The organism is Seohaeicola zhoushanensis (assembly GCF_014656415.1).
In the GTDB taxonomy this organism is placed as follows: Bacteria; Pseudomonadota; Alphaproteobacteria; order Rhodobacterales; family Rhodobacteraceae; genus Seohaeicola_A; species Seohaeicola_A zhoushanensis.
This window is the reverse complement of the sequence record NZ_BNCJ01000005.1, coordinates 68,104-121,716: the sequence shown is the minus strand read 5'-3', so window position 1 is coordinate 121,716 and position 53,613 is coordinate 68,104. Positions and strand designations below refer to the sequence as shown.

General features: G+C 67.4%; 58 protein-coding genes and 1 tRNA gene (1 of these 59 only partly in view). 24 read left to right on the top strand and 35 right to left on the bottom strand.

Annotation, left to right across the window (positions count from 1 at the left end):
- The 10 genes from yajC to IE266_RS11625 all read left to right on the top strand — a co-directional run.
- Positions 1–85 carry the final stretch of a preprotein translocase subunit YajC gene (gene yajC, locus IE266_RS11670; RefSeq protein WP_189680266.1) on the top strand. It extends 197 nt beyond the left edge of the window, so the window shows 85 of its 282 coding nt (coding positions 198–282); its start codon lies beyond the left edge, outside the window; its stop codon occupies positions 83–85.
- A 30-nt stretch (positions 86–115) separates the two neighbouring features.
- The gene (secD, locus tag IE266_RS11665) at positions 116–1,777 is read left to right on the top strand and encodes a protein translocase subunit SecD (protein WP_189680265.1); all 1,662 of its coding nucleotides are present in this window, start codon (positions 116–118) and stop codon (positions 1,775–1,777) included.
- 3 nt (positions 1,778–1,780) lie between these two features.
- On the top strand, positions 1,781–2,749 hold the full coding sequence (gene secF / locus IE266_RS11660) for a protein translocase subunit SecF (RefSeq protein WP_189680264.1): 969 nt from the start codon (positions 1,781–1,783) through the stop codon (positions 2,747–2,749).
- The gene (locus IE266_RS11655; RefSeq protein WP_189680263.1) at positions 2,742–3,494 is read left to right on the top strand and encodes a sulfite exporter TauE/SafE family protein; all 753 of its coding nucleotides are present in this window, start codon (positions 2,742–2,744) and stop codon (positions 3,492–3,494) included. The genes secF and IE266_RS11655 overlap by 8 nt, the downstream gene beginning before the upstream one ends.
- A 16-nt stretch (positions 3,495–3,510) precedes the next feature.
- Positions 3,511–3,864 carry an Mth938-like domain-containing protein gene (locus IE266_RS11650; RefSeq protein WP_189680262.1) on the top strand — a complete coding sequence of 118 codons (354 nt, stop codon included), beginning with the start codon at positions 3,511–3,513 and terminating at the stop codon, positions 3,862–3,864.
- A 62-nt stretch (positions 3,865–3,926) separates the two neighbouring features.
- Complete coding sequence (ccmA, locus tag IE266_RS11645; protein ID WP_189680261.1) at positions 3,927–4,541, top strand: heme ABC exporter ATP-binding protein CcmA; 615 nt, start codon at positions 3,927–3,929, stop codon at positions 4,539–4,541.
- Positions 4,538–5,194 (top strand): heme exporter protein CcmB, encoded by a 657-nt coding sequence (ccmB, locus tag IE266_RS11640; RefSeq protein ID WP_189680260.1) that lies wholly within the window; start codon positions 4,538–4,540, stop codon positions 5,192–5,194. The genes ccmA and ccmB overlap by 4 nt, the downstream gene beginning before the upstream one ends.
- A 164-nt stretch (positions 5,195–5,358) precedes the next feature.
- On the top strand, positions 5,359–6,090 hold the full coding sequence (locus tag IE266_RS11635; protein ID WP_189680402.1) for a heme ABC transporter permease: 732 nt from the start codon (positions 5,359–5,361) through the stop codon (positions 6,088–6,090).
- Entirely contained in the window at positions 6,090–6,245 is a 156-nt protein-coding gene (gene ccmD / locus IE266_RS11630) for a heme exporter protein CcmD (protein ID WP_189680401.1), read from the top strand. Before IE266_RS11635 ends, ccmD begins: the two co-directional genes overlap by 1 nt.
- Positions 6,246–6,258: 13 nt before the next feature.
- Entirely contained in the window at positions 6,259–6,780 is a 522-nt protein-coding gene (locus IE266_RS11625) for a DsbE family thiol:disulfide interchange protein (RefSeq protein WP_189680400.1), read from the top strand.
- A 3-nt stretch (positions 6,781–6,783) separates the two neighbouring features.
- On the opposite strand, the gene IE266_RS11620 is transcribed toward IE266_RS11625, so the two are convergent.
- The 4 genes from IE266_RS11620 to acnA all read right to left on the bottom strand — a co-directional run bounded on the left by IE266_RS11620 (position 6,784) and on the right by acnA (position 11,498).
- Positions 6,784–7,218 carry a winged helix-turn-helix domain-containing protein gene (locus IE266_RS11620; protein ID WP_189680259.1) on the bottom strand — a complete coding sequence of 145 codons (435 nt, stop codon included), beginning with the start codon at positions 7,216–7,218 and terminating at the stop codon, positions 6,784–6,786.
- A 113-nt stretch (positions 7,219–7,331) separates the two neighbouring features.
- Positions 7,332–8,366 carry a permease gene (locus IE266_RS11615; RefSeq protein WP_189680258.1) on the bottom strand — a complete coding sequence of 345 codons (1,035 nt, stop codon included), beginning with the start codon at positions 8,364–8,366 and terminating at the stop codon, positions 7,332–7,334.
- Positions 8,367–8,406: 40 nt separating this feature from the next.
- Positions 8,407–8,718, bottom strand: coding sequence for an ArsR/SmtB family transcription factor (locus IE266_RS11610; protein WP_189680257.1), 312 nt, complete (start codon positions 8,716–8,718; stop codon positions 8,407–8,409).
- 92 nt (positions 8,719–8,810) lie between these two features.
- Positions 8,811–11,498, bottom strand: coding sequence for an aconitate hydratase AcnA (gene acnA / locus IE266_RS11605; RefSeq protein ID WP_189680256.1), 2,688 nt, complete (start codon positions 11,496–11,498; stop codon positions 8,811–8,813).
- Between the two features lie 238 nt (positions 11,499–11,736).
- Between acnA and IE266_RS11600 the strand changes: the two genes are divergently transcribed.
- The gene (locus IE266_RS11600; RefSeq protein ID WP_189680255.1) at positions 11,737–12,435 is read left to right on the top strand and encodes a DUF1223 domain-containing protein; all 699 of its coding nucleotides are present in this window, start codon (positions 11,737–11,739) and stop codon (positions 12,433–12,435) included.
- An 18-nt stretch (positions 12,436–12,453) separates the two neighbouring features.
- Here the strand turns inward: IE266_RS11600 and IE266_RS11595 are convergent, their stop codons facing one another.
- From IE266_RS11595 to purB, 6 genes are all read right to left on the bottom strand, one after another.
- The gene (locus IE266_RS11595) at positions 12,454–13,341 is read right to left on the bottom strand and encodes a lysophospholipid acyltransferase family protein (protein ID WP_189680254.1); all 888 of its coding nucleotides are present in this window, start codon (positions 13,339–13,341) and stop codon (positions 12,454–12,456) included.
- A gap of 13 nt (positions 13,342–13,354) precedes the next feature.
- Positions 13,355–14,191: an FkbM family methyltransferase gene (locus IE266_RS11590; RefSeq protein ID WP_189680253.1), complete on the bottom strand. Its 837-nt coding sequence runs from the start codon at positions 14,189–14,191 to the stop codon at positions 13,355–13,357.
- A 91-nt stretch (positions 14,192–14,282) separates the two neighbouring features.
- A complete protein-coding gene (locus tag IE266_RS11585) occupies positions 14,283–15,428 on the bottom strand; it encodes a flagellar motor switch protein FliG (RefSeq protein ID WP_189680252.1) in 1,146 nt (381 codons plus the stop codon).
- 101 nt (positions 15,429–15,529) lie between these two features.
- On the bottom strand, positions 15,530–16,072 hold the full coding sequence (locus IE266_RS11580; RefSeq protein ID WP_189680251.1) for a hypothetical protein: 543 nt from the start codon (positions 16,070–16,072) through the stop codon (positions 15,530–15,532).
- A gap of 98 nt (positions 16,073–16,170) precedes the next feature.
- On the bottom strand, positions 16,171–16,410 hold the full coding sequence (locus tag IE266_RS11575) for a hypothetical protein (protein ID WP_189680250.1): 240 nt from the start codon (positions 16,408–16,410) through the stop codon (positions 16,171–16,173).
- An 88-nt stretch (positions 16,411–16,498) separates the two neighbouring features.
- Positions 16,499–17,803 carry an adenylosuccinate lyase gene (gene purB, locus IE266_RS11570; protein WP_189680249.1) on the bottom strand — a complete coding sequence of 435 codons (1,305 nt, stop codon included), beginning with the start codon at positions 17,801–17,803 and terminating at the stop codon, positions 16,499–16,501.
- 86 nt (positions 17,804–17,889) lie between these two features.
- Between purB and IE266_RS11565 the strand changes: the two genes are divergently transcribed.
- Positions 17,890–18,336: a DUF6314 family protein gene (locus IE266_RS11565; protein WP_189680248.1), complete on the top strand. Its 447-nt coding sequence runs from the start codon at positions 17,890–17,892 to the stop codon at positions 18,334–18,336.
- A gap of 2 nt (positions 18,337–18,338) precedes the next feature.
- Here the strand turns inward: IE266_RS11565 and IE266_RS11560 are convergent, their stop codons facing one another.
- Positions 18,339–18,596, bottom strand: coding sequence for a DUF6455 family protein (locus IE266_RS11560; protein ID WP_189680247.1), 258 nt, complete (start codon positions 18,594–18,596; stop codon positions 18,339–18,341).
- A gap of 175 nt (positions 18,597–18,771) precedes the next feature.
- Here IE266_RS11560 and IE266_RS11555 point away from each other — a divergent pair, with 175 nt between their 5' ends.
- Both IE266_RS11555 and IE266_RS11550 read left to right on the top strand, forming a co-directional pair.
- Positions 18,772–19,371: a biotin transporter BioY gene (locus IE266_RS11555; RefSeq protein WP_189680246.1), complete on the top strand. Its 600-nt coding sequence runs from the start codon at positions 18,772–18,774 to the stop codon at positions 19,369–19,371.
- A 135-nt stretch (positions 19,372–19,506) separates the two neighbouring features.
- The gene (locus tag IE266_RS11550; protein WP_229864047.1) at positions 19,507–20,580 is read left to right on the top strand and encodes an alcohol dehydrogenase family protein; all 1,074 of its coding nucleotides are present in this window, start codon (positions 19,507–19,509) and stop codon (positions 20,578–20,580) included.
- Positions 20,581–20,599: 19 nt separating this feature from the next.
- On the opposite strand, the gene dddP is transcribed toward IE266_RS11550, so the two are convergent.
- On the bottom strand, positions 20,600–21,937 hold the full coding sequence (gene dddP, locus IE266_RS11545) for a dimethylsulfonioproprionate lyase DddP (protein WP_189680245.1): 1,338 nt from the start codon (positions 21,935–21,937) through the stop codon (positions 20,600–20,602).
- A 126-nt stretch (positions 21,938–22,063) separates the two neighbouring features.
- On the opposite strand from dddP, the gene IE266_RS11540 reads away from it, so the two are divergent.
- Positions 22,064–22,816: a heme-dependent oxidative N-demethylase family protein gene (locus tag IE266_RS11540; RefSeq protein WP_189680244.1), complete on the top strand. Its 753-nt coding sequence runs from the start codon at positions 22,064–22,066 to the stop codon at positions 22,814–22,816.
- Positions 22,817–22,847: 31 nt separating this feature from the next.
- Here IE266_RS11540 and IE266_RS11535 read toward each other — a convergent pair whose 3' ends face one another.
- The 9 genes from IE266_RS11535 to IE266_RS11495 form a co-directional block, all read right to left on the bottom strand.
- On the bottom strand, positions 22,848–23,783 hold the full coding sequence (locus IE266_RS11535) for a 2-hydroxyacid dehydrogenase (protein ID WP_189680243.1): 936 nt from the start codon (positions 23,781–23,783) through the stop codon (positions 22,848–22,850).
- 4 nt (positions 23,784–23,787) lie between these two features.
- A complete protein-coding gene (rodA, locus tag IE266_RS11530; RefSeq protein WP_189680242.1) occupies positions 23,788–24,939 on the bottom strand; it encodes a rod shape-determining protein RodA in 1,152 nt (383 codons plus the stop codon).
- Positions 24,936–26,885, bottom strand: coding sequence for a penicillin-binding protein 2 (gene mrdA / locus IE266_RS11525; RefSeq protein ID WP_189680241.1), 1,950 nt, complete (start codon positions 26,883–26,885; stop codon positions 24,936–24,938). The genes rodA and mrdA overlap by 4 nt, the downstream gene beginning before the upstream one ends.
- Positions 26,882–27,421, bottom strand: coding sequence for a rod shape-determining protein MreD (locus IE266_RS11520; protein ID WP_189680240.1), 540 nt, complete (start codon positions 27,419–27,421; stop codon positions 26,882–26,884). The genes mrdA and IE266_RS11520 overlap by 4 nt, the downstream gene beginning before the upstream one ends.
- Entirely contained in the window at positions 27,414–28,313 is a 900-nt protein-coding gene (gene mreC / locus IE266_RS11515) for a rod shape-determining protein MreC (protein WP_189680239.1), read from the bottom strand. Before mreC ends, IE266_RS11520 begins: the two co-directional genes overlap by 8 nt.
- A gap of 59 nt (positions 28,314–28,372) precedes the next feature.
- Positions 28,373–29,419, bottom strand: a complete 1,047-nt coding sequence (locus IE266_RS11510; protein ID WP_189680238.1) for a rod shape-determining protein — start codon at positions 29,417–29,419, stop codon at positions 28,373–28,375.
- 151 nt (positions 29,420–29,570) lie between these two features.
- A complete protein-coding gene (locus IE266_RS11505) occupies positions 29,571–31,130 on the bottom strand; it encodes a trimethylamine methyltransferase family protein (protein ID WP_189680237.1) in 1,560 nt (519 codons plus the stop codon).
- Positions 31,131–31,337: 207 nt separating this feature from the next.
- The gene (locus IE266_RS11500) at positions 31,338–32,027 is read right to left on the bottom strand and encodes an HAD family hydrolase (RefSeq protein WP_189680236.1); all 690 of its coding nucleotides are present in this window, start codon (positions 32,025–32,027) and stop codon (positions 31,338–31,340) included.
- A 3-nt stretch (positions 32,028–32,030) separates the two neighbouring features.
- Positions 32,031–32,315 (bottom strand): DUF3572 domain-containing protein, encoded by a 285-nt coding sequence (locus IE266_RS11495; protein ID WP_189680235.1) that lies wholly within the window; start codon positions 32,313–32,315, stop codon positions 32,031–32,033.
- A 94-nt stretch (positions 32,316–32,409) separates the two neighbouring features.
- On the opposite strand from IE266_RS11495, the gene IE266_RS11490 reads away from it, so the two are divergent.
- Entirely contained in the window at positions 32,410–33,783 is a 1,374-nt protein-coding gene (locus IE266_RS11490; RefSeq protein ID WP_189680234.1) for a diguanylate cyclase, read from the top strand.
- A gap of 4 nt (positions 33,784–33,787) precedes the next feature.
- On the opposite strand, the gene IE266_RS11485 is transcribed toward IE266_RS11490, so the two are convergent.
- The 4 genes from IE266_RS11485 to IE266_RS11470 are packed head-to-tail and all read right to left on the bottom strand — an operon-like array spanning position 33,788 to position 35,739.
- A complete protein-coding gene (locus IE266_RS11485; protein WP_189680233.1) occupies positions 33,788–34,279 on the bottom strand; it encodes a periplasmic heavy metal sensor in 492 nt (163 codons plus the stop codon).
- Positions 34,279–34,638 carry a hypothetical protein gene (locus IE266_RS11480; protein WP_189680232.1) on the bottom strand — a complete coding sequence of 120 codons (360 nt, stop codon included), beginning with the start codon at positions 34,636–34,638 and terminating at the stop codon, positions 34,279–34,281. The genes IE266_RS11485 and IE266_RS11480 overlap by 1 nt, the downstream gene beginning before the upstream one ends.
- A complete protein-coding gene (locus tag IE266_RS11475; RefSeq protein ID WP_229864045.1) occupies positions 34,631–35,245 on the bottom strand; it encodes an RNA polymerase sigma factor in 615 nt (204 codons plus the stop codon). The genes IE266_RS11480 and IE266_RS11475 overlap by 8 nt, the downstream gene beginning before the upstream one ends.
- A gap of 5 nt (positions 35,246–35,250) precedes the next feature.
- Positions 35,251–35,739, bottom strand: coding sequence for an EF-hand domain-containing protein (locus IE266_RS11470; protein WP_189680231.1), 489 nt, complete (start codon positions 35,737–35,739; stop codon positions 35,251–35,253).
- A gap of 195 nt (positions 35,740–35,934) precedes the next feature.
- Here IE266_RS11470 and IE266_RS11465 point away from each other — a divergent pair, with 195 nt between their 5' ends.
- The gene (locus IE266_RS11465) at positions 35,935–36,336 is read left to right on the top strand and encodes a DUF983 domain-containing protein (RefSeq protein ID WP_189680230.1); all 402 of its coding nucleotides are present in this window, start codon (positions 35,935–35,937) and stop codon (positions 36,334–36,336) included.
- 17 nt (positions 36,337–36,353) lie between these two features.
- On the top strand, positions 36,354–37,049 hold the full coding sequence (locus IE266_RS11460; protein ID WP_189680229.1) for an NUDIX hydrolase: 696 nt from the start codon (positions 36,354–36,356) through the stop codon (positions 37,047–37,049).
- A 6-nt stretch (positions 37,050–37,055) separates the two neighbouring features.
- Here IE266_RS11460 and IE266_RS11455 read toward each other — a convergent pair whose 3' ends face one another.
- Positions 37,056–37,955, bottom strand: a complete 900-nt coding sequence (locus IE266_RS11455) for an EamA family transporter (RefSeq protein WP_189680228.1) — start codon at positions 37,953–37,955, stop codon at positions 37,056–37,058.
- A 21-nt stretch (positions 37,956–37,976) separates the two neighbouring features.
- Positions 37,977–38,885, bottom strand: a complete 909-nt coding sequence (locus IE266_RS11450; protein ID WP_189680227.1) for a fatty acid desaturase — start codon at positions 38,883–38,885, stop codon at positions 37,977–37,979.
- A 115-nt stretch (positions 38,886–39,000) separates the two neighbouring features.
- On the opposite strand from IE266_RS11450, the gene IE266_RS11445 reads away from it, so the two are divergent.
- Entirely contained in the window at positions 39,001–39,861 is an 861-nt protein-coding gene (locus IE266_RS11445; RefSeq protein WP_189680226.1) for a helix-turn-helix domain-containing protein, read from the top strand.
- Between the two features lie 368 nt (positions 39,862–40,229).
- On the opposite strand, the gene IE266_RS11440 is transcribed toward IE266_RS11445, so the two are convergent.
- The 6 genes from IE266_RS11440 to IE266_RS11415 form a co-directional block, all read right to left on the bottom strand.
- Positions 40,230–41,036: a hypothetical protein gene (locus IE266_RS11440; protein ID WP_189680225.1), complete on the bottom strand. Its 807-nt coding sequence runs from the start codon at positions 41,034–41,036 to the stop codon at positions 40,230–40,232.
- A gap of 198 nt (positions 41,037–41,234) precedes the next feature.
- Positions 41,235–42,044 carry a lytic murein transglycosylase gene (locus IE266_RS11435; protein ID WP_189680224.1) on the bottom strand — a complete coding sequence of 270 codons (810 nt, stop codon included), beginning with the start codon at positions 42,042–42,044 and terminating at the stop codon, positions 41,235–41,237.
- A gap of 75 nt (positions 42,045–42,119) precedes the next feature.
- Positions 42,120–43,235 (bottom strand): hypothetical protein, encoded by a 1,116-nt coding sequence (locus tag IE266_RS11430; RefSeq protein WP_189680223.1) that lies wholly within the window; start codon positions 43,233–43,235, stop codon positions 42,120–42,122.
- 98 nt (positions 43,236–43,333) lie between these two features.
- Positions 43,334–43,705 (bottom strand): hypothetical protein, encoded by a 372-nt coding sequence (locus IE266_RS11425; protein ID WP_189680222.1) that lies wholly within the window; start codon positions 43,703–43,705, stop codon positions 43,334–43,336.
- A 333-nt stretch (positions 43,706–44,038) separates the two neighbouring features.
- Complete coding sequence (gene glnA, locus IE266_RS11420) at positions 44,039–45,445, bottom strand: type I glutamate--ammonia ligase (protein ID WP_189680221.1); 1,407 nt, start codon at positions 45,443–45,445, stop codon at positions 44,039–44,041.
- Positions 45,446–45,479: 34 nt separating this feature from the next.
- Positions 45,480–45,818, bottom strand: coding sequence for a P-II family nitrogen regulator (locus IE266_RS11415; protein WP_189680220.1), 339 nt, complete (start codon positions 45,816–45,818; stop codon positions 45,480–45,482).
- Positions 45,819–45,986: 168 nt separating this feature from the next.
- Here IE266_RS11415 and IE266_RS11410 point away from each other — a divergent pair, with 168 nt between their 5' ends.
- The 4 genes from IE266_RS11410 (at position 45,987) to tig (ending at position 50,358) form a co-directional block, all read left to right on the top strand.
- Positions 45,987–47,567 (top strand): NAD(P)H-hydrate dehydratase, encoded by a 1,581-nt coding sequence (locus tag IE266_RS11410; protein WP_189680219.1) that lies wholly within the window; start codon positions 45,987–45,989, stop codon positions 47,565–47,567.
- Between the two features lie 228 nt (positions 47,568–47,795).
- Positions 47,796–47,880 (top strand) — tRNA-Leu (locus tag IE266_RS11405).
- A 109-nt stretch (positions 47,881–47,989) separates the two neighbouring features.
- Positions 47,990–48,853: a type IV pili methyl-accepting chemotaxis transducer N-terminal domain-containing protein gene (locus IE266_RS11400; RefSeq protein WP_189680218.1), complete on the top strand. Its 864-nt coding sequence runs from the start codon at positions 47,990–47,992 to the stop codon at positions 48,851–48,853.
- Positions 48,854–49,032: 179 nt separating this feature from the next.
- Positions 49,033–50,358, top strand: coding sequence for a trigger factor (gene tig, locus IE266_RS11395; protein ID WP_189680217.1), 1,326 nt, complete (start codon positions 49,033–49,035; stop codon positions 50,356–50,358).
- A gap of 84 nt (positions 50,359–50,442) precedes the next feature.
- Here tig and IE266_RS11390 read toward each other — a convergent pair whose 3' ends face one another.
- A complete protein-coding gene (locus IE266_RS11390; RefSeq protein ID WP_189680216.1) occupies positions 50,443–52,401 on the bottom strand; it encodes a bifunctional 2',3'-cyclic-nucleotide 2'-phosphodiesterase/3'-nucleotidase in 1,959 nt (652 codons plus the stop codon).
- Positions 52,402–52,566: 165 nt separating this feature from the next.
- Complete coding sequence (locus tag IE266_RS11385) at positions 52,567–53,034, bottom strand: transglycosylase SLT domain-containing protein (protein ID WP_189680215.1); 468 nt, start codon at positions 53,032–53,034, stop codon at positions 52,567–52,569.
- 157 nt (positions 53,035–53,191) lie between these two features.
- Between IE266_RS11385 and IE266_RS11380 the strand changes: the two genes are divergently transcribed.
- Positions 53,192–53,605, top strand: a complete 414-nt coding sequence (locus tag IE266_RS11380) for a DUF1330 domain-containing protein (RefSeq protein ID WP_189680214.1) — start codon at positions 53,192–53,194, stop codon at positions 53,603–53,605.
- Positions 53,606–53,613: the final 8 nt, after the last annotated feature.

Sequence of the window (53,613 nt, the reverse complement as noted above, 5' to 3'; positions counted from 1 at the left end):
GCTGGAGATCGCCGAGAACGTCAAGGTGCGGGTCGTGCGCGCGACCATCGCCACGGTGATGAGCAAGACCGAACCGGCGAAGTAAGCGCCTCCCTCCGACCTAAAAGGCTGTTTCATGCTTCAGATTGATCGGTGGAAGCGGGTTCTCATCTGGCTCGTCTGCTTCGCCTTCGCGGTGCTGGCGGTGCCGAACCTGTTCTACGCCCGCGTCGAGGCCCATAACGACGCCGTCGTCGCCATCGAGACCAAGGGCGCCACGCCCGAGCGCGAGGCGGCGGTGGCGGCATGGCCGAACTGGATGCCGTCGGGCCTGGTCAACCTGGGGCTCGACCTGCGGGGCGGCGCGCATCTGCTCGCCGAGGTCAAGGTCGAGGACGTCTACCAGCAGCGGATGCTCGGGCTCTGGCCCGAGGTGCGCTCGGCGCTGGTGCTCGAGCGCGACACGGTCGGCTTCGTCAACACGGCCCCCGGGCCGGAGGGCGAGCTGCACGTCAAGATCTCCAAGCCCGAGGGCATGGCCAAGGCGCTGGAGGTCGTGCGCGGCCTTGCGCGGCCGATCCAGTCGCTGAGCGGCATCGGCTCCACCGATATCGAGGTGAGCGGGCAGGGCGACACGCTGGTGATCCGCCTCTCGGACGCCGAGAAGCAGGCCACCGACGACCGCACGGTGAAGCAGGCGCTGGAAATCGTGCGCCGCCGCATCGACGCGGTGGGCACGCGCGAACCGACGATCCAGCGCCAGGGCGCCGACCGCATCCTGATCCAGGTGCCGGGCATCGGCAGCGCGGCCGAGCTGAAGGCGATCATCGGCACCACGGCACAGCTGACCTTCAACCCGGTGGTGAGCCGGGTGACCGACAAGAACACGGCGCCGGGCACCGGCAACAAGCTGGTGCCGTCGATCGACGAAGAGGGCGTCTACTACATCATCGAGGCGGCGCCCGTCGTTACCGGGGAAGAGCTGAACGACGCCCAGCCGAGCTTTGATCAGAACGGCCGGCCGGCGGTCAACTTCCGCTTCAACACCAGCGGGGCGCGCAAGTTCGGCGACTATACCCGCGACAACATCGGCCAGCCCTTCGCCATCGTGCTCGACAACGAGGTGATCTCGGCGCCGGTGATCCAGAGCCATATTCCCGGCGGCTCGGGCATCATCACCGGGCGGTTCACCGTCGAGGAGAGCACCAACCTCGCCGTGCTGCTGCGCGCAGGCGCGCTGCCGGCCGAGTTGACGTTCCTCGAAGAGCGCACGATCGGCCCGGAACTGGGCCAGGACAGCATCGACGCCGGCAAGGTGGCGGCGGCTGTCGGTTCGGGCGCGGTGGTCCTGTTCATGGCGGCGACCTACGGCATGTTCGGCTGGATCGCCAATATCGCGCTGCTGCTCAACATCGCCATGATGTTCGGGGTGCTCTCGCTGATCGGCGGCACGCTGACGCTGCCGGGCATCGCGGGCATCGTGCTGACGGTCGGCATGGCGGTGGACGCCAACGTGCTGATCTTCGAACGGATCCGCGAGGAGCTGAAGACAGCGCGCGGGCCGGCGCGGGCCATCGAGCTGGGCTACGAACGGGCGCTGTCGTCGATCCTCGACAGCAACATCACCACCTTCATGACGGCGGTGATCCTCTTCGCCCTGGGGTCCGGCCCGGTGCGCGGCTTTGCCATCACCCTGGGTCTGGGGATCCTCACGTCGGTCTTCACGGCCTTCTTCGTGACCCGTCTCATCATCGTCATGTGGTTCGAGCGCAAGCGCCCGAAAACGATCGAGGTCTGAGCGATGCGTCTGCGTCTGGTTCCCGACAATACCAACATCAACTTCTTCAAGCTGGCCCCCGTCACCTTCGGCGCCTCGGCGATCCTCTTTGTCGCCTCGGTGGTGCTGTTCTTCGTGATGGGGCTGAACTTCGGCATCGATTTCCGCGGGGGCACCACGATCCGCACGGAATCGACCACGGCCATCGACATCGGCGAGTATCGCGCCGCACTGACGCCGCTGAACCTGGGCGACGTGTCGATCACCGAGGTCTTCGATCCGACCTTCGGCGAGAACAAGCATGTCTCGATGATCCGCATCCAGGCCCAGGAAGGCCAGGAGAGCATGTCGCCCGAGGCGGTGCAGTCGGTCGAGGACGCCCTGAAGGCCCTCGACCCGGCGATCACCTTCCCCTCGGTCGAGAGTGTGGGGCCGAAGGTCTCGGGTGAGTTGATCCAGACCGCGATCATTTCGGTGCTGGCGGCACTGGTGGCGATCGTCTTCTACATCTGGCTGCGGTTCGAATGGCAGTTCGCCATCGGCGCGGTGGTGGCGCTGATCCATGACGTCGGGCTGACCATCGGCATCTTCGCGCTGTTCCAGATCAAGTTCGACCTGGCGATCATCGCGGCGCTGCTGACCATCGTCGGCTATTCGATCAACGACACCGTGGTGGTCTTCGATCGCGCCCGCGAGAACCTGCGCAAATACAAGACGCTGCCGCTGATCGAGGTGCTGAACAAGTCGACCAACGAGACGCTGAGCCGCACCGTCATGACCTCGGGCACCACGTTGATTGCGCTGATCGCGCTGCTGACGCTGGGCGGCGACGTGATCCGCGGCTTTGTCTTCGCGATCACCTGGGGCATCGTCGTCGGCACCTATTCGTCGGTCTACGTCGCCAAGAACGTCGTGCTGATGCTCGGCGTGAAGCGCGACTGGTCCAAGCCCGATGCCAATGCGGGCACCCGTTTCGCCGACATAGATGCCTGACGCGCTTGCCGGCTTCCTGGCGCTGCCGGGGCTGGGCTGGCTGATCCTCGCCGTCTGCGTGGCGGGGATCGTGCGGGGCTTTGCGGGCTTTGGCAGCGCGATGATCATGATGCCGGTGGCGAGCGTCGTGCTCGACCCGGTGGCGGCGGTGACCTTCATGATCGCGGTGGAGCTGCTCGGCCCGATTCCCAACGTGCCCGCCGCCTGGCGCGCTGCAGAGCGGGCGGATGTGTTCCGTCTCGCCTTCGGTGCGATGCTCGGGCTGCCGCTCGGTGTCACCGCGCTCTCGAACATGCCGCCGGACCTGTTCGGCTGGGTGGTCTCGCTGACCGTACTGGGCCTGCTTGCCGCGCTGATGGCGGGCTGGCGCTATCACGGGCGGCTGACGCCGGGGCTGGTGATCGCCGCGGGCGCGCTGGGGGGCGCTCTGGGCGGGGCGGTAGGCCTCGCCGGGCCGCCGGTCATCATGCTCTACATGGCGAGCCTGCTGCCGGTGGCGGCGATCCGGGCGAACCTGATGCTGTTCCTGGTGCTGATCGACCTGCTGATGCTGGCCACGCTGGCGATCTTCGGCCTGCTGCAGCCGGGAGCGCTGATTGCGGGGCTGGTGCTCTCCGTGCCATACATGGCGGTGAACTGGGCCGGGGGCCGGCTGTTCGACCCCGCGCGCGAGCGGCAGTTCCGCGCCGTGGCCTATGCCATCATCGCGACCTCGGCCCTGCTGGGGCTGCCGGTCTGGCACTGATCCGAGGAGATTGACCATGCGGATGTCCGAAATCGATTTTGGCGCGGCGCGGCCGGTGGATGGCTATGGACCGGGGTTCTTCCGGATCGGCGGCGAGGTGCTGGAGGGGGCGGTGCTGACCGGCAGTTTCGGAACCTCGTCCTGGGGCGGCTACGACGACCGGGCGGCGCTGCTGGCGCTGGCGGGGCAGGTCGACGTGATCTTTGTCGGCACCGGGGCCGAGGTGGCGCATCTGCCCGCCGCCCTGCGCGCGGCGTTGGAAGAGGCGGGGCTGGGGGTCGAGACGATGAACTCGCCCGCGGCCTGCCGCACCTACAACGTGCTGGTCTCGGAAGGGCGGCGCGTGGCGCTGGCGGCGCTGCCGGTCTGAGCCTTGGGCCCTCGGGCCGTTTCACCCTTTTGCGGGCGCCGGGGATTGGCTATGCCGGGCGCATGGATCTCGTCGTTTCCGATCTGAGCGTCGCCCGGGGCGGCCTGCCGGTGCTGGCCGGGGTATCGCTGCGGCTGGCGCCGGGGCGCGCGCTGGTGCTGCGCGGGCCGAACGGGATAGGCAAGACCACCCTGCTGCGCACCATCGCCGGGCTGCAGCCGCCGCTCGCGGGCACCATCGAGGGCGCCGAAGAGCGCGTCGCCTATGCCGGCCATGCCGATGGCATCAAGCCGACCCTGACGGTCTCCGAGAACCTGGCCTTCTGGGCCAGCGTCTTTGGCACCGAGGGGATCGACCCGGCGCTGGCGGCCTATCAGCTGGAGCCACTGGCCTGGCGCGCGGCGGGCACGCTGTCGGCCGGGCAGAAGCGGCGGCTGGGGCTGGCGCGGCTGCTGGTCACCGGGCGGCCGGTCTGGGTGCTGGACGAGCCGACCGTCTCGCTCGACGCCGAGGCGGTGGGCTGGTTCGCCCGCGCGGTGCAGGGGCACCTTGCGGGAGGCGGTTCGGCGCTGATGGCGACGCATATCGACCTTGGGCTGGAGGCCGAGGTGCTGGAGCTGTCAGGCCATCGCGCGGTGCTGCCCGATCTCGACGATTTCGACGGGGCCTTTGCATGAGGGCCTTGCTGCTGCGGGATCTTCGGCTGGCGCTGCGGGCCGGGGGCGGGTTCGGCCTCGGGCTGGCCTTCTTCCTGATCGTGACGGTGCTGGTGCCCTTCAGCGTAGGGCCGAATTCCGACCTGCTGGCGGTGATCGCGCCGGGCATCCTGTGGCTGGCCGCCCTGCTGGCCTGCCTGCTGTCGCTCGACCGCATCCTCGCGCTCGACTGGGAGGACGGCTCGCTCGACCTGCTGGCGACCTCGCCCTTGCCGATGGAGGCGGCGGTGGCCATCAAGGCGCTGGCCCATTGGCTGACCACCGGGCTGCCGCTGGTCGCTGCCGCGCCGGTGCTGGGGGTGCTGCTGAACCTGCCGGCGCCGGGCTATCTCTGGCTCGTGATCTCGCTGGCGGCGGGCACGCCGGCGCTGTCGGTGATCGGCACCTTCGGCGCGGCGCTGACGGTGGGGCTGAAGCGGGGCGGGCTGCTGCTCTCGCTGCTGGTGCTGCCGCTCTACGTGCCGACGCTGATCTTCGGGGCCGAGGTGGCGCGGCGCGGGGCCGAAGGCATGGCGGTATCGACGCCGCTGCTGCTGCTGGCCGGGATCACGCTGGGCGCGGCGGCGCTGCTGCCCTTCGCCAGCGCGGCGGCGCTGCGGGTCAACCTGCGCTAGGCAGGCCGACGGGTTCGCCCCTCCCTACCACCCTCGAGGGTAGGGCGATTCGGCTAACCGGGGCTGAACCGGGACAGGTTTCGCCTGGCGGCACGACAGGACGGGTTGTCGCGCCATCGCGGAAGTGAATTGTGAAGGCCGTGGGGAGCGGCTAGATGAACCACATGTCGATCTGGAAATACGCCAATCCGAAGCTGTTTCTTCAGACCTCCGAGCGGGTCCTGCCCGCGCTCTGGGGGCTGGCCTTTGCCTGCCTGGCCATTGGCCTGGTCTGGGGGTTCTTCCTCACGCCCGATGCCGAGCGGTTTCAGTCGACGGTGAAGATCATCTACCTGCACGTGCCCTCGGCGCTCATGGCGATCAACGCCTGGATCATGATGCTGGTGGCCTCGGTCATCTGGATCGTGCGCCGCCACCATGTCAGTGCGCTGGCGGCGCGGGCCGCCGCGCCGGTGGGCGCGGTGATGACGCTGATCGCCCTGGTCACGGGGGCGATCTGGGGCCAGCCGATGTGGGGCACCTGGTGGGCCTGGGATCCGCGTCTGACCTCGTTCCTGATCCTGTTCCTGTTCTACCTTGGCTACATCGCGCTGTGGGAGGCCATCGACAACCCCGACACCGCCGCCGACCTGACCGGCGTGCTGTGCCTCGTCGGTTCGGTCTTCGCGCTGCTCTCGCGCTATGCGGTGAACTTCTGGAACCAGGGGTTGCACCAGGGTGCCTCGCTGAGCCTGGACGAGAAGGAGAACGTACATGACGTCTTCTATTTCCCGCTGCTGGTCTGCATCGCGGGCTTCGTGCTGCTGTTCATCGCGCTGGTGCTCTACCGGACCGGGACCGAGATCCGCGCGCGGCGGATCAAGGCGCTGATGGCGCGCGAGCGGGCGGGGGCGTGATGGTCGAACTGGGCAAATACGCGGTCACGGTGCTGAGCGCCTATGGCGCCTCGCTGCTGCTGCTGGCGGTGCTGGTCGGGGCGACCCTGTGGCGTGGCCGGCGGATGCGGGCCGAGATGACGAAGATCGAGGAAAGGCTGGGCCGCGATGGCTAGGATCTCGCCCATGATGATCGCGCCTCCGCTGGTCTTCCTGGCCTTCGTGGCGATTGCCGCCGTGGGCATGTTCCGCCCGGACAAGGATACCTTGCCCTCGACCTTCATCGGCCAGCCGGCCCCGGCGCTGCCCGAGGCGGCGCTGGAGGGCTATCCGGGGATCTCGGTCGCGGACCTCACCACCGGCGAGATCACGGTCATCAACTTCTGGGCCAGCTGGTGCCCGCCGTGCCGGGCCGAGCATCCCTACCTGCTGGAGCTGCAGAAGCGCGGCGTTCGGCTCTACGGGATCAATTTCAAGGACGAGACCGGGCAGGCGACCAAGTATCTCGGCGACGAGGGCAACCCCTTCCTGGGCATTGCCTTCGACCCGCAGGGCCGTCGCGCCATCGATTGGGGCGTAACGGCGCCGCCCGAGACCTTCATCATCGGCGGCGACGGCAAGGTGCTTTACAAATATGTCGGCCCGCTGGTCGGCAGTCAGCTGGAGCAGCAGTTCGAGCCGGCGTTGCAGAAGGCCCTGGCGGGGCAGTAGCGCTCAGACCGGCTGGACGGCGTACCAGGCCAGGATCACCAGCAGAACCAGCGCGAAGGGCACCAGGTGCCAGAGGCGAGGCCGCCGCGCGACGTGCAGGGGGGGCACCAGCAGGTAACCGGCGTCGGGTGCGCTCTGCACCATGTCCTGCCCGAGGGCGTGGCGGATGTTCTCGATACAGCGGGTGAGATCCTGCGTGGTGCCGGTGCTGTCGGGCCAGACCTCGTCGAGCAGTCGATGCTCGGGCACCGGTTGGCCCAGGTTGCGCGCGAGCACGGCCAGGACCTCGGCCGCGGCACCCGGCAGGACGATGATCCCGCCGGTACTGTCCCTGAGGGTCCGGCTGCGCAGGTCGAAGCTGTGAGAGCCAAGAAGTACATGGTCTGGATTTCGGGACTGGCCGTCCCCGCGTCCGGTGGCATTCCAAGACGTGTTCATCCCTGGGCGACCCTGCAAAGCGCTGGCTTGCAGGGGACATTACACGTTCTTGAGCGTTCGGACAAACTATTGCTTAACGCTTGGTCAAGTTGCCGTCATGAGGGACACCTGGCTCAGACTGACGCCCAGAGTTGGAACAGCAGCCCGCAGAGGAAGGCGCCCGAAAGCGAAAGCGCGATATAGAGGCCGAAGACGCGCGGACGGACCAGCGCCCAGACCGCGATGGCGGCGGGCAGGGAGGTGACGCCGCCGGCGACGAGAAAGGCCAGGCCCGCGCCCGGCGCCATGCCCTGGCCGATCAGCCCTCCGACCAGCGGCAGGGCGGCATAGCCGTTGAGATAGGCGGGCACGCCGACAACCGTGGCAAGCGCAATTGGCCCGAGGCCGGTGCCGCCGAGCAGGGCGGTGATCGTCTCGGCCGGGATCCAGGCCAGCATCAGGCTTTCGAGCAGGAAGGCGAGCAGCAGCCACTGGGCGAGGAAGAGCGTGGTCTTGACGGCCTCCTGCCGGAACTTTGCAAGGCGTGCCGGGTCGGTCCAGAAGCGCCACTGGACGGGTTTGGGCGCGCGCACGCGGGCGCCGCCGCAGCCGCCGTTGCCGATGCCCTCGCGCAGCGGGTCGGCGAGCGCCGGCGTTGCCGCCAGCAGATGGGTGACAAACCCGCCGAAGATGCCGAGGCCGAGGGCGGCGAGGGTCTTGGCGATGGCGAAGTCGAGGCCGAGCACGCCCGAGGTCAGCACGAACATCGAGGGGTCCATCACCGGCGAGGCGAGCCAGAAGGCCATGACAGCCGAGAGCGGCACGCCCATCGCCAGCAGGGCGGCCACCAGCGGGATCACGCCGCAGGAGCAAAAGGGCGAGAGCCCCCCGGCCAGCGCCGCAAGAAGGATCATCACCAGCGGGCGACCTGTGAAGGCGCGGGCGATCAGGTTGTCGGCCCCGGTGGCGGCAGCCCAGGCGGCGATGGCGATGGAGAGCAGCAGGAAGGGCGCGGTGCCGGCCAGCGCCCTGGCGGCGAAGACGGCGCTGTCGCTGGCCTGTTGCGCATCGACCAGCGCCAGTCCGGCGAGGAGGGCGGCGGAGACCAGCCAGACGCGGTGCCGTTTCAGGGCGGGCCAGAGCGGCGTGGGGAGGGCGGTGTCGGACATGGTCTCATCCCTAGGGATATGGTTATATTGGCCGTGCAAATCAGTCGGCGGCGGCGCGGGCGGGGACTCCGGTGCAGCATTCGGAGGTCAGGAAGCTCAGGATCCGGTTCATCTCGGCATATTCGGCGCGGTTGACGATCTCTCGCCCGCGTTTCTCCTGGGTGACGAGGCCGGCATCGACCAGCGTGCGCAGGTGGTGCGCCAGGGTGGAGGGCGCGAGTTCGGTCTCTTCGCCGATCTGGCCGACGGTCAACCCGTCGTGCCCGGCCCGCACCAGCAGGCGGAAGACCGCGAGACGGGCGTCATGGCCGAGGGCGGCGAGGGAGCGGGCGGTCTTGCTGGCGGTGGTCATGGAAAAACTAAATAACCAGATTTATGGTTATGTCAACCACGCAGAACGGCCGGCCCCTGGGGGACCGGCCGCTTGCCGTAGGTCTGGATCGATCAGGCCGATTTGGCGAGATCGCGCAGCACGTAGTGCAGGACGCCGCCGTGCTCGATGTATTCCACCTCGATGGCGGTATCGATGCGGCACTTGACCTGGATCGTCTTCACCGAGCCATCCGCATAGGTGATGGTGCAGGGCACCACTTGCAGCGGCTGGATGGTGTCGAGGCCCGAGATCGAGACGGTCTCGTCGCCCTTGAGGCCGAGCGACTTGCGGGTGTCGCCGCCGGTGAACTCGAAGGGGATGACGCCCATGCCAACGAGGTTCGAGCGGTGGATACGCTCGAAGCTCTCGGCGATGACGGCCTTGACGCCGAGCAGGGCAGTGCCCTTCGCGGCCCAGTCGCGGCTCGATCCGGCGCCGTATTCGATGCCTGCGAAGATCACCAGCGGGGTGCCGGCGGCCTGGTATGCCATCGAAGCGTCATAGATCGAGGTCTGCTGACCGTCGGGCCCGAGGGTGTAGCCGCCCTCGACGCCGTCCAGCATCTCGTTCTTGATGCGGATGTTGGCGAAGGTGCCGCGCATCATGACTTCGTGGTTGCCACGGCGCGAGCCGTAGGAGTTGAACTCGCGCGGGGCGACCTGGCGCTCGGTCAGATACTGGCCGGCGGGGGTGCTGGGCTTGAACGAACCGGCCGGCGAGATGTGGTCGGTGGTGATCATGTCGCCGAGCAGGGCGAGGACGCGGGCGCCCTCGATATTGGTGATCTTGCCCTTCTCCTTGGCCATGCCCTGGAAGTAGGGCGGGTTCTGGATGTAGGTCGAGGTCGGCGGCCAGTCGTAGGTTTCCGACTCGGTGACTTCGACGGCCTGCCACTTGGCATCGCCCTTGAAGACGTCGGCGTATTTGCTCTGGAACGCCTCGCGGGTGACGGTCTGGTTGACCAGGTCCGCGATCTCCTTGTTGGTCGGCCAGATGTCCTTGAGGTACACCGGCTTGCCGTCCTTGGAGGTGCCGAGCGGCTCGGTCGTCAGGTCGATATTCATGTCACCGGCCAGCGCATAGGCCACCACCAGCGGCGGCGAGGCCAGGTAGTTGGCGCGCACGTCGGGCGAGATCCGGCCTTCGAAGTTGCGGTTGCCCGACAGCACGGCGGTGGCGACCAGGTCACCCTCGTTGATCGCGGCCGAGATTTCCGGCTGCAGCGGGCCCGAGTTGCCGATGCAGGTGGTGCAGCCGTAGCCGACCAGGTTGAAGCCGATGGCGTCGAGGTCTTCCTGCAGGCCGGCGGCCTCGAGGTATTCGCTCACCACCTGCGAGCCGGGTGCGAGCGAGGTCTTCACCCAGGGCTTGCGGTCGAGGCCGAGGGCGCGTGCCTTGCGGGCGACGAGACCGGCGCCGATCAGCACGTAGGGGTTCGAGGTGTTGGTGCACGACGTGATCGAGGCGATCACCACCTTGCCCGAGGACATGGTGTAATCTTCGCCGGCCACCGGAACCTGCTTGTCGGCCGGGCGCTTGAAGGTCTCGGCCATTTCCTTGGCAAAGCCCGACTTGGCGTCGGTCAGCGGCAGGTAGTCCTGCGGGCGCTTGGGGCCCGAGATCGCCGGGACGATGGTGCCCATGTCGAGCTCCAGCGTCGAGGTATAGACCGGCGCATAGTCGGCGCCGCGCCAGAAGCCGTTTTCCTTGGCATAGGCTTCGACCAGCGCGATGCGGTCCTCGTCGCGGCCGGTCTGGCGCAGATAGCGCAGGGTCTCGCCGTCGATCGGGAAGAAGCCGCAGGTGGCGCCGTATTCGGGGGCCATGTTGGCGATCGTCGCGCGGTCGGCCAGCGGCAGGTGGTCAAGGCCTTCGCCGTAGAATTCGACGAACTTGCCCACCACGCCGTGCTTGCGCAGCATGGCGACGACTTTCAGCACGAGGTCGGTGGCGGTGGTGCCTTCGACCATCTGGCCGGTGAGCTTGAAGCCGACAACCTCGGGGATCAGCATCGAGACGGGCTGGCCGAGCATCGCGGCCTCGGCCTCGATCCCGCCGACGCCCCAGCCGAGCACGGCCAGGCCGTTGACCATGGTGGTGTGGCTGTCGGTGCCGACCAGCGTGTCCGGGTAGGCCACGGTGGCGCCGTTCTGGTCGGTGTCGGTCCAGACGGTCTGGGCCAGGTATTCGAGGTTCACCTGGTGGCAGATGCCGGTGCCCGGCGGCACGACGCGGAAGTTGTTGAAGGCGTTCTGGCCCCACTTCAGGAAGGTATAGCGCTCCATGTTGCGCTCGTATTCCCGGTCGACGTTCATCTGGAACGCGCGCGGGTTGCCGAATTCGTCGATCATCACCGAGTGGTCGATCACGAGGTCGACCGGGTTCAGCGGGTTGATCTTCTGGGCGTCGCCGCCCAGGCCCTTGATGCCGTCACGCATGGCGGCGAGGTCGACCACGGCGGGCACGCCGGTGAAGTCCTGCATCAGCACGCGGGCCGGGCGATAGGCGATCTCGCGCGGGTTCTTGCCGCCAAGGGTCGCCCATTCGGCGAAGGCCTTGATGTCATCGACAGAGACGGTCTTGCCGTCTTCGAAGCGGAGCATGTTCTCGAGCACCACCTTCAGCGAGGCCGGCAGCTTCGAGAAGTCGCCGAGACCGGCGGCGGTGGCGGCGGGGATCGAGTAATAGGCAATGGACTTGCCGTTCACGCTCAGCGATTTGCGTGCTTTGGCGGTGTCCTGTCCGACGATGATGGGCATGCGTGGCCTCCCTTTGAATGCTGATAGGGGAATTCGCTGGGGGCCTTCTGCATCAGGTGGCCCCTGCGTTCAATAGCTATCCGGGGGGTGTGACACTTTTTAGTATACCATTGCACACAATAAAGCCGGGAAGGGTCCGGATTGCCTTCGTCGCGGTCCTCTCAAGAAACCTTGATTGGTCATTACAGGGCCGCGCGGCTAGAGACTACAGCCACCGAACACGCAAGGAAACCACCACATGCTGCCATCCCGCGCCCTGATTGCCGCCGCTTTCGCCCTGCTGGGGCAACCGCTGGCGGCGGGCGATTCGCAGGTGGTGGTGGAACTGTTCACCTCGCAGGGCTGCTCGTCCTGCCCGGCGGCGGATGCGGTGCTGCAGGACCTGGCCGCGCGCGATGACGTGATCGCCCTGGCGCTGCACGTGGACTATTGGGACTATATCGGCTGGAAGGACGATTTCGCCCGCCCCGGCCACGCGGCCCGGCAGCGGGCCTATGCGGCGGCGAGTGGAAGGCGGATGATCTACACGCCGCAGATGGTGGTGCAGGGGCGCGAGGACCTGGTCGGCGTCAAGACGATGGAACTGGCCGATCTCATCATGCAGTACAAATCCGCCGATCCGGCGATCGACCTGGGCGCGACGCGCCAGGGCGGCGAGGTGGTGGTGCGCCTGGCGCCGCTGAAGGGGGCGAAGGGGCCGTACGACGTGCAACTCGTGCGCTATGACCCGCTGCGCAAGGCCCATATCACGCGGGGCGAGAACTCGGGCCTCGATATCGACTATGCCAACGTGGTGACCGACTGGTCGACCATCGGCCGCTGGGACGGCACCGCGCCGGCCGAGCTGCGCGCGCCGCTGACGGGCGACTCCCCGGCGGCGGTGCTGGTGCAGCAGGCGGGCACCGGGCCGATCGCGGTGGCGGCGCGGCTGGACTAGGCTGCGCCCTCAGCCCGGTCAGGGTTTCCAGCGCCGGTGGATCCAGAACCACTGATCCATGTGCCGGCGCACCAGTTCCTCGAGATCGTCCTGCACGGCCTGGGTCATGGTCTCGGGGTCGGTATGCGGGATCGGGGCGTGCATCTCGATCTCGAAGTCCAGCCCGTTGGGCTGGCGCACCACGTAGATCGGGATCAGCAGCGCATCGTGCTTCAGCGCCAGTTCGGCCGAGACCACCGAGCTGATGGCGGGCTGGCCGAAGAAGGTCAGCTCCTTGCCGCCATGCACGTGCAGGTCGGCGGCGATGGCGATGATGCCGCCGTTCTTGAGGTGGCGCACCATCTCCATCATGCCACGCCGCCCCTGCTCCCACATCGGCTCGCCTATGGCCTTGATGGCGGCGGTGTAATGGGCGTTGAAATAGGGGTTGGCCATGCGCCGGTAGATCGCCCCCATCGGGTGGCCGCGCCGGAAAAGGTTGGCGCGCAGCACGTCGTAATTGCCGAAATGGCCGGTGATGAGCACCACCGGGCGGCCCTTGGCCCGTGCCTCCTTGAGCGCGGCGAGGCCGGGGCCGACCACCGGAGCGGCATAGGCGCGTTCGAGGAAGGGGCGGCCCGAGTAGAACTCGATCAGCGTGCGGCCCGCGTTGTCGGGCACTGCGCGCACCAGGCGTTCGACCTCGGCGGCGGGCAGCTCGGGGCAGGTCAGGGCGAGGTTGTCGCGGATGCGCTTGCGCAGCCCGGCCAGCGGAGCGACGAGGCGCGAGACGATCCAGCCCATCGCCGGCACGCGCCAGCGGTAGGGCACCAGCAGCGCGACGGCGATCAGCGCCCGGATGATCCGGTCGGAGAGCCAGTAGCGGATCAGCGCGCCACGGGAGAGGCCTGAGGCGGGAAGCGGCATCGCGGCCCCCGGGTCAGGCGCGCCGCCAGAGCCAGTCGGGCAGTGGCGGATCCGGATGGGTCGGGACGTTGGTCTGGTCGAGCGGATGCGGCATCACCGCGACCGGCGCGGGCGCGCTGCGGATGCGGTCGCGGCGCAGGTAGGTCACCTCCAGCGTGCGCGGCACCACGTAGTCGCCGAAGCGGACGAAGGGGCGGGCATTGTTGGGATGCAGGTGAACCGGCACGAAATGCGTTGCGAGCTGCTGCAGGGCCGCCATGATGCGCGGGTAATGGCGGGCGCGCAGGGCGAGATGGGTGCGGTGCAGCTCGATCACGATCACCCGGAACCGCGAGAGCGTGGCCACCGAGGCGGCGGCCAGCACGTCGTATTCGGCGCCCTCGATATCCATCTGCAGGATCAGGTCGCCCTCGGGCGGGGCGTGGCGGTTGACCCAGTCGTCCAGCGTGATGAAGCCGGGACGGGTGACGGGGCCGAGGAAGAGCTTCTCGAAATGGACCAGCGGGCCACTGATCGGCGCCGCCTCGACCGAGGCATCGGCGAGGAAGCAGGGCAGGCCGCGCGCGATCATCGCGGTTTCGAAGGTGGCGATCCGGTCGACGCCGGGCGAGAAGCAGGCCGCGAGGCCATCGAGATCGTCGGGCAGGATATAGCCGCCGTCGCCGGCCTCGCCGCAGCGGATCAGCTCGACGCCCACCGCTCTGGGGGCCAGCACGTCGGCCAGCCGCTCCATCCGGTCGGCGGACATGCGCCGAAGAAGCGTCCAGTCGATGGCATGGGCGATCCGGTTGAGCCCGCCGTCTTCGATCCACGTGTCGGACGGGTCCGGTGCCTGCGTCGGGCGCGCCATGCTTCTGCTCCGCTTTCTGGGTCTCTCGGACGGTGTTGCGGGCCCAGACATAAGCGGCGGCGGGCGCGATCACAAGCGCGGGAAGCGGCGGCTATTGCTCCTCCTCGAAGCGTTCGTCGGGGTTGAGCAGCTCGATTGCGCCGGTCTCGGCCAGGTCCCTGATGGCGCCGACGATGGCATTCATCGCCGCCTCGGCGTCCCTGGGGCGCACCTTGCCGCGGTCGTCGACCTCTTCGCGGAGGTTGTCGGCCATGCGGCCCGACATGTTCGAGAGCAGGAAGTCGACCACGCCCGAGGTGGTGTCATCGGTGGCGCCGGCCATGGCGGTGACCAGCGTGTCGGGGTCGATGGCGCGGATCACGGCGGGCACGTCGCGCGGGCTGACCCGGATCGAGATATGGGCGAAGGTAAAGATCTCGCGGCGCACCTCGCCAGCGAAGGTGGCGTCGGTTTCATCCAGCGAGGTCAGCATGTCGTCGCGGGTGCGGGCGGCGGATTGGTTCAGGATCGCGCCGACCCGGGCGCCGGGCGCGGTCTTGAAGGCGCGGGGCGGCTGGTCGTCGAGCTGGGCCGCAAGCGAAAGGCCGATCCGGTCGACCGCCTCGGGTGTGACCGAGGCGGTGAGCGACATGGCATAGGTGACGCGCCGGGCCAGCGGCCCGGGCAGTTTCGCCAGCACCTGCGCGGCCTTGGCGGTGTCGAGCTTGGAGAGCAGCACCGCCGCGACCTCGGTGCTTTCGGCCTCGAAGAAGGGCAGCAACCGCTCGACCTCCATGTCGCGCAGGCGGGTCCAGGGATCGCCGAGCTGGCGCACCCCGGCCTCTTTGCGCAGCCGCGCGGCGGTCTGCGGGCTGATCTTGCCGTCGAGCGCGTCGAGCGCGCCGGCGAGGCCATTGGGGAAGGAGAGGCCGACGCTTTCCAGCGCATCGGCGAATTCGGCGACCACGGCGTCGAGCGTGACCCGGTCGACCAGCCCCATGCGGCCCATCTGCTGCGTCAGCTGCGCCTGCAGGTCATCCGGCAGTTCCTCGAGCGGGATGTCCGCGCCCTCGTTCAGCAGAAGGCGGACGATGATCGCCGCCTTGGCGCGCATGTCGAGCGGGCGGGGCACCTTGACGCCCGCCGCCGGGGGCGCGCCGCCCGAGGGGAGCGGCGCGCGGGGGGCGGGGAGGCCGCTGGGCAACCCACCGCCCCCAAGGTTCATCGGCACGGCCGGCATCGCCGGCAGCTTCGCCATCGTGTCGTCCTTCATTGCCTGCCCGTTCCAGCCTGAATGCCCCCTGTCCCGAGGGATGGGGGCACTTTAGCCTGCGAGCCGTAAAGAAAGACTGAAGCGCTTCAGTAGCTGTAGGTCGCGCCGGTGCGGATCGCCTCGCGCAGCGAGGCCTCGGCCCAGCTGCCCTCGCCGCCGCGCGCCTTGATCTCGCGCCACTGGGTAATGGCGTCGTCGATGCGGCCCTCGGCCACCAGCCCCTGGCCCATGTAGGAGCGTGCCAGCAGGTTGTCGGGGTTATGGGCGATGGCCTTGTCGTAGAAGGCCTGCGCCAGTTCGGCATGGCCCATCTTGCGGTGGGTGAAGCCCCAGTAGGTCAGCACCCGGTCGTCGCCCTGGTCGGGCATCGCGGCCAGCACCGCCTGCGCGTCGGTATAGCGGCCGGCATAGGCCAGTTCGCGCACCGCGCCATAGAGGGTGTCGGCATCGAGCGCCGATTTCTTCGGATCGACGCATTTCTGGGTCTTGTCGTCCCAGACCTGCACGCCGGTGCAGGTCTGCGTGGTCGGAGTCGGCTTGGGCGGATCGTCGGATTCGCTGCCGGCGGCCAGCGCCAGGCCGGGAAGTGAAAGCGGCAGCACGAGGGCAAGGGCGGTTGCGATTCGCATGGTCTGACTCCGTTTCATTCAACAATGCACCCTGCCGGGACCCGCCGTGGCGGCGCATCCCCCGGGCCTGCGATCAATCGTTACACCCTTGCCGGCGATCAGCTGGTGATCTGCTTCACACAGGATTTGTTTTCCGCATCCCAGGCCGAGCCGGGCGCGCAAGACTGGACCTTTTGCTCGTGGCCCGAGCATTCGGCCACGGCCGCAAAGGGGGCCAGCGACAGGGAAAGGGCGGTCAATGCAATCCTGAACGTCATGTCTTCAACCTCCGATGATCCTAATGCATCGAAAGGTAGCAAGGGCGCGGGGATCGTCAAACTGAAATCCGCGCCGATCACGGCAGCGTGCGCGCCCCCGCCGGGGCGCGCCGGAAAATTGCAAATTTTCCGGACGTTTTCCGTGCCGGAAAACGGTGCCGGTGTCCGGTCAGGCGCCGAAGACGCGGGCGAAGATCGTGTCGACGTGCTTGGTGTGATAGCCGAGGTCGAACTTCTCCTCGATCTCCGCCGGCGAGAGCGCCGCCGTCACCTCGGGGTCGGCCAGAAGCTCGGTCTTGAAGTCGGCGCCCTGTTCCCAGACCTTCATCGCGTTACGCTGCACCAGGCGGTAGGAATCCTCGCGGCTGACGCCGGCCTGGGTGAGCGCCAGCAGCACGCGCTGCGACATCACCAGACCGCGGAACTTGTTCATGTTGCGCATCATGTTCTCGGGGTAGACCACCAGGTTCTCGATCAGGCCGGTCAGGCGCCCCAGCGCGAAGTCGAGCGTCACGGTCGCGTCGGGGCCGATGTTGCGCTCGACCGAGCTGTGCGAGATGTCGCGCTCGTGCCACAGCGCCACGTTCTCCAGCGCCGGGATCACCGCCATCCGCACCAGGCGGGCAAGGCCGGTGAGGTTCTCGCTCAGCACCGGGTTGCGCTTGTGCGGCATGGCCGAGCTGCCCTTCTGGCCCTTGGAGAAGAACTCCTCGGCTTCCAGCACCTCGGTACGCTGCATGTGGCGCACCTCGACCGCGATGTTCTCGATCGACGAGGCGACGATGGCCAGCGCCGAGAAGAAGGCCGCGTGACGGTCGCGCGGGATCACCTGGGTGCTGATCGGCTCGGGGATCAGGCCCAGCATCTTGCAGACATGTTCCTCGACGCGCGGGTCGATGTTGGCAAAGGTGCCGACCGCACCCGAGATGGCGCCGGTGGCGATCTCTTCGCGCGCCACGCGCAGGCGACGCAGGTTGCGGTCCATCTCGGCGTAGAAGCGCGCGAAGGTCAGGCCCATGGTCGTCGGCTCGGCATGGATGCCGTGGCTGCGGCCGATGCGGACGGTGTCCTTGTGCTCGTAGGCGCGTTTCTTCAGCGCGGCGAGCAGCTTCTCGACATCGGCGATCAGCAGGTCGGCGGCGCGGGTCAGCTGCACGTTGAGGCAGGTGTCGAGCACGTCCGAGGAGGTCATGCCCTGGTGCACAAAGCGCGCCTCGTCCGAGCCGACATGTTCGGCCAGGTGCGTGAGGAAGGCGATCACGTCATGCTTGGTGACGGCCTCGATCTCGTCGATGCGGGCGGTGTCGAATTCGACATCCTTGGCTTTCCAGACGGCCTCGGCGTTCTCTTTCGGGATCACGCCAAGCGCGGCCATTGCGTCGCAGGCATGGGCCTCGATCTCGAACCAGATGCGGAACCGGGTCTCGGGGCTCCAGATGGCGACCATGTCGGGACGGGAATAGCGGGGGATCATATCTGACGGCACCTGTTCGGGTTGGACATCGGGGATGCCGGCCTCTTAGACTGCGCGGGCAGGCGCGGCAAGGCAGGAGCGGCGGGATGAGACGGAATGCCCTTGCGGGGCAGGGCGGGCCGGGGCTCGCCGATTTTGCCGGGCGCTGGGCGCTGTCGCGGGTGATCGACGATGCGCTGGCCGGGCAGCGGCTGATGGCCGAGGGCTTTGCGCAGCTTGCGCCGGACGCCCAGGGCCTGGTCTATGATGAAACGGTCGAGCTGCAGCTGGCCGACGGGCAGCGGCTGAACGGGACGCGCCGCTATCTCTGGCGCGCCGATCCGGCGGGCGGGATCGCGGTTCATTTCGCCGACGGGCGACTGTTCCACCGCATCGCGCCGGGCGGGGTCACCAGCGAAGACCGGCACGATTGCGCGCCGGACCTCTATGTCGGGGCCTATGACTTCACTGCCTGGCCCATGTTCCGCGTGGTCTGGCAGGTCCGCGGCCCGCGCAAGGATTACCGGATGGAGACGCTCTACCGCCCGGCCTGATCTCAGGCGGCCTGCAGCGCGGCCAGGGTCTCGCGGTTGCGGCAGAAGTCGGGGGCGGCGTCGAGATGGTCGCTGTCGGCCTGAAGCAGGGCGCAGGACAGGTGACCGTTGCAGCCCATGCAGGCCATGGCCATCGACCGCACGAGGCTGGTTTCCCGCTCGGGGTTGCGCATCATGCGCTCGGCCATGTCGATGCCGAGGCGGCTGGTCATGCCGGTGACGAGGTCGTTGCTTTCGGCGATCTTGCGGAACAGTCCCATGTCATTCTCCTGGGGCGTCAATAGGCGTTTGACCCCTTTTGGCGGCTTTCACGGACGCGGAACATGATCTGAATCAAGCGCATCGTCGTTGCTGCATGTGCAAAAGTGGCTTGCGAGAGGGATCAGGGTCATGCATCTATCCCGGCAAGTATCGGGACAATGAGGAGACCGGGACATGACGATTGCAATCAACCGCGGCGCGCTGGCCGAGGTGGTGGGGCCGAGCGAAGGCCTGGGACTGCGCGCCAAGCAGGTTGCGCTGGTGGTGGCGGGCATCGCGGTGCTGACCGCGGCCGCGAACATCCGCGTGCCGATGTGGCCGGTGCCGATCACCATGCAGACCTTCGCGGTGCTGACCCTGGGCGCGGCCTACGGCATGCGCCTCGGCCTGGCGACGCTGCTCGGCTACCTGGCGCTGGGCGCGCTGGGCGTGACCGTCTTCACCGGCGAGAGCGCGGGCCTGGCCTACATGGCCGGTCCGACCGGCGGTTACCTGGTGGGCTTCGCCGTCGCTGCCGGCCTCGTCGGCTGGCTGGCACAGCGTGGCTGGTCGCAGAGCGTGGGCGGCATGGTCGCGGCGCTGCTGATCGGCAACGCGGTGATCTATGCCTTCGGGATGCCCTGGATGGCCTACCTCTTCCTCGCCGACAAGGGCGCGGCCTGGGTGATGCAGTGGGGCATGACCAACTTCCTGCTGGGCGACGCGCTCAAGCTGGTGCTGGCGGCGCTGCTGCTGCCGGCGGCCTGGAAGCTGGTGGGCAAGGCCCGCGGCTGATCCTTCCCGGATCCTGGAACAGGGGGCGTGGCCTGCGGGCCGCGCCCTTTTTCTTTGGCTCGGAGCGGCGTTCTGGATCGCCGGGCCAATCGGTGTATGGTCGGTGCAAGAGGCCCCGCACAGCGAGATCCGGCCATGCCGCAGCTTCCCCGCCTGATGAAGGCCGTCGTGACCACCGGGATCGGAGGCTACGACAAGCTCGACTACCGCGAGGTCGAGGTGCCGCAGCCGGGGCCGGGCGAGGTGCTGCTCCGGGTGCTGGCCGCGGGGGTCAACAATACCGAGATCAATACCCGGCTCGGGTGGTATTCCTCTTCCGTCCGGGCCGGCACGGGTGAGACCGGCGGCGATCCCGAGTTGCGGGACGGCGGCTGGAACGGGGCCACCCCCTTTCCGCTGATCCAGGGCACTGACTGCTGCGGCGAGGTGGTGGCGGTCGGGCCGGGCGGAGAGGCTTCGCGGATCGGCCAGCGGGTGCTGGTGCGCGCCTGCATGCGCCCGCATGGGTTCGGCGATCCGACGACGGTCTGGCTCGGCTCGAACTTCGACGGGGCCTTCGCGCAATACGTCAAGGTGCCGGCCGGCGAGGTCTTTGCCGTCGGATGCAATTGGAGCGACGCCGAGCTCGCCTCGATCCCCTGCGCCTATGGCACCGCCGAGAACATGGTCGCCCGCGCCGGTGTCGGGCGCGGCACCCGCGTGCTGGTGCCGGGCGCCTCGGGAGGCGTGGGATCGGCGGTCGTGCAGCTGGCAAAGCGGCGCGGGGCCGAGGTGATCGGGATCACCGGGGCGGCCAAGGCGGATGCGGTGCGCGCCATCGGGGCGGATACGGTCCTTCTGCGCGAGGACGATCCGGTTGCCGCGCTGGGGGAGGAATGCGTCGACGTGGTGATCGACAATGTCGGAGGCGCGGGCTTTGCCGCCTTGCTCCGGCTGTTGCGGCGCGGCGGGCGCTATGTGACATCGGGCGCGATCGCGGGGCCGGTGGTGGAACTCGACCTGCGCGACCTCTACCTCAAGGACCTCGCCCTGATCGGTTGCACCGCCTGGGACGAGCGCGTCTTTCCCGACCTCGTCGCCTATATCGAGGCCGGGGAGATTCGGCCGCTGCTGGCCGCGACCTACCCGCTGGAGCGGATCGCCGAGGCGCAGGAGGCCTTCGGCCGGAAGGACCACGCCGGAAAGATAGTGCTGATCCCGCCGCGTTGAGGCGGTTGAGTCTGATGGCCTAGCCCATCAGGCGCGGGTCGAAGGGGTAGGTGGTCAGGTTCTCGTAGCCGGTTTCGGTGATCAGCACCTGGTCTTCCAGCTTGATGGTGAAAGCCCCGCCCACAGCGCCGACGGCGGCTTCGACACAGAGCACCATGCCGGGCTCCAGCGCATAGTCGAAGGCGCCTGGCACCGCCTTGTCGGGGTAGGAGACCAGCGGCCACTCGTCGCACAGTCCGACGCCATGCATCAGGCAGCCGTATTTCTGCGCCTGATACTGGTCGTCGAGGCGGTGCGCATTGGCCGTCAGCTCGGGGATGGTCACGCCCGGTTTCAGCATCGCCATGTTGGTCATGATGTGCTCGTGCGCATGGCGCATGGCGTCGATCATCTCCTGCGGCGGTTTCGCCTCGCCGATCCACCAGCTGCGCGAGATGTCGATGCAGATGCCATAGGCGCCGATCAGGTCGGTGTCGAAGCTGACGATCTCGTTGTCCTGCACCACGCGCTGGCCGCATTCCTGGAACCAGGGGTTGGTGCGCGGGCCGGATGCGAGCAGGCGCGTCTCGATCCATTCGCCGCCGCGGCGGATGTTCTCGGCGTGCAGCACCGCCCAGATGTCATCCTCGGAGGTATTGCCTAGCGGGACCTTGGCGCGGGCGAAATCCTCCATCGCCTTCACCGAGGCCTCGCAGGCCACCATGGCGCAGCGCATGGCGCGGATCTCGTCCTCGCCCTTCACCGCGCGGGTCTTCTCGGTGACCTCCTCGCCCTCCTCGATGGTGAAGCCCTGCGCCTCGAGCGCGCGCAGCCCGTGCAGCATGACCTTGTCGACGGCAAGGCGCATGTTGCCGCCGCCGTGTTCGGCGATCAGCACGCGCACCTCGTTGGCGAAGGTATCGGCGGCGACGTCGACCTTGTCGCCCCGGTCGAAGTAGAACAGGTCGGCGCCCGAGCGCACCTCGCGCACCAGCGGGTTGAACTGGGCGAGGAAGGGCGAGTTCTTGTAGTCCCAGAGCACCATGTAGCCATCGGCGCAGAGCAGGCAGGCGCGGAACGGGTTGTGGGTGTTCCAGAGCTGCATGTTGGTCGAGTCGGTGGCATAGCGGATGTTCAACGGGTCGAACATCAGCAGGCCGCCATAGTCGCGGGTCTCCAGCGCCTTTGTCAGCCGTTTCCAGCGGTGCTCGCGCATCCTCGGCAGGTCCGGCAGGATCAGCCCCTTCGCGGCCCATTCCTGCATGGCGAGGCGCGTCGGCCCGATCTCGATCCGGTCGTCGTTGTTGGCGCTGCCGTCGGCGAGCGTCGCGCCGCGGGTCGGGTCGATCTTGCGGGTGTCTCGGTAATGCGTGGTCATCGGCGGGCCCCTCGGTCTGACGCGCGTATCCTGCGGGGGGCTGGATGGCCCGTCCGCCCCGCAAGCGACGCTACGGCATGTCGTTTTCGGCACGACAGCGCGCGCGGGGGCGGCTAACCAGCGGGCATGACCGATGTCCTGCACACCCGCATTCCCTTCGATCCCTTCGACCAGCCGCCGCTGCCGGGGATCCGCCCCTTTGACATGGGCGACTGGCTGGTGGCGGACGAGGCCTTTGCCGGGCAGATGGCGCTGCGCGACCAGCTGATCGCCGGGCGGCCCGAGGCGGTGCTCTACCTCGAAGAGGCGGCGCGGCCTGCTGCCGAGGAGCTGCTCGACACGGTTCTGCAGGCCATTGCGCCGGATGCCGTCGACACGGTGACGCGCGCCGACGGGGTGCGGGTGTCGATCGACCGGGCCAACCCGATGGCGACGCTGGGCCGGCTGGTGCAGGAAGACTTCTGCATCCTTGAAAAGCGTGGTGACGAGCATGTGCTGACGGCGGCGGTGCTCTGCTTCCCGGCAAGCTGGACCCTGTCCGAGAAGGCCGGGCGTCCGTTGCTCGGGATCCACGAGCCGGTGGCGGAATACGACGCCGGGATCGCCGCGCGGGTGCAGCGGCTGTTCGACGGGGTGCGGGTGGGGATGCCGCTCTGGCGGTTCAACCGGCTGTGGTATGTCGACGCCGCGCTGCACCAGCCCCGGCGGGCCAGCGAGCGGCGGCCGCGCCCCGAGCCGGGCGTCGGCGGATACCTCAGGAGCGAGCGGCAGTGCCTGGTGCGGCTGGAGCGCAGCCGGGCGGTGGTCTTCTCGATCCACACCTACGTGCTGGGGCGCGATGCGGTGCTGGCCCAGGGCCTCGATCCGCGGGGGACGTAAGGAGTAGGGCGGGGTTTACCCCGCCGCGCCCTCAGTAGCCGGCGGTGCGATCGACGAGGTGCAGCAGCGGCTCGCCCGCCTCGAAGCGGCGCACGTTCTCGGCCAGCACCCGCGAGGCGCTGGGCGCGCGGGTTTCCGAGGCGATATGCGGCGTGACGGTGACGTGCGGGTGGGTCCAGTAGCGATGCTCGGCCGGCAGTGGCTCGACGCGGAAGACATCCAGCGTGGCATGGCCGATATGGCCCGCATCCAGCGCGGCGAGCAGGGCTTCGTCGTCGATCAGCGGGCCTCGGCCGGGGTTCACGATCATCGCGCCCATCGGCATCCGCTCCAGCGCCTCGGCGTCGATCAGGTTCTGCGTCGCCGGCGTATCCGGCAGCAGCAGCACCAGGATCTCGGCATGGGTCAGCGCGGCCTTGAGCCCCGCATCGCCGTGATGGCAGCTGACGCCTTCGACCGTCTTGGGCGACCGGCTCCAGCCCGCGACGTCAAAGCCCAGCCCCGCCAGCGTCGTGGCGCAGACCGCGCCGAGTTCGCCCAGGCCCAGCACCGTCACCCGGCGGTCCTGCGCCAGCGGCGGGAAGTCCTGCGGCCAGTCGCCGGGGGCGAGGCCGCGGATGTGCTTGTCCATCCCGAGGTGGTGGCGCAGCACATGGCCGGTGACGTATTCGACCATGCCACGGGTCAGACCCTCGTCGACCATGCGGGTCAGCGGCACCTTCAGCGTTGGATTGCCGGTGATCTTCTCGACCCCCGCCCAGATGTTCAGCACCGCCTTCAGCCGGGTGTAGGGCGTGAAGTCCTGCACCGCGCTGTTGGGGGCGTAGACGATGTAGTCCACCTCCGCGGGCGCGAACTCCGTGCGCAGGTCGAAGTCGATCCCGGCCTCGCGCAGGGCGGTGCTCAGCGGCTCGCGGTAGCTGTCCCAGCGCTGGGGCAGCGCGGCGAAAAGGATGTTGACAGTCATGGGATTACCTCGTGCGCCCGCGCGGGCGGTGGACATGGGCGCTCTGCACGATCCCGAAGGCGGCCATCAGCACCAGCATGGCGGACCCGCCGTAGCTGACCATCGGCAGCGGCACGCCGACCACCGGGGCCAGGCCCATCACCATCGACATGTTCACGGCGAAGAACAGGAAGAAGTTGATGGCGATGCCCAGCGTCACCAGCGAGGAATAGCGGTCGCGGGTGGCCAGCGCAGTGGCGATGCAGAACAGGATGATGAGCGCGTAGAGCGTCAGCAGCGAGACGCCGCCGACAAAGCCGAATTCTTCGGCCAGCGTGGTGAAGATGAAATCGGTGTGCTTCTCGGGCAGGAAGTTCAGCCGCGACTGGGTGCCCTGCATGAAGCCGCGCCCGGCCCAGCCGCCCGATCCCAGCGCGATCTTCGACTGGGTGATGTGATAGCCTGCGCCCAGCGGGTCTGAGGCCGGGTCGAGGAAGGTGTCGATGCGGCGGAACTGGTAGTCCTTGATGAGCTGCCAGCTGGTGCCCCGGCTTTCGAAGACCGCCGCGACCAGGCCGACGCCCGAGGCGATGACCACCGCGAAATAGGCCCAGTGCACCCCGGCCAGGAACATGATCCCGCCGCCCGCCGCCAACACCAGGATAGCGGTGCCAAGGTCGGGCTGCTTCAGCACCAGCGCGGTGGGCACCAGGATGATGAGCACAGGCACCAGCACCCAGAAGGGGCGCGAGACCTTGTTGGGCGCGAGCCAGTCGTAATAGGCGGCCAGCACCATCACCAGGGTGATCTTCATCAGCTCCGAGGGTTGCAGCCGCATGAATCCGATGTCGATCCAGCGTTGCGCGCCCTTGCCCTCGACCCCGATCAGCTCGACCGCGATCAGCAGCACGACCGACCCGGCATAGCCCAGGGCCGAGACGTTGCGCCAGAACCAGATCGGCACCATGGCGACGAAGAGCATGGCCGCCAGCCCGAGGGCAAAGCGCTTCATCTGCGGTTCGGCCCAGGGCTGGAGCGAGCCGCCGGCGACCGAGTAGAGCTGCAGGAAGCCGACGCCGGCGACGCTTACGATCAGCAGCGTCAGGCCCCAGTTCAGGTAGAGCACCTTGGAGAGGCCGCTGGGCGTCGATTTGACGTTATACTCAAGATAACTCATGCGCGGCCGCTCTCGGTGCCGGCGCGTTCGATCTGTTCGCGCTGCAGTCGTTCCTGCTGGGCCTTGATGCGGTTGCGGTCGGCTTCGGGGTAGGCGGCGAGCGGCGGGGTGCCCTCGTAGAGCGCCTGGAGCAGCACGTCGCGGGCAATCGGGCCGGCCACGGTCGAGCCGCCGCCGCCATGTTCGACCACCACGCAGCAGGCGTATTTCGGCTTGTCGAAGGGCGCGAAGCTGACGAAGAGCGCGTGGTCGCGCCGGGCCCAGGGCAGGTCGGCGTTGTTTATGACGCCCGAGGCGCGCTCGGCGGCGGTGATGTTGCGCACCTGGCTGGTGCCGGTCTTGCCGGCCATGCGGAAGGCGTCGTCGATGATCCGGGCGCGATATGCGGTGCCGCGCCGGTCGTTGGAGACGGCGAACATCGCCTTGCGGATCTGGCGCAGGTTGTTTTCGTTGAGACCGAGCGAGCCGCCGCCCGTCACCGGCGTTTCCACCCCGTCCACCGACTTTACCAGGCGCGGGTCGATGGCGCGCCCGGTGGCGATCCGGGCGGTCATCACCGCGAGTTGCAGCGGCGAGGCCAGCAGGTAGCCCTGGCCGATCGAGGCGTTGACGGTGTCGCCGACCAGCCAGTCCTGCTTGTGGACCCGCTGCTTCCACTCGCGGTCCGGCGTCAGGCCGGCGGCGACCGCCGACATCGGGATGTCGTGGCGGATGCCCAGGCCGAAGCGGTTGGCCATGGCCGAGATCTTGTCGATCCCGACCTTAAGGGCGAGGTCGTAGTAGTAGACGTCGCAGCTCTGCTTCAGCGAGTTCTCGAGGTCGACATGGCCGTGCCCGGCGCGCTTCCAGCAGTGGAAGCGGCGGCCCGAGACCTCCAGGTGGCCGGGGCAGTAGACAGTGTCATTGGGCCGCACGAGTCCTTCCTCGAGCGCCGCGAGCGCGGTGATCATCTTGAAGGTCGAGCCCGGCGGATAGGCGCCTTGCACCGACTTGTTGGCCAATGGGCGGTGGTCGTCGTTGGTCAGCGCCCGGTAATCGGCGACCGAGATGCCGCGCACGAAGAGGTTGGGGTCGAAGCTCGGCGCCGAGACGACCGCGCGCAGGTCGCCGGTCTCGCAGTCGATCACCACCGCGCTGGCGCTTTCGCCGGTGAGGCGGGCCTGCACGTAGCGTTGCAGCTCGGCGTCGAGCGAAAGTTGCAGGTCGGTGCCGCGCTGCCCCTCGCGCCGGTCGAGTTCGCGCATCACCCGGCCGGTGGCGTTGACCTCGACCCGCTTGGCGCCCGCCTTGCCGCGCAGGCGCTCTTCCTCGCGCGCCTCCAGCCCGACCTTGCCGATCTGAAAGCGCGGAATCCGCAGGACCGGCTCGGGGTCTTCGATCCGCGACAGGTCGTAATCCGACACCGGGCCGACATAGCCGATCACATGGGCGGTATCGGCATCGCGCGGATAGATCCGGGTCAGGCCCACCTCGGGCGTGATGCCGGGCAGGGCGGGGGCGTTCACCGCGACCCGGCTCAGCGCCTCCCAGTCGACCCGGTCGGCCAGCGTCACCGGCAGGAAGGGCGTGGTGCGGGTGCGCTGGATCTCGGTGCGGGCGCGGGCAAGCTCCTCGGGGTCGAGCTCGATCAGCGTCGCCAGCCGGGCGATCACCTCCTCGACGTCGCCGGCATCCTCGGGGACGATGATGATGCGATAGCTCGGCGCGTTGCGCGCCAGCGGCACGCCGTTGCGGTCGAAGATCTCGCCCCGAGTCGGGGCGATCAGGCGGATGTTGACGCGGTTCTCCTCGGCCAGCAGGCGGAACTGGTCGGCCTGTTCGACCTGCATGTAGCGCATCCGCGCCGCCAGCATCCCGACGAAACCCAGCTGCAGCCCGCCCACGACCAGCGTGCGCCGCGACAGCTTGCGGTGCGAGAATTCGGTATCGCGGTGCTGGCGTCTCATCCGCGTGCTCCCATGGCGCCGGCATCCCCCGGCGTCGGGCGGCGCACGCCCATCAGCGCCTGGGTGACCAGCGCCACCAGCGGATAGGCCACAATGGTCAGCACCATCTGGATCACCCCCAGACCGAAGGCCGGCAGCGGCACCATCATTATGCCCAGGATCAGCCGGTTCAGCAGGGTGATGCCGGTGACTACCAGCGCCACGGCGGCCCATTCCCCGATGAAGCTCGCCTCGCTCAGGCCGGCGGTGCGATACTTGAGGTATTCCGCCCCCAGCACCACCAGCAGCGCCCAGAGCCCCGGCGGGCGCTGGAACAGCAGGTCGGCCAGCAGCATGATGCCGGCCAGCAGCAGGGGCGGCACGAACTCGGGCCGGCGCAGCACCCAGGCAAAGGCGAAGGCCAGCAGCAGGTCGGGCGGCGCCCAGCGGCGCGGCAGGGTGTCGAGCGGGATCAGGTGGAAGAACATGATCGTCAGCGCCAGGGCGCCAAAGGCCACCCGCATGGCCCAGACATGTGCGCTGGCCCGTTCAGCCATCGCCCGCCACTTTCTTTTGGGGCACGGCGTCCTGCAAGGGCAGCACCAGCCCGCCCGGATCGCTCACCGTCTCGGTGCCGTGGTGGCGCAGGACGCGCAGGAATTCGAGCCGCTCGTAGTCGGCCGAGAGCCGCACTCGCAGCCGCCCAGAGGGCGTCGCCGCGACCTGGCCGATCAGCAGGTCGGCGGGAAAGACGCCGCCGTCGCCGGAACTCACCACCCGGTCGCCGGGGCGCACGGTGTCGGGGTTCTCGAGGAAGTCGATCAGCGGCGCGGCGGTATTGTCGCCCTTGATGAGCGCGGTCTGGCCCGAGGGCTGGATCGTCGCCGGCACCGCGCTCGCCGCGTCGGTCAGCAGGATGACGCGCGAGGTGGTCGCCCCGGTGCCCGAGATCCGGCCGACGAGGCCGATCCCGTCCATCGCCGCCCAGCCGTCGACGATGCCGTCGCGCGCGCCGACGTTCAGCAGCACCGACTGGCGGAAGGGCGAGCCGCTGTCGGCCATAACCACCCCGGTCACGAAGGTCAGCCGCGGGTCGAGCCTCACGTTGTTGAGGTCGAGCAGGCGGGCGTTTTCCTGTTCCAGCTGCAAGGCCGCCTCTTTCCAGGCCTGCATCTGGCGCAATTCGCTGCGCAGCTCGCGGTTCTGCTCGGTCAGGCGCTGGTAGCTCTGGAAGTCGCGGATCAGGTTGATTGTGGCGGTCACCGGGGTAAGCGCCCATTCCATGTTGGGCACGACGGCGTCGACGACCTGGGCGCGGAACTGTTCTACCCGCGGGCTGTCGATTCGCCAGACCAGGAAGATCGCGGCAAGACACAGGCCCAGCACACCCAGCAGCAGCCGGCGCAGCGGGTCGGTATAGTCATCGCGCTGTGATCGGTCCTTGGCCAATGCTGCCCTCTTGGTAACCTGACCCAACGGGGCGGAGCGTCACCCGAAAGGTGCGCGCCTCAGCTGTCGTAGTCAATCGCGTGGCGCAGCTGCTTCTCGTATTCCAGCGCCTTGCCGGTGCCCAGAGCGACGCAGTTCAAAGATTCGTCAGCAATCGAAACCGCCAGCCCGGTCTGCTCGCGCAGCGCGAGGTCCAGATCGCCCAGCAGCGCGCCGCCCCCCGTGAGCATCACGCCGCGGTCGACGATATCCGCCGCCAGGTCGGGCGGGGTGGCTTCCAGCGCGGTCATCACCGCCTCGCAGATCTGCTGGACGGGTTCGGCCAGCGCCTCGGCCACCTGGGCCTGGCTGATCTCGATTTCCTTCGGCACGCCGTTCAGCAGGTCGCGGCCGCGGATCTGCATCGAGCTGCCGCGCCCGTCGTCGGGCATCCGCGCCGTGCCGATGGAGGTCTTGATCCGCTCGGCGGTCGATTCGCCGACCAGCAGGTTCTGCTGGCGGCGCAGATACGAGATGATGGCCTCGTCCATCCGGTCGCCGCCGACGCGCACCGAACGGGCATAGACTATGTCACCGAGCGACAGGACCGCCACCTCGGTGGTGCCGCCGCCGATGTCGACGACCATGTTGCCGGTCGGGTCGGTGATCGGCATCCCGGCGCCGATGGCTGCCGCGATCGGTTCCGCGATCAGCCCCGCCTTGCGCGCGCCGGCCGAAAGCACCGACTGGCGGATCGCGCGTTTCTCGACCGGGGTGGCGCCGTGGGGCACGCAGACGATGATCTTGGGCTTGGAGAAGGTCGAGCGCTTGTGCACCTTGCGGATGAAGTGCTTTATCATCTCCTCGGCGGTGTCGAAGTCGGCGATCACGCCCTCGCGCATCGGCCGGATCGCCTGGATCGAACCCGGCGTGCGCCCAAGCATCAGCTTGGCGTCCTCGCCCACGGCCAGCACCTTCTTCACACCGTCCTTGATGTGATAGGCGACGACGGAGGGCTCGGAAAGGATCACGCCCCGGCCCTTGACGTAGACCAGCGTATTCGCCGTGCCGAGGTCGATTGCCATGTCCGCGGTGAACAGACCGCCGAGGAAATCGAAGAAGCCCATCTATTTCTTATCCCGTACCATCGCCCCATGGCCCGCGACTCATGTATCGGCGCAGGCGCCCTCTTATAGGCGTGGATAACCCTGTCCGAAAGGCCGGAATCAGCCTGCTACAGCGAGGTTACGCCGATCATGCCGCGGCAGGACGTCCTGCCTAGAAATCGGTCGGCGCGCCGCCTTCCGCTTTGCGTCGTGCCACGAAATCGGCCAACTCCTCGCGGATGCCCGGATCCATCGGCGGGGCCTCGAAGCTGCCGATGATCTCCTTGAACATGTGATGCGCCCGCTCGGGCGTCCAGACCGCGCCGGCGGCCTCCCAGCCCTCGAAGTTCTTCCAGTCGCTCAGGAACGGCTGGTAGAAGGCCGTGGTGTAGCGGTCCTGCGTGTGCTGGATGCCGAAGAAGTGACCGGAGTTGCCGACCTCCCTGATCGCGTCGAAGGCGATGTCGTCGGGGCCGGTGGCATAGGTGTCGGGTTCCATGTAGCGCTGGATCTGCTGCAGGATCTCGCAGTCCATGATGAATTTCTCGGGGCTTGCGATCAGCCCGCCTTCGAGCCAGCCGGCGGCGTGGTAGACGACGTTGGTGCCCGATTGCACGGCTGCCCAGAGGCTGTTCGAGGTCTCCCACATCGCCTGTCCGTCGGGCACGTTGGCCGCGCAGACCCCCGACGAACGCACCGGCAGCCCGTAGAACCGCGCGAGCTGCCCGGTCATCTGGGTGGCGCGCATGTATTCCGGCGTGCCGAAGGCCGGCGCGCCCGATTTCATGTCGACGTTGGAGGTGAAGGTGCCGATCACGCAGGGGCAGCCCGGAACGACATACTGGAACAGCGCGATGGCGCAGAGCGCCTCGGCGATGGACTGTGCCACCGCGCCCGCCATCGTCACCGGCGCCATCGCGCCGGCCAGGGTGAAGGGCGTCACCACCACCGCCTGGCCGCGCCGGATCATCCGCAGGCAGCCGTCGATCATCGGGAAGTCGTGCTTGAGCGGCGAGGTGGAGTTGATGTTGGTATACATCCGCGGCTTGGCGCGGAATTCCTCCTCGGTGAGGCCGCTGGCGATCTTCACCATCTCCATCACGTCCTCGACTCGCTCCTTGCCGAGCGAATAGGCGTGCATCACCTTGTCCGTCAGCGTCAGCTTGTCATAGAGCACGTCGAGGTGGCGGATCGAGGCGTGCAGGTCCACCGGCTCGACCGGGTAGCCGCCGGCGAAGTGGATGCAGTTGAAATACTGCGTCAGCTTCAGCAGGTTGGCGCATTGCTCGCGGGTGCCGGGCACCTTGCGGCCGATCTCCATGTCCCAGTAGTTCGGCGGCGAGGAGACATTGCCGAACAGCAGGTATTGCCCGCCGATGATGAGCTCGCGGTCGGGATTGCGAGGGGTCAGCGTGAATTGCGCGGGCGCGCGGCGCACCATCTCCATCACCCAGTCGCGGCCCATCTTCACCAGCTCGCCTTCGACCTTGCAGCCGGCCTGCCTGAAGATCTCCAGCGCCTCGGGGTTCAGGAAGACGATGCCGATCTCCTCGAGGATGCGCATCGCGCCCTCGTGGATCGCCATCACGCCTTCCTGGCTCAGCGGTTCGGTCGGACGGTCGACGTTCACCGGCAGGCGCCAGGGCATCTGCTCGATCACCGCATGTCCGCGCCGGGCCGCGTTGCCCGCCCGTCCGCCGCCGCGCCGCCGTTTGGTTTCGGTATCCGCCATGATGACCTCCGCAGATGCTGTGCTTCAGATGAGCGCAGGCGGCACCGCCATGCCGCGCTGATTGCGACCGACCAGGTCGCTTTTGCCCGAAAACAGGTCTCGGACGGGGGATGTCGCAAGGGAGTATTTGGAAAGAGAAGAAGCAGGGGACGCGCGCTCCTGGCTTCTTCTCTTGTCAAATACTCAAAGGCGCGCTTGCCGCCCGCCTCAGCGGTCGAGCCAGGCGGGCAGGTGGCCGATGTCGGGCAGCACCACGTCGGCATGGGGCGCGAGGTCCTCGTGGCCGGCCACGCCGGTCAGCACGCCGACGGTATGCATCCCGGCGGTGCGTCCGGCGAAGAGGTCATGGGTGCTGTCGCCCACCATGGCGATTCGCGAGGGGTCGACGCCGATGGCGCTGGCGAAGGCCAGCAGCTGGCCGGGGCCGGGCTTGGCGCCGTGGCCGCTGTCGCAGCCGGCGATGAAGTCGAAGAGCTCGCGCACGCCCGCCGCCTCGAGATGGGCGAGCGCCGGGGCCTCGGTGTCGTTGGTGGCAAGGCCCAGCCGCAGCCCGCGCCGGCGCAGACCTTCGAAGAAGGGCACCAGCGGCAACACCTCGGCCTGGGTGACGATCTCGGCCTCGGCGTTGATGAGGTCGAATAGCGCTTCCTCGGTCATCTCGGGCACCAGCGGTGACATCACCGCGGCAATCTCGTGCGGGGTATTGGCGATCACCAGGCTGCCCGGCTCGAAGCGATGGGCGGAGAGGTCGAAGCCGATCTCCTGGCCGATCCGGATCGCGCGGGCACGGTCGTCGCCGGCGATGCGCAGCAGGAGACCCTCGGCCCAGCGGGCCCAGGTGCTGGTGAAGTCGAACAGCGTGCCGTCCTTGTCGAAGATCAGGGCGTCGATGGTCATGGCTCAGGTCCAGTTCGGCATCTGGCCGCCGGGCAGGGCGGCGCGGGCATGGGCGATACGCTCGTAGGGCAGCGATTGGGAATCGCAGAAGCCGGTGACCCAGGCGTCATCCATCAACAGGAAGTCGAGCACTGCCGCCAGCACCTCGGGCGAGCCGGCCGAGGCGCGCAGGTCGCCCTCGGAGATGCCCGAGGAGCCGAGGAAGACGGAGAGCAGGTCATCCTGCGCGGCGATCCAGGCCAGGGCCTGCAGCGCGAGGGTTTCGGCGGCATCGGAGGAAACGGACAAATCAGGGGGCCTTCTTCTGAACCGGAAAGGGTTTGTTAACGTCTATGGTAAACACTTCCTTCACAGTTAGAAATAGCCCGGAAAGGCTCCGCAGGTGCAGGCCAGCGTTCTGATCGTCGACGGCATCGTCACCAACCGCATCATGCTGAGGGTGCAGCTCTCGGCGGCCTATTACCACGTGGTGCAGGCCGAGCGGATGGAAGGCATCGTCGCGCTGGTGCAGCGCACCCAGCCCGACCTGATCGTCTGTGCCATGACGCTGCCCGATGGCAACGCGGTGGCGCTGCGCCAGGCCCTGCAGGCCGATCCCGCGCTGGCGGCGATCCCGGTGCTGGCGATCACCGATCAGAACGACCGGGTCGCGCGGATGCGGGCGCTGGCGGCGGGGCTCGACGACGTGCTGGCGCAGCCGGCGGATGACCGGATGCTGCAGTCGCGGATCCGCAGCCTGCTGCGGGCGCGCAGCAGTGCGCAGGACCTTGGCGTCTCGGGGCCGCCGTCGCTGGGATTCGGCGAGGGGGCGGGCCTCTTCGCCGCGCCGGCGCGGGTCGCCGTCCTGGCCGGCAGCCCGGTCCTGGGGCGCAGCTGGACCGCGGCGATGCAGGCGCGCGGCGGGCATCGCTACGTGCTGGCCGGCGCGGAGGGCCTCGCCGGGCTGATGACCGTGCCGGTGCCCGAGGCCTTCGTGATCCGCATCGGGCCGGGGGGCGAGCGGCGCGGGCTCGACCTGCTGGCGGACCTGCGGGCGCGGCCGGCGACCTGCCACGCGGTGCTGATTGCGGTGGTCGACCCGCCCGGCGCCGCCGCGGCGGCTGAGGCGCTGGACCGCGGCGCCAGCGACGTGCTGGCCGAGGGGTTCAACGCCGAGGAACTGGCGCTGCGCCTGGCCACCCAGTTGCGGCGCAAGGCGGTGGACGACCGGCTGCGCGCGGAGGTGCGGACGGGCCTGCGCGAGGCGGTGATCGACCCGATGACCGGGCTATACAACCGCCGCCACGCGCTGCCCTGGCTGACCCTCACCGCCCGGCGCGCCGCCGAGACGCGCCGGAGTTTCGCGGTGATGCTGGCCGATCTCGACCATTTCAAGCGGATCAACGACCGCCACGGCCACCCGGCGGGCGACGCGGTGCTGATCGAGACCGCGCGCCGGCTGGGCGGGGCGCTGCGCCCGCAGGACATGCTGGCGCGGATCGGTGGCGAGGAGTTCATGCTGGTGCTGCCCGAGACGCGCCAGGGCGAGGCCTCGTCCATCGCCGCGCGGCTCTGCCGCGAGATCAACAGCCGGCCCTTCGCGCTCGACGGTGGCAAGCGGGTCGCGGTCACCATCTCGATCGGGGTCGTGGTCGGTGCGCGGCACGGGGCGGGTGCGGCCAGCGCCGAGACGCTGATTGCCCAGGCCGACCAGGCGCTCTACGCGGCCAAGGGCGGCGGGCGGAACAAGATCTCGCTGGTCCGCGCCGCCGCGTGATGGGTCAGTCCCGGTCGAACCAGCCGTGTTTCTTCGACTTCGGCTCGATCGCTTCGAGCAGCCGCTCGGCATAGTCCTCGCGTTCTTCGGCGCTCATCGCCGAGACGCGGGCGAGCCAGGCCTCCTGGGTGCCGGTGAACCATTTCGACTGGCGGGTGAACTGGTCGCGCACCAGCGAGCCGAGCGCATCGGCGTCGAAGGGCGTCTGGCGCAGCACGCCGGCGATCCGCTCGGCATCGGCCTTGCGGCCTTCGCCACGGTCTTCGTCGCGCAGCTTGCGGATCTGCTCTCGCATGGCGGCGCGGTCCTGTGGCGGCATCGCGCGGTAGAGCGCCGAGCCGACCGAGGGCGGCGGGCGGTGCCCCTCGGGGCCGCCGAAGCGCATGGCCGCGCCGACGCCGAGGCCGATGAACAGCAGGTTCAGCGCCAGCGATCCGATCAGCAGGGCGCGCAGCCACCAGCGGCTGCGGGCGGGTTGCGGGGCGGGCGTGTCCATCATCCATCCTCCGAAAGGGCGAGGGCAAGGTCACTGCCCTGGAAAAGGTCGTAGCTGGTCTGGCTCTGTCCGAAGAGGCCGACCGGGTCGGGCAGGCCGGCGGGCGGGGCGAGGCCGATCCAGAGGCCGGCGGCACAGGCGGCGGCAAGCCCGCCGACACCGAACCAGCCGCCGATCGCCTCGGCCAGCTGCGCGCGCCAGCCGGGCATGGCGGGGCGGGGCGCCTGCCGTTCGTCCAGCACGCGGCCGGCATCCGCCAGCATTCGCGCTGCCAGGGCGGGTGGCAAGGCCGGCGGCGCCGCGCGCGCGGCGGCGAACAGGTCGTCAAGCGGACCGGTATCGAATTCGCGCTCAGTCATCGTCATACCCCAGTTCTGCGCGCTGCCCGGCGAGGATCGCCGCCAGCGCCCGTTTGCCCCGGGCGGTCAGGCTCTCGACCGCCTCGGTGCTGATTTCCATGATCCCGGCAATCTCCGGGTTCGCCAGTTCCTCGATGTGACGCAGGACAACCGCCTCGCGCTGCCGCTCGGGCAGCTGCATCAGCGCGACCTGCAGCGCATCGTGGCGTTGCGCGTCGAGCATCCGCCGCGCGGCGCCTGGCGCCGGATCTGCGGGTTCGGCGACCTCGTCCAGCGCCGCCATCCGGCCTCGCGACCGCCGCCGGCGGTCGGTCACCAGGTTCAGCGTCACCCGGTAGAGCCAGGTCGAAACCCGCGCCTCGCCGTGCCGCCAGTCCGGCGCGATCCGCCAGAGGCGCAGCATCGCTTCCTGCGCGACATCCTCTGCCTCGGCACGATCCCCCAGCAGCCGCAGCGCCAGCCCGAAGGTCCGCGGCCCCAGCCGCGCCGTCAGCTGCGCCGCCGCCTGGCGGTCGCCCGACGCGAAGGCGGCCAGAAGGGCCGCCTCCTCGTCGCCCCGGACCGAGGAGTCGTCCGGGGCTTCGATTATCCTGGCAGGTGCTGCCACGAATGTCAGTTCTTCGGCTTGTGCATCTCGTCGCGATGCTTGCCCATCCCGTCCTTGTGCTCGCGCATCCGGTCCTTCATCTGGGCGAATTCCTCTTTCGAGATGGTGCCGTTGCTGTCGGCATCAATCCGGTCGAACATCTTCGCCCCACGGCTGGCCTGCGGCATTTCCTCGGCGCTGAGCACGCCGTCGCCGTCCTTGTCGAGGTTCTTGATCATCGCCTGCACGCGCTCTTCGGTGCGCTTGTTCATCTCGGCGGTCAGTTCGGCCGCGTCGAGCTTGCCGTCGCCATTGGCGTCGGTCTCGGAGAAGCGCGCCTGTGCCTTGGCCTGGATCTCTTCGCGGGTGATCTCGCCGTTGCCGTCGGTGTCGAGCGACTCGAAGTCGACATGACCGCCGCGCATCGGGAAGCCGGGGCCCTTGGCCAGAACCGCACCAGCGCCGAGCGACAGGGCGCCTGCGGCCAGAACTGCGATCAGATGTGCTTTCTTCATTCGTCTCTTCCTTCTCAACCTGCCGGGCTGTCTCGCTCCGACCATGCTTCTCTTACGCGGCTCGCCCGGGTTTCCGTCGCGGGGAGGCGCAGAAAATTTCACGCGGCGTTTTGCGACATCCCGACGCACGGACATTCTGACCACTTTGTCCCGCCGCCGATATGCCTATGTTGCGGGTTCTGGAGACTCGCGAACATGACTGACCAAAGTATTGTAGAGGCCGTTGCGGCCGATGATCGCCCCCTGCGTCCCGCGCTGCTGCGCGGCTGGCGGCGCAAGTGCCCGAATTGCGGCAGCGGCCCGCTGCTGAAGGGCTATCTGAAGGTGGCCGACAGCTGCAGCGTCTGCCGGCAGGAACTGCACCACCACCGGGCCGACGATGGGCCGGCCTATCTGACGATCCTGATCGTCGGCCACCTTATGGCGCCGCTGCTGCTCTTCGTCTTCGAGACCTGGCGCCCCGAGCCGCTGACGCTCTTTACCATTTTTTCGGTTGGCTGCGCCGCGCTATCGCTCTACCTTCTGCCCCGGCTGAAGGGGGCGATCGTCGCCTACCAGTGGGCCCGGCAGCTGAACGGATTCGGCAGCCCGGCCTGACCCGGCGTCGAGGGACCATGACCGAAGACAAGACCGCCGTCAGAAACGCGGCAACCGTGATCGTCCTGCGCGACCGATACACCACCCCGTCCATCCTGATGGGCCAGCGCGGCGCCTCCGCCGCGTTCATGCCCAACAAGTTCGTCTTTCCCGGCGGCGCGGTGGACCGCGCCGACGCCGCGGTTTCGCTCGCCGAACCGCTGCCCCCGGTCTGCCACGCCCGCCTCGGCGAGGATTCCGAGCCCGACATGCAGGACATCCTGGCGCTTGCCGCGATCCGCGAACTCTGGGAGGAGACCGGCCTGGTGCTCGGCATCCCCGGCGCCTGGCAGGAGGAGATTCCCGAGGACTGGCGCACCTATGCCGCGACTGGGCATCTGCCCTCGGCCGCCGGGCTGCAGTTCGTCTTCCGCGCACTGACCCCGCCGGGCCGACCGCGGCGCTTCGATGCGCGCTTCTTCCTGGTCGATGCCGATCTGATCCAGGGCGATCTCGACGATTTCACCCATGCCACCGACGAGCTGTCGCACCTGCAGTGGATCCCGCTGACCGAGGCGCGCCGCTTCGATCTGCCCTTCGTGACCGAGGTGGCGCTGGCAGAGGTGGCCGCGCGGGTGCATGACACCAGCCCGCCGGCCAATGTGCCCTACCTGCGCAACGGCGCGGAAGAGAGCCTGTTCCTGCGCCTCAAGGGCTATGCCCAGCCGGATTAAGCCGGCTCAGATCACCAGCACCAGGATCAGGATCGACAGGCCCAGCAGGGCCATGCCGCCGATCTCGCGCCCGGTGATCTTCTCGCGAAAGAACAGCACCGAGGCGAGAAGGCTCAGCACCATCTCGACCTGGCCGAGCGCGTTGACATAGGCGGCGTTCTGCAGTGTGAAGGCGAGGAACCAGCAGAACGAGCCGCCGAGACTGGTCAGCCCGACCCAGGCGGCGGTGCGGCGCGCGCGCCAGACCGCGGTGATCTGGCCCTTTTCGCGCCAGGCTAGCCAGAGGCCCATGGCGATGAACTGCATCCCCACCACGGCCGCCAGCGTCACGGCCGCGCGCAGCACCGGCTCGGCCTCGACCTCGAGCGAGGCGCCGCGATAGGTGACGGCGGAGAAGGCGAAGAGCACGCCCGAGGCCAGCCCGATCAGCGGCGCGCGCCCGGTCAGCTGGCGCCACCAGCCATCCTGCGAGTCGGGCGAGCGCGACAGCAGCAGCACGCCGACCAGCCCGATCACGATGGCCCCGAGAGCGGCGGTGCTGATGCCCTCGCCCAGGATCAGGAAACCGACCAGCGCGGTCTGGATCACCTCGGTCTTCTTGAAGGTGATGCCCACCGCGAAATTGCGCTGCTTGAACAGCATGACCACGCAGACCGTGGCGAGGATCTGCGTCAGCCCGCCGATGGCGGCATAGATCCAGAAATGCGCGCCCACCTGCGGGATCGGCCGCCCGCTGATCGCCGACCAGGCCAGCAGCCCGCCGATCACCAGCGGCGCCGAATAGGCGAAGCGCGCGAAGGTCGCACCGCCAACGCTGAGGCGGCTTCCGCTCAGCAGTTTCTGCAGCATGAACCGCAATGTCTGGAAGACGGCGGCGGCGAGGGTGACGGGGATCCAGAGGCTCATGGCCCCTTCAATGCACGCGATTCAGTCCTTCCGCCAGAGCGGATGCGCCACCGGATCCTTGGTCCTGAGGAAATAGCGCCGGAACACCTCGCCGTAGGAGCGGAAGACATAACCCTCGTTATAGGTGAGGAAGCGCGCCTTGCCCGACCGGTAGAGCGCCGGCAGGTGGTACCAGGCGACACTCGGGTTCATGTGGTGCACGACGTGGAAGTTGTTGTTGAGGAAGAGCAGCGCCAGCGGCCCGCGATCCTCGACCACCACCGACCGCCCGCGCGGCTTGTCATGGGCCTGGTGCTCGAGGAAGGTGCGGATCTTCAGAAGGGCGACGGCGATATAGACGGCGGCGAGGTAGGCCGGCACCGACATCGGCGAGACGACCACGATCCAGAGCACCAGGACCACGCCCAGCAGGTGCAGCGCCCAGGCCAGGGCGATGGCGCGGTCGGCCCGCGCCAGTTTCCACTCGCTGCGCAGGAAACACCAGGTGCCCACCACCGGCCCGACCAGCATGCGGCCGGCCAGTGTGTTGTTGAAGCGCAACAGCGCCCGCAGCCAGCCAGGCATCGCCGCCCAGACCGCCGGGTCGAGGTAATTGCTCTCCGGATCGTCGTAAGGATCGGTCAGGCGGGCATCGCGGTGATGCGCCAGGTGCAGGTCGCGGAAGCGGCAATAGGGGTAGAGCAGGTTCAGCGGCAGCCGCATCACCAGCTCGTTCAGCCAGATCGCCGGGGTGGGGTGGCCGTGAAGAACTTCATGGATCAGAGAGGCATGGAGCGCGATCATCACCGCCGTAACCGGTATCGCCAGCAGCGGCATCCGCGGCGCGAGCCAGAACAGCGCCAGCGCCCATCCCGCGTAGCAGGCGACGATCAGCGCCACCGTCGGCCATTCGATAGCCTGCACGCGGACTGCGCCGCGTGGTCCCGTCATGCTTGTCATCCGTTCCCCGGAATTCTGTCCCTGTGGATAAGGGAGCATATTTCCGCCGAGGTGATAATCCGGAATATGGTGAACATATGCCAACAGATGTGATATAAATCAGCGCATGAGCATAAAGATCGACAAACGCGACCGCGCCGCCAATTTCCGCAGCCGCCTGCAGCTGGCGCTGCAGCAGTCCGGCACCACGCAAAGCGCCCTGGCGCGCGCCATCGGGGTCGACCGTTCGACCATCTCGCAGCTGTTGACCGACGATGGCGCGCGGCTGCCCAACGCGCACCTGGTCGGTGCCTGCGCCGGGGCGCTGGGGGTCTCGGCCGACTGGCTGCTCTCGCTCTCCGACCGGCGCGAGAGCGCGGCGGAACTGCTGGCCGGAAGCCTCTCGCTGACCGAGGCGCCGCGCGCGCTGATCGACGAGAGGATCTTTGCCTGGCACCGCGAGGCGGCGGGCTACAAGATCCGCCATGTGCCGGCGGCGCTGCCGGACATGCTCAAGACCCGCGCCATCCTGGAATGGGAATACCGCCCGCACCTCGGGCGCACTGCCGACCAGGCCATCGGCGCCTCGGAAGACCGGCTGCAATGGATGCGCAGCGCCGGGTCGGACTACGAGATCGCCATCCCGATCACCGAACTGCAGAGCTTCGCCGAGGCCTCGGGCTATTACGCCGGCCTGCCGGCGGCGCTGCGCCGGGAGCAGATCCGGCACCTGCTCGACCTTTACGACCAGCTTTACCCGCGCCTCCGCCTCTACCTCTTCGATTCACGCCGGCTCTACTCGGCGCCGATCACCATCTTCGGCCCGCTGCTCTGCGTCTTCTATGCGGGCGGTCATTACCTGGCCTTCCGCGACCGAAACCGCATCGCCTCCTTCACCGGCCACTTCGACCGGCTGGTGCGCGAGACCGAGATGTCGGCGCGCGACGTTCCCGGCCACCTGCAACGCCTGCTGGACAGGGTGCGATAGCCTGGGGGTAACCCTGTGGGCGAAACCCGGATATCCCCTCACTTCCAGATGGTTCGCGGCAACAACTTATCCTGTTCGCGAAGCGCGGGCCTCGGGGGGCATCGAGCCCCAGCTCGGCCCGGACCGCCGCCGTGCGGCGTTTTTCGAGTATTTGAAAAGAAGAGAAGCAGCAGGACGCGCCCGCTGCCTCTCTTCTTTCCAAATACCTTGGCTTCGGGGGAGACTCCTGCTCCGGGGCAGACACTCAAGCCGAGGGGGCAGCAGCCCCGATGCGTTGCTGATGATGGGTGTTGGGGTCCGGGGACGTTTCTCAAACGCGCCACAAGCGGTTCGGCCGGGACTGCAGGTGCCCGGCCAAACCGTCATTCTCAGAGCGGCAGTACCGCGATGGCGCTGGCGAGCGCGCCTGTGCTTTGCAGCATGACCAGGAAGCCGGTCAGCGCCAGCACATGGGTATTCAACCTGAAATCCTCGCCCCGCACCAGGTTCACTGCGGCCATGGAGAGGGCGACGGGTGTGGAGAGCGTGGCGAGCGTGCAGGTCATTCCCCAGATCGCCAGCCGGCGCACGTCGCTCTGGTCGGGGTCGACCTCGACCGCTTCGAGATGCACGACGAAGGCGCTTTCCTCCGGGGCATGGAGCGCGATTTCGTCCTCGGGCGCGAAGCGGTCGTCGTTGATATTCGCATGGCCGACGCGCAGGGGAACCAGGTTCGGCCCGACGTTTGCAAAGGCCGTCAGGAACTCGGCGGTGGTCAGCAGCGTCAGCGGGTCGAGCCATTCGATCATCTGGACATCGAATTCATGCGCCGCGCGATATAGCATGACGACCATCAGCAATTCGGAGATTTCGCGGTCGTCGCGGCGGGTATCGGCGGGAAAGAGTTCGATCACCACGCGGTGCTGGCGTTCGGCCGGCGTGACCAGGCGGAAGTTCTCGAACCTGAGACCGCGCTGGCCGTCTTCGCCTGGCACCAGGTCCTGGGTCAGCGAGAGCTTGATCGCGTAGCGGCTGGACACCACGCGGGCAGTGCATGCGTCGATCAGCGCGCTCTTTTCCACCGGGTGGCCGTAATCTTCCAGCGATGTCGCAGCGATGCGCGACAATCGTTCGAGCATCTCCTCTTCGGAGGCGAACATCACCAGCCCGCCGTGATAGCTGCATGTATTCGTCATCTTATCACCCCTGATATTCCGTGGCCTGTGACAGGAATCTGACCGAAAAGCTGGGAGATTCTGTGTCACGGCAAGCGGAACAATCCGGGAGTCGGGCCGGCTTCGGCGAATTGGCGCCGATACGGAAACGCTTTGTATTCAGAGCGTTTTGAGTTTCTGCGGCAGAATTGCGGCAAAATCGTCGCAAATTCGCGGCACTCAGCCGTCGATCCGGGCAGCCATGATGGCGATGGCCTGCTGGTAGACCGAAGCCCCGTTCCAGGCCTGGATCACCTTGAAGTTCGGCTGGCCGGGTTGATAGCCCTTGCCCTTTTGCCAGCCCTTGGCGCGCAGGAAGTTGGCGGTCGAGGCCATCGCATCGGTCAGGTTGTAGAAATCGACACGCCCGTCGCCGGTGCCGTCGACGCCATATTCCAGCGCATTGCCCGGCAGGAACTGGGTATGGCCAAGCTCGCCATGCTTGGCGCCCAGCGTGGCCGTGGTGATCGAGCCCTGGTCGACCAGCTTCAGCGCCCCGATGGCATGGGGGATGAAGAAGTCCGAGCGGCGGCAGTCATAGGCCAGGGTGACGATGGCCGAGACGATCTGGCTGTCGCCCATGAAATTGCCGAAGCCGGTTTCCATCCCGTGCAGGGTGAGTAGGATGCCGGCGGGCACGCCGTATTGCGCCTCGAGCGCCTGGTAGAAGGCGGGGTTGGCGCGCAGCCGCTTGCGGCCCTGCGAGACGATCGCCTCGGCGCCGCGCACCTGCATGAATTTCTCGAGCGTGTATTTGAAGCTCTTCTGGCCGCGATCGGCGGCGATGGTGCGGGTGGCATATTGCGCCTGCGCCAGCGCGTCGAGACCGCGTTTCTTCACGCCGGACCGCTTGGCCTGGGCGGCGAAATCCGCCTTCCAGGCGGCAAAGCCGGCACCGGTATTGCCGCAGGGCGCGGCAAGCGCGGAGAAAGGGACGAGGCTTGCGATGACAGCCGCGAACAGCGGACGGGTCAGGGCTTGGCGGAACATGCGGGTCTTTCTCCGGTAACGACACTGGCGGCACAGTAGCCGCCAGTCCTGTCGCTGAGAAGCCCCGCGCCCGGTTCAGGGCCGGTTGTTGCCGGTCTCGCCGATGCCGGGGCCGACGAGCTGGTCGCTGAAGGTCGCGTGGATGATCTTCTGGGGAATGTCGAGCAGCGGCAGGCCAATCCAGAGGAAGAGGCCGATGCCGACCCAGATCATCCAGTTCGAGGAGCGGTTCTCGGCCGAGGCAGCGATCCGGGCGCCATATCCCGAGGCCGAGTCCGGCGTCCATTCGTCGGTTTCAGCGGCGGGGGCAATCGCGGAGGAAAGGGCGGAGTAACCGCGATGCGGGTGGAAAGCGGCACTATCCCATCGCGGCGCGCGCTGGGGCGCTTCACTGTCGAAGGTGACGACGATGCGGCCGCTCGGCGCCTGGGCCGTGGGACGGGCGCGGTGCACGGTGAGTCCCATGCCGACCGCATCTTCCAGCCGGTCGCCATCGTCGAGCGGCAGCGCGCCGGACATGTGCTGCGTGACCAGCGTATTCGCCAGGGTGAGCTGCATCGAGACCGGAACGCGGTTCGGGATCTCGTGGATCTCGAGCACGCTTCCGATCAGGTGCTCGGAATTGCAAAGGCGGATGGCCCGGGACGGCTCGTCCGCCGCCAGGGGGTGCATCACCAGGGCGGGGGCAATTGCCTGGGCAGCGGCGCCCTCGATCTCGGCGGCGGAATGGAACAGGTCATTGGTGCACATGTGCAGCGCGTCTGCAGGAGCGCGGTCGTGGATCAGGGTGATCGCCTTGTGCAGCAGTGCCAGCTTGATCGCGGCGGGCGCAGCCGTGACCGGCTCCAGCGGCAGCGGGGTCGGGCCATCGCCGACGCTGACGATCACATGGGCGTGGCTCTGGTCGAGAATGCGTTCGAAATCGCAGCGTTTTGAACGGGTGGCCGCGGCCGCAAGCGCGTGCTGCAAGCCGCGGGCGGGGAGGGGCGTGCGATGGAGGGCGATGCTGACATGGACCCGCGCGTTGCGGAACAGCGCGAACTGGTCCGAGGACATCGGGCTGTCTTCCAGCGCCGGCGACCCGGACGAGGCCAGCGCATGGTTCAACGCCGCGCGCAGGGCGGCGAAGTCCAGATCGGGGGCAGCGCCATAGATCAGTGCGGCCTGGGTCATCAGAAGCTGGTCGGTCATTGCCGGAGTGCCTGTGTTGTTTGCACGTGATGCTGCAGCAGGAAAATGGCAGCCTTGGGGCATCTGGCGGGCCGTGGCGTGGAATTCTTGAGCCTGTCCTACTCGTTTAGGACCGCGCCCTCGGGCATCGGGCCGAACATCGCCGCTCCGGTGAGCTGGGCAAATTGCTCGGGCGTGACCTGGGCCCGCATCAACTCGCCCAGCGTGTCCGGGCGGGTCAGGATCTCGGCCGCCACTTGGGGCGGCAGCATCGCTATGAGCTCGCCGGAATAGAGGCCGGCGGCCAGCGCCGCGCCCAGCAGGGGCAACGTGAACACCCGCTTCATGCGCGACGCGCGGCCGCGCTTCTTCTCGATCTCGCGCAGGTCCTCGCCGACCATCGGCGCGATCACCGGCGCCAAGGGAAGCTTGCCGCTGGCGCGGGCCTCGATCTTGGCGATGCGGTCGGCGAAACTCGTCTGGGGCGACATGGGAACAGACTTCCTTGTGAACGACTGACACTACCTTGACGGGAAAAGGGGCCTCCAATGCGGGCAAATCATGGCAATTTCCGCCCGTATCATGGACGCACTGTTCACGCATCCGCTCCAATCCGCCACTGCCGGATGACCGAACAGGTCCTCGGATGAGGCGGTGGATGGCGCCGCGCCCCTGTTTTCTCTTCTTCACAAATATCTCCGGGGGGACCGACCGGAACGGGCGGTGGGGGCAGCGCCCCCAAAGGCGCGGATGGATGCGGGCGTTGAGGCAACAGAAAAGGGCGCCCGATGCGGGGCGCCCTTCCGTTGCGAACCGAGGGAGGTTCAGCAGCTGTAATACATGCCGTACTCGACCGGGTGCGGCGTGTGTTCGTATTTGTGAACCTCTTCCATCTTCAGCTCGATGTAGCCTTCGAGTTGGTCCTTGGTGAAGACGTCGCCGGCGAGCAGGAAGTCCATGTCCTTCTGCAGCTCTTCGAGCGCCTCACGCAGCGAACCGCATACGGTCGGGATGCCGGCCAGTTCTTCGGCGGGCAGGTCGTAGAGGTTCTTGTCCATCGCCTCGCCCGGATCGATCTTGTTCTTGATCCCGTCGATGCCGGCCATCAGCAGGGCCGCAAAGGCCAGATAGGGGTTGGCGGACGGGTCGGGGAAGCGGGCCTCGACGCGCTTGGCCTTCGGCGATTCGGTCCACGGAATACGCACGCAGCCCGAGCGGTTGCGGGCCGAGTAGGCGCGCAGGACGGGGGCCTCGAAGCCGGGGATCAGGCGCTTGTAGCTGTTGGTGCCCGGGTTGGTCAGGGCGTTCAGAGCCTTGGCGTGCTTGAGGATGCCACCGATGAAGTAGAGCGCCTCTTGCGAGAGGTCGGCATACTTGTCACCGGCGAAGAGCGGCTTGCCCTCTTTCCAGATCGACATGTTCACGTGCATGCCCGAGCCGTTGTCGCCATAGATCGGCTTCGGCATGAAGGTGGCCGACTTGCCATAGGCATGGGCCACGTTGTGGATCACGTATTTGTACTTCTGGATCTCGTCGGCCTGCTTGGTCAGCGTGCCGAAGATCAGGCCGAGTTCGTGCTGGCACGAGGCCACTTCGTGGTGGTGCTTGTCGACCTTCATGCCGATGCGCTTCATGGTCGAGAGCATCTCGGAGCGCAGGTCCTGCGCCTCGTCGGTCGGGTTCACCGGGAAGTAGCCGCCCTTGAGGCCGGGGCGGTGGCCCATGTTGCCGTTCTCGTATTCGGTGTCCGAGTTCCAGGACGCGTCGGTGGCGTCGACTTCATACGAGACCTTGTTGATCTTGTTGGAGAAGCGGACGTCGTCGAACAGGAAGAATTCGGCTTCGGGGCCGAAGTAGGCGGTATCGCCCACGCCGGAGGCCTTGAGGTAGGCTTCGGCCTTGGCGGCGGTGCTGCGCGGGTCGCGCTCGTAGGCTTCGCCGGTGTCGGGTTCGACCACCGAGCAGTGGATGCAGATGGTCTTCTCGGCATAGAACGGGTCGACGTAGACGCTGTCCGGATCGGGCATCAGCTTCATGTCCGAGGCTTCGATCGACTTCCAGCCGGCGATGGACGAACCGTCGAACATGAAGCCTTCCTCGAGGAAGTCCTCGTCGACCAGGTCTGCGACGACGGTCACGTGCTGCAGCTTGCCGCGCGGGTCGGTGAAGCGGATGTCGACGTATTCAGCGCCTTCATCCTTGATCAGTTTAAGTGCGTCCTTGACACTCATCCGTTGGGTCCCCTTGGTTATCTTCGGTGGATGATCAGATTGCGTCCGAGCCGGTCTCGCCGGTGCGGATGCGGATGGCTTGTTCGACGGTGGAGACGAAGATCTTGCCGTCGCCGATCTTGTCGGTCTTTGCGGCAGCGATGATCGCGGCGATGGCGCCGTCGACCTGATCGTCGTCGATGACGATCTCGATCTTCACCTTGGGCAGGAAATCCACCACGTACTCGGCGCCGCGGTAGAGCTCGGTGTGGCCCTTCTGGCGGCCGAACCCCTTGACCTCGATGACCGAGAGCCCCTGCACGCCAACATCCTGAAGCGCTTCCTTCACCTCGTCGAGCTTGAAGGGTTTGATGATCGCTTCGATCTTTTTCATGAGTGGCCTCCTCGCTGCGCGTTCGGTCGGGTCAGACCATTTCTGTGTGGCGGTCACAATCGGATAGGGTTTACCACAATGGGGCGGAGCAGCGGAAAGATGCGTCGAGACTAAATTTTGAGCGTTATGCACAAAGTATGGGCGAAATTGAATCGCGGGTAATCGGAAATGGCGGAACTGCTGACCGCGGCGCAGATGCGCGGCATCGAAAAGGCGGCGATTGACAGCGGCAAGGTGACGGGGCTGGAGCTGATGGAGCGCGCCGGGCGGGGCGTGGTCGAGGCTGTGTTCGAAGAGTGGCTGGAACTGGAAGAAGGCAAACGCCGCGCGGTGGTGCTTTGCGGGCCGGGCAACAACGGCGGCGATGGCTTCGTGGTTGCGCGTCTGCTGCGCGCCCGGGGGTGGGGCGTGGAGGTCTTTCTCCACGGCGATCCGGCGCGGCTGCCGGCGGATGCGAAGACGAATTACCAGCTCTGGCGTGAGTTCGGGGAGGCGCGGCCGCTTCGCGATTCCGACTTCAATGGCTGGCCGGACCGGGAAAAAAGCGTCGATCTGATTGTGGATGCGTTATTCGGCACTGGCCTGACGCGCCCCTTCGTCGATTGCCGCCATCTGTCGCGTGCGATTGGTATTGCCAGTCGGGCGTTTGCCGAAGGGCAGGCGGGACCTCGCGTCGTCGCCATCGACTTGCCCAGCGGTCTTTGCTCGGACAGTGGTCGCTGGCTGGAAGGCGACGATGCGCTGGACGACGTCGGGAGCGCGAACCTGACGGTGACCTTTCATCGTGAGAAACTTGGACACTATCTGGAGGATGGGCCATCGGCCTGCGGCAGCGTTGTGGTTGCCGATATAGGTCTCGCGGACCATGCCGCCGCCGAACGGGTTCGCCGTCTGGGTCCTCCTGCGGAGGGTTTGGACAAGGCGGCCGGCCATCACAAGTTCTCGCATGGCCACGCCCTGGTCCTCTCCGGTCCTGCCGGTCGCACCGGCGCGGCGCGGCTCGCGGCGCGGGGGGTGTTGAGAATCGGGGCGGGGCTGGTGACCCTGGGCGTTCCCCTCGCCGCGCGGGCTGAGGTCGCGGCGCAGGTGACGGCGATGATGCTGCGTGAGGTCGGGTCCGGTGCGGACCTTGCGGCGGCATTGCGGGACGAACGGATCAATGCGCTCTGCCTCGGGCCGGGGCTGGGCGTGGAACGAGCGGGCGCGCTGGTGGCGGTTGCGCTTGGGGGCGGCGGGGTGAAACCCCGCCCTACGGTTCTGGATGCCGATGCGCTGACCGCGACCGCCGGGGATCAGAAGCTGTTCGGCGCTTTGCATGAAGGTTGTGTGCTGACGCCCCATGGCGGCGAGTTCGCGCGCCTGTTCCCGGATATCGCCGCGCGGCTGGCCGCCCGGCCCGAGCGGGGACCTGCCTATTCCAAGGTTGACGCAACCCGCGAGGCCGCGGCGCGCTGTGGCGCGGTGGTGCTGTTCAAGGGGCCGGATACCGTGGTCGCGCATCCGGACGGGCGTTGCTCGGTCAATGCGGCGGTCTATGAGCGGGCCGCGCCCTGGCTCGCCACGGCAGGGGCCGGAGATGTGCTGGCCGGGTTCATCACGGGCCTGCTGGCGCGGGGATTCGACCCATTAAAGGCGGCGGAGACGGGCGCATGGCTGCACGTGGAATGCGCGCGGGCCTTCGGGCCGGGGCTGATTGCCGAGGATCTGCCGGAACGGCTGCCGCAAGTCTTCAGGGCGCTCGGCCTCTAGGCCGCGTAGCGTTCGGCGACAGCGACGATATTGCAACCAATTAACCATATAGATGTCATGTGGGGTCTCCTCTTGGCCTCGGATTTCTTTGTCAGGCCACTGCGATAATCGGCGAATACCTTGGTTTTTTGTGGCGGGGCGTCTGTGTGATCGGTCGCATTTTCATGATCGTCACGGTGCCGCTTTCCGCTCGCCTCGGCGAATATCCTTTGCTATGAGAACCGTCGCGCGGGTGTGGCGGAATTGGTAGACGCACCGGATTTAGGTTCCGGCGCCGCAAGGCTTGGGGGTTCAAGTCCCTTCACCCGCACCAGTCCTGCCCGGAATAGGCTAGAACGCTGTTTCGATCACGGCGTTGGCTTCAACACTTCCTTTACGGTTTGTCTGCACAAGAGGGGTCCAAGCCTGTTGAGAGACTCGCCATGATCCGATTGTTTGCCGTTCCGTTCCTGATTCTCGGGCTGGTCTTGGGGACCAAGCCGCAGGCGCGCGCGGCGGAAGCAGCCGTTTCCGGGGAAGAGACGCGGCGGCAGGTCAATCTGGCCGGGCGGCAGAGGATGTTGTCGCAGCAGATCGTGCTGATGCTGTGCATGGCTCGCCAGGGGGTGAAGCCGGAGGAGACGACCGCCGCCGCCCGGACCGCGATCAGCGAATTCGATACCGTGCTGCGCGGCCTTCGCTTCGGCGATCCCGCGCTTGGTCTGCCGATGGAGGCGCGCCGGGAGGTGCTCGACCGCCTGGCGCGGGTCGAGGATATCTGGCCGAGATTTCGCGGCATGGCGCAAGCCGCCGCCGATGCGGGTGCGCCGCTCGACGCGCTGCGGGGGATGGCACCGCAGATCCTCGGGGCGATGAACGATGCCGTGCAAGTCATTGCAGCAATGGGTCATTCCGAGGGCAGCAAGGAACTGTTGCACACGGTGGATATCGCCGGGCGCCAGCGGATGTTGCTGGTTCGAGGCGCGATGGAAGTGTGCCTGGCCACCCTCGCGATCGACAGGGTCGAAGACGAGCAACGGGCGGCAAAGACGCGCGGTCTGTTCGAGGTTTCGATGAGGAAGCTGAGAGAGGGTGACGAGGCCGAGGGCATCGTTCCACCGCCGATGTGGGAAATCGACGCGATGCTTGAACTGGTCGAAAAGGACTGGGGAGAATTGAAGGTAGTTGTCGAGGAGATACTGTCAGGGGGAAACAGTAGTGTAGACGCGCTGGACCGCCTTCTACTGCTGACAACGCGCACCCTGAACAACATGAACGAGGCGGTCTGGATCTACGAAAGTATCTGAACTTGGCCGGTTGGACGGATCGGAGTCGGCCAATGCAGGACCCGGACGCAGGGAAATTCGGCCTGCAAGCACCCCGGACGGTCGGAACGATCTTGCAGAAGGCGGCAGGGACAAATAGAAGGCCCCAAATTTGCCAGCCGCGCGGCATCCGCCGGGCGGCCAACCGTATGGGGAAAGTGATGCAGGTCACCGAGACGCTGAACGAAGGTCTGAAACGCGGCTATGCCATAACCGTCACCGCCGCGGAGCTCGAGGCCAAGGTCAACGAGAAGCTGGCCGAGGCTCAGCCCGAGATCGAGATGAAGGGCTTCCGCAAGGGCAAGGTGCCGATGCCGCTGCTGAAGAAGCAGTTCGGCGCGCGCCTGCTGGGCGAAGCGATGCAGGAAACCATCGACGGTGCGATGAACAAGCACTTCGAGGAAAGCGGTCAGCGCCCGGCCATGCAGCCCGAGGTCAAGATGACCAACGACGACTGGAAGGAAGGCGACGACGTCCACGTCGAGATGTCCTACGAGGCGCTGCCGGAGATCCCCGAGGTCGACCTGAAGTCGGTCTCGCTGGAGAAGCTGGTCGTCAAGGCGCAGGACGCCGACATCGACGAGGCGCTGGGCAACCTGGCCTCGACCGCCAAGGAATTCGAGACCAAGGACGGCGCAGCCGAAAACGGCGACCAGGTCGTTATGGATTTCGTCGGCAAGATCGACGGCACCCCCTTCGACGGCGGCGCGGCCGAGGACTATCCGCTGGAACTCGGCTCGAACAGCTTTATCCCCGGTTTCGAGGATCAGCTGGTTGGCGTGAAGGCCGGCGAGGAAAAGGCCGTGACGGTCTCCTTCCCCGAGGAATACCAGGCGCCGCACCTGGCCGGCAAGGAAGCGGTCTTCGACTGCACCATCAAGGAAGTGAAGGCGGCCAAGGCGGCCGAGATCAACGACGAACTGGCCAAGAAGTTCGGCGCGGATGACCTTTCGGCGCTGAAGGCTCAGATCGGCGAGCGTCTGGAAGCTGAATACACCGGCGCGGCCCGCGCGGTGCTGAAGCGCGGCCTGCTCGACGCGCTGGACAAGATCGTGACCTTCGAACTGCCGCCGAGCCTGGTGGACGCCGAGGCCGGCCAGATCGCGCACCAGCTGTGGCACGAGGAAAACGCCCACGTCCACGGCCATGACCACCCCGAGATCGAGCCGACTGACGAGCACAAGAAGCTTGCCGAGCGCCGCGTGCGTCTGGGCCTGCTGCTCGCCGAAATCGGCCGCAAGGCAGAGGTGCAGGTGAGCGATGCGGAATTCACCCAAGCGGTGATGAACCAGGCGCGCCAGTATCGCGGCCAGGAGCGTCAGTTCTTCGAATTCGTGCAGCAGAACCCGCAGATGCAGCAGCAGATCCGCGCGCCGCTGTTCGAGGACAAGGTCGTCGACTACATCTTCGAACTGGCGACGATTGCTGACAAGGAAGCCAGCAAGGACGACCTGCAGAAGGCCGTCGAGGCGCTGGACGAGGAATAAGCCGGCCGGTTCGGCCGAGGCCGGATCGACCAAGGCAGGGGCCGCCCGATGGGGCGGCCCTTTTCCTTTGCGTGGACGACGAGCTCAGAGCGTGATGCGGAAGCGGGCGAATCCGTTCGGTCCCTCGCCGGCAGGCTCGATCCGGACGCCGGAAACGCTGTCGGCATAGGCGGCGGCCCTGGGTCCGGTGTCGAACAGAACGCTGGTGCCCGGCAGGGGCTTGAACGACCAGTTGGCGTCGGCCTTGGGGTCGATGGTGCCCTTTTCGACGATGTAGCGCACGATCACGTCACGGTTGGTGTCGGGGGCCTCGAAAATCACCGTGTCGCCCATCGCGCCGGGGAACTTGCCGCCGCCCGAAGCGCGGTAGTTGTTGGTGGCGATGACGAATTTCGCCTCCGGGTCAATCGGCTGGCCGTTGAACTGGAGGTTGGCGATGCGGTTGGCCTCGGGCGCGACAAGTTCGCCCTTGGGATCGAACTTCGAGGGCTGCGAGAGGTCGATCTGGTAGGTCACCCCGTCGATCACGTCGAAATTGTAGGAGGGGAAGGTGTCGTTCAGCAGGACCTGGTCCGGCTTGCCCGGCTCGATCTGGTTGAACATGCCGGCCGAGCGTTCGAGCCAGTCCTTTACCTGCGCCCCCGTCACCAGCACGGCGCGCACGGTGTTGGGGTAGAGGTAGAGATCGGCGACGTTCTTGATCGCCACGTCGCCGACAGGGACGTCGGTGTAATATTCGGGGCCGCCGCGGCCGCCCGCCTTGAAGGGCGCGGCGGCGGAGAGGAGAGGCAGGCCCTCGTATTCGGTGCCCTTCAGCATCTGGGCGATGTACCAGGTCTGGGCAATCGAGACGATCTGCACCGAGGGATCGTCCGCCACCAGGGCGAAATAGCTATAGAGCGGCGCGTCGGTCTTGCCGACGGCGCGGCGGACATAGGCAAGGGTTGCCTCGTGGTCAGCCTGCGCCGGGACGAGCACCTCGGAGGCATCCTCGACCAGGGCAGTATAGGAGCGGTCTTCGTTGCGCTTGTAGATCGGGCGGGCCTCGGAGGAGTGGCCCAGTATGCGCCAGCTGTTGCCGTCGCGTTCGAGCATCAGGTCGATCAGGCCCATGTGGCTGCCCCAAAAGCCCGCCATTGCGGCGGGCTTGCCGTGGATGGTGCCTTTCTCGACATCGACGGCGGCCAGGTTCTTGTAAGTGGAGGAGGGGAACACCAGGTGCGCGTGCCCGGTCAGGATGGCGTCGATGCCGTCAACCGCGGCGAGCGGGACGGCGGCGTTCTCCATGCCATCGCTTTCCTGAGCCTCGCCGATTCCGGAGTGGCAGAGCGCGATGATGATGTCGGCTCCCTTCTCCTTCATCTCGGGCACCCAGGCGCGGGCGGTGGAGACGATATCGCGGGTCTGCACCTTGCCTTCCAGGTGGCGGCGGTCCCAGCTCATGATCTGCGGCGGAACGAAGCCGATCAGCCCGATCTTGATGGGGTGGGAGGCGCCGGCGCCATCGGTGAGGCTGCGTTCAAGGATGATGTATGGCGGCACCAGGGTGGTGTCGGCTGTCGGCGTGGCGCCCATGGTCTTGACCACGTTCGCGGAGACCACGGGGAAATTGGCGCCGGCCAGCGCCTTGGTCAGGAAGTCCAGCCCATAGTTGAATTCGTGGTTGCCGAGCGTCGAGCAGTCGAAGTTCAGCGTGTTCATCGCAGCGATGATCGGATGCATGTCGCCTTCCTTCATGCCGCGCTCGTAGGCGATGTAGTCGCCCATCGGGTTGCCCTGCAGCAGGTCGCCATTGTCGAGCAGCAGCGCATTGGTGGCCTCGGCGCGGATCGACTTGATGATCGAGGCGGTGCGCGAGAGGCCGACGGTATCGACGGGCTTGTCCGCGTAATAATCGTAGGGGAAGACGTGGACGTGCAGGTCGGTCGTCTCCATCAGACGCAGGTGGGCCTGGTTGGCTGCTGCGCGGACCGAGAAGGGATGCAGTGCGATCAGGCTGGCGCCGCTGGCGAGGAATTTGCGGCGGTTGAGGAGCAATGGCATGAGGAACCCCCAATGGCGTGTTGGCAATGGGGGCAGCCTAGCACGGGCGTGTGAAAGCGGCGCGAAATTCCAAAGTGCGCCGGCGGCGGCGCGCTTATGGCCTGCCGGCGGGCGATCGCTTGCGGGCGACGCTGCCCGTGATTTGCCGGCATCCGTCGGGCGGTGTCAGGAGACGAGGCCGGTCTGTTTCAGCAGGCCGCGGCGCTTGGCTTCGTAGTAATAGCCGCTTGCATACCAGCGCACGGCAGCGTCCTGGCTGCCGTCTGACACCATCCAGGCGCCGCGCAGGTATTTGACGGCATATTTGAGGTTGGTCTCGGCATCGAGCAGATCGGTCGGCTTGCCCCGGAAACCCATGCTGCGGGCCGTGGCGGGCAGGATCTGCATGAGGCCGTAGTATGGCTTGTTCATCGCGCCGGGCCGGTGCCGGCTTTCGCGGATCACGACGCGATGCACGAGCGAGCGCGGCACTTCGTAGTGATCGGCGTATTGGTTGATGAGCCGGCGCAATTCGGGCGTCTCGTTGGGATAGAGCGGCGGGTCGAACCGCTCGTTCCGGGCGCTGCAGCCCGCGGTCGGAGCGGTGGCGAGCGCCATTGTGGCGAGAGCGATGAATCTGCGTCGGTTCAGCATCCGGATCACTGGGGTTGTTGCAGCCGGGGTTCCTTTTATCGGCGGATCGGAATCCGGCAACCTTTTTCGCGCAGCCGTGGGCGGCTGGTCGCCTATGGGGTTGCCATAGGGCGGATTGCGGCATCAGTCTGGCCGGGTGTCTCTGGAGGAGGAATTGATGAGCCACGTGGGATTCAGCCGGGAGGCCTGGACGGCCTTCCGCGACAACAACCGGCCGGGCCCGATCCACATGCTGAACCTCGTGCGGCTGCGCGAGAAGGCGATTTACGCGGACGGGCGGGAGGCAACGGGGGCCGAGGCCTATGCGGCCTATGGCCGGCTCAGTGCGCCGGTGCTCGACCGGGTTGGCGGGCGGATCGCCTGGCGCGGGTCGATGGAGTTGATGCTGATCGGGCCGGAGGAGTGGTGGGACCATTGCTTCGTGGCCGAATATCCCTCGGTCGAGGCCTTCGCGACCATGATGCGGGACCCGGAATATCGTGAGGCTGTGGTGCATCGCACGGCGGGCGTGCTGGATTCGCGGCTGATCCGGACCGGGCCGCTGCCGCTGGGCGAGAACTTTGGCGGCTGAGCAAACGA

Bases quoted from the DNA above. Each gene is read 5' to 3' on its own strand.
- IE266_RS11560 (WP_189680247.1), bottom strand. From the start codon at position 18,596: ATGGGACTGTTCCGCAAGATCGCCGAAAGCAACGACCTCGTCACCGGC.
- IE266_RS11635 (WP_189680402.1), top strand. From the start codon at position 5,359: ATGTCGATCTGGAAATACGCCAATCCGAAGCTGTTTCTTCAGACCTCC.
- secF (WP_189680264.1), top strand. From the start codon at position 1,781: ATGCGTCTGCGTCTGGTTCCCGACAATACCAACATCAACTTCTTCAAG.
- IE266_RS11440 (WP_189680225.1), bottom strand. From the start codon at position 41,036: ATGACGAATACATGCAGCTATCACGGCGGGCTGGTGATGTTCGCCTCC.
- IE266_RS11480 (WP_189680232.1), bottom strand. From the start codon at position 34,638: ATGACTGAGCGCGAATTCGATACCGGTCCGCTTGACGACCTGTTCGCC.
- IE266_RS11580 (WP_189680251.1), bottom strand. From the start codon at position 16,072: ATGCGAATCGCAACCGCCCTTGCCCTCGTGCTGCCGCTTTCACTTCCC.
- IE266_RS11625 (WP_189680400.1), top strand. From the start codon at position 6,259: ATGATCGCGCCTCCGCTGGTCTTCCTGGCCTTCGTGGCGATTGCCGCC.
- ccmB (WP_189680260.1), top strand. From the start codon at position 4,538: ATGAGGGCCTTGCTGCTGCGGGATCTTCGGCTGGCGCTGCGGGCCGGG.
- IE266_RS11615 (WP_189680258.1), bottom strand. From the start codon at position 8,366: ATGTCCGACACCGCCCTCCCCACGCCGCTCTGGCCCGCCCTGAAACGG.
- glnA (WP_189680221.1), bottom strand. From the start codon at position 45,445: ATGAGTGTCAAGGACGCACTTAAACTGATCAAGGATGAAGGCGCTGAA.
- IE266_RS11585 (WP_189680252.1), bottom strand. From the start codon at position 15,428: ATGGCGAAGCTGCCGGCGATGCCGGCCGTGCCGATGAACCTTGGGGGC.
- IE266_RS11450 (WP_189680227.1), bottom strand. From the start codon at position 38,885: ATGACGGGACCACGCGGCGCAGTCCGCGTGCAGGCTATCGAATGGCCG.
- IE266_RS11590 (WP_189680253.1), bottom strand. From the start codon at position 14,191: ATGGCGCGCCCGACGCAGGCACCGGACCCGTCCGACACGTGGATCGAA.
- IE266_RS11595 (WP_189680254.1), bottom strand. From the start codon at position 13,341: ATGCCGCTTCCCGCCTCAGGCCTCTCCCGTGGCGCGCTGATCCGCTAC.
- IE266_RS11470 (WP_189680231.1), bottom strand. From the start codon at position 35,739: ATGAAGAAAGCACATCTGATCGCAGTTCTGGCCGCAGGCGCCCTGTCG.
- IE266_RS11520 (WP_189680240.1), bottom strand. From the start codon at position 27,421: ATGGCTGAACGGGCCAGCGCACATGTCTGGGCCATGCGGGTGGCCTTT.
- IE266_RS11540 (WP_189680244.1), top strand. From the start codon at position 22,064: ATGACCGATGTCCTGCACACCCGCATTCCCTTCGATCCCTTCGACCAG.
- IE266_RS11410 (WP_189680219.1), top strand. From the start codon at position 45,987: ATGGCGGAACTGCTGACCGCGGCGCAGATGCGCGGCATCGAAAAGGCG.
- IE266_RS11460 (WP_189680229.1), top strand. From the start codon at position 36,354: ATGACCGAAGACAAGACCGCCGTCAGAAACGCGGCAACCGTGATCGTC.
- IE266_RS11655 (WP_189680263.1), top strand. From the start codon at position 2,742: ATGCCTGACGCGCTTGCCGGCTTCCTGGCGCTGCCGGGGCTGGGCTGG.
- IE266_RS11650 (WP_189680262.1), top strand. From the start codon at position 3,511: ATGCGGATGTCCGAAATCGATTTTGGCGCGGCGCGGCCGGTGGATGGC.
- IE266_RS11510 (WP_189680238.1), bottom strand. From the start codon at position 29,419: ATGGGCTTCTTCGATTTCCTCGGCGGTCTGTTCACCGCGGACATGGCA.
- IE266_RS11500 (WP_189680236.1), bottom strand. From the start codon at position 32,027: ATGACCATCGACGCCCTGATCTTCGACAAGGACGGCACGCTGTTCGAC.
- IE266_RS11610 (WP_189680257.1), bottom strand. From the start codon at position 8,718: ATGACCACCGCCAGCAAGACCGCCCGCTCCCTCGCCGCCCTCGGCCAT.
- IE266_RS11390 (WP_189680216.1), bottom strand. From the start codon at position 52,401: ATGCCATTGCTCCTCAACCGCCGCAAATTCCTCGCCAGCGGCGCCAGC.
- rodA (WP_189680242.1), bottom strand. From the start codon at position 24,939: ATGAGTTATCTTGAGTATAACGTCAAATCGACGCCCAGCGGCCTCTCC.
- tig (WP_189680217.1), top strand. From the start codon at position 49,033: ATGCAGGTCACCGAGACGCTGAACGAAGGTCTGAAACGCGGCTATGCC.
- IE266_RS11425 (WP_189680222.1), bottom strand. From the start codon at position 43,705: ATGTCGCCCCAGACGAGTTTCGCCGACCGCATCGCCAAGATCGAGGCC.
- IE266_RS11550 (WP_229864047.1), top strand. From the start codon at position 19,507: ATGCCGCAGCTTCCCCGCCTGATGAAGGCCGTCGTGACCACCGGGATC.
- IE266_RS11455 (WP_189680228.1), bottom strand. From the start codon at position 37,955: ATGAGCCTCTGGATCCCCGTCACCCTCGCCGCCGCCGTCTTCCAGACA.
- IE266_RS11445 (WP_189680226.1), top strand. From the start codon at position 39,001: ATGAGCATAAAGATCGACAAACGCGACCGCGCCGCCAATTTCCGCAGC.
- IE266_RS11620 (WP_189680259.1), bottom strand. From the start codon at position 7,218: ATGAACACGTCTTGGAATGCCACCGGACGCGGGGACGGCCAGTCCCGA.
- dddP (WP_189680245.1), bottom strand. From the start codon at position 21,937: ATGACCACGCATTACCGAGACACCCGCAAGATCGACCCGACCCGCGGC.
- purB (WP_189680249.1), bottom strand. From the start codon at position 17,803: ATGATCCCCCGCTATTCCCGTCCCGACATGGTCGCCATCTGGAGCCCC.
- ccmD (WP_189680401.1), top strand. From the start codon at position 6,090: ATGGTCGAACTGGGCAAATACGCGGTCACGGTGCTGAGCGCCTATGGC.
- IE266_RS11415 (WP_189680220.1), bottom strand. From the start codon at position 45,818: ATGAAAAAGATCGAAGCGATCATCAAACCCTTCAAGCTCGACGAGGTG.
- IE266_RS11400 (WP_189680218.1), top strand. From the start codon at position 47,990: ATGATCCGATTGTTTGCCGTTCCGTTCCTGATTCTCGGGCTGGTCTTG.
- IE266_RS11485 (WP_189680233.1), bottom strand. From the start codon at position 34,279: ATGGACACGCCCGCCCCGCAACCCGCCCGCAGCCGCTGGTGGCTGCGC.
- IE266_RS11430 (WP_189680223.1), bottom strand. From the start codon at position 43,235: ATGACCGACCAGCTTCTGATGACCCAGGCCGCACTGATCTATGGCGCT.
- IE266_RS11380 (WP_189680214.1), top strand. From the start codon at position 53,192: ATGAGCCACGTGGGATTCAGCCGGGAGGCCTGGACGGCCTTCCGCGAC.
- IE266_RS11435 (WP_189680224.1), bottom strand. From the start codon at position 42,044: ATGTTCCGCCAAGCCCTGACCCGTCCGCTGTTCGCGGCTGTCATCGCA.
- IE266_RS11600 (WP_189680255.1), top strand. From the start codon at position 11,737: ATGCTGCCATCCCGCGCCCTGATTGCCGCCGCTTTCGCCCTGCTGGGG.
- IE266_RS11385 (WP_189680215.1), bottom strand. From the start codon at position 53,034: ATGCTGAACCGACGCAGATTCATCGCTCTCGCCACAATGGCGCTCGCC.
- IE266_RS11535 (WP_189680243.1), bottom strand. From the start codon at position 23,783: ATGACTGTCAACATCCTTTTCGCCGCGCTGCCCCAGCGCTGGGACAGC.
- secD (WP_189680265.1), top strand. From the start codon at position 116: ATGCTTCAGATTGATCGGTGGAAGCGGGTTCTCATCTGGCTCGTCTGC.
- mrdA (WP_189680241.1), bottom strand. From the start codon at position 26,885: ATGAGACGCCAGCACCGCGATACCGAATTCTCGCACCGCAAGCTGTCG.
- IE266_RS11465 (WP_189680230.1), top strand. From the start codon at position 35,935: ATGACTGACCAAAGTATTGTAGAGGCCGTTGCGGCCGATGATCGCCCC.
- ccmA (WP_189680261.1), top strand. From the start codon at position 3,927: ATGGATCTCGTCGTTTCCGATCTGAGCGTCGCCCGGGGCGGCCTGCCG.
- acnA (WP_189680256.1), bottom strand. From the start codon at position 11,498: ATGCCCATCATCGTCGGACAGGACACCGCCAAAGCACGCAAATCGCTG.
- IE266_RS11555 (WP_189680246.1), top strand. From the start codon at position 18,772: ATGACGATTGCAATCAACCGCGGCGCGCTGGCCGAGGTGGTGGGGCCG.
- IE266_RS11565 (WP_189680248.1), top strand. From the start codon at position 17,890: ATGAGACGGAATGCCCTTGCGGGGCAGGGCGGGCCGGGGCTCGCCGAT.
- IE266_RS11505 (WP_189680237.1), bottom strand. From the start codon at position 31,130: ATGGCGGATACCGAAACCAAACGGCGGCGCGGCGGCGGACGGGCGGGC.